The organism is Robertmurraya kyonggiensis (assembly GCF_005116465.1).
Taxonomy (GTDB): Bacteria; Bacillota; Bacilli; order Bacillales; family Cytobacillaceae; genus Robertmurraya; species Robertmurraya kyonggiensis.
This window is the reverse complement of the sequence record NZ_SWBM01000008.1, coordinates 57672-115342: the sequence shown is the minus strand read 5'-3', so window position 1 is coordinate 115342 and position 57671 is coordinate 57672. Positions and strand designations below refer to the sequence as shown.

Sequence of the window (57671 nt, the reverse complement as noted above, 5' to 3'; positions counted from 1 at the left end):
TGCCACTAGTAGAACAAGTGAAAAACGCACTGACAATGCTAAAAGGAGCTTATGCGTTTTTAATCATGACAGAAAATCAGTTGATGATTGCTCTTGATCCAAACGGAATGCGTCCATTATCGATTGGTCGATTAGGAGATGCCTATGTTGTTGCTTCTGAAACATGTGCGCTTGATGTAGTAGGAGCCGAGTTTGTTCGTGATGTGGAAGCTGGCGAATTAGTGATTATCGATACAAATGGAATTCATTCTGAAACTTATGCCCTGCCAGCGAACCAAGCGATGTGTTCAATGGAGTACGTTTATTTTTCCCGACCAGATAGCAATATTCAAGGGATCAATGTTCATACAGCGCGCAAAAACCTCGGTCGTCGCCTTGCGAAGGAAGTTCATATCGAGGCTGATGTTGTCACAGGTGTACCTGACTCTAGTATTTCTGCAGCAATCGGCTATGCGGAGGAATCTGGCATTCCTTATGAAATGGGCTTAATTAAAAATAAATATGTCGGTCGAACTTTCATCCAGCCTTCTCAATCATTACGGGAGCAAGGGGTAAAAATGAAGCTGTCCCCAGTCCGTGGAGTCGTTGAAGGCAAACGAGTGATCATGGTCGATGATTCGATCGTTCGTGGGACAACAAGCCGACGAATTGTGACGATGCTTAAGGAAGCGGGAGCAACTGAGGTCCATGTTGTGATCAGTTCGCCTCCGATTAAGAATCCATGCTTCTACGGAATTGATACGTCGACAAAAGAAGAATTAATGGCCGCGAGCCATTCAGTAGAAGAAATGCGCGAAATTATTGGCGCCGATACGTTAACGTTTTTAAGTGTGGAAGGCTTGCTTGAAGGAATCGGCAAGATCAGCCCAGACGAAAACTGTGGGCAATGCTTAGCCTGCTTCACAGGTAAATACCCAACGGAGATTTATCCGAGTACTGTAAGAACTTATGAAACGGTATAAGGATGGTCAGGTAACCCCTGTTATCAGAAGAATTTTGTTCATGAAGACACTAATTTAGGATATCAGCTGGATAGTGTCCGCATGAACCGTTCATGAAGACACTAATCTAAGAGAACAACTGAATAGTGACCACATGGGAGGTTCATAAAGACACAAATCATAGAGAGTAGCTGGAAAATGTCTGCATGAGTTGTTCATGAAGACACAAATCATAGAGAGTAGCTGGAAAATGTCTGCATGAGTCGTTCATAAAGACACTAATCTAAGAGACCAAATGAATAGTGTCCGAATGAGTCGTTCATGAAGACACTAATCTAAGAGAACAGCTGGATAGTGTCCGCATGGGCATTTCATAAAGACACTATTCCAAGAGATTAGATAAATAGTGTCCACATCACCAAAAATTTATGAAATTAGCGAAGCTCTCCCAAATAGGTATCTAATGCTTTTGGGATGGCTTCTTTTTAAGAAGAGGAGGACTAAGCATGGCCAACGCATATAGGCAAGCAGGTGTGAACATTGAGGCAGGCTATGAAGCCGTATCGAGAATGAAAAAGCATGTGAACAGAACGATTCGTCCCGGAGTTCTTGGCGGACTCGGTGGCTTTGGTGGTATGTTCGATTTATCTTCGTTGAACCTGAAGGAACCGGTGCTTGTGTCTGGGACTGACGGTGTCGGCACGAAGCTAATGCTCGCTTTCATGATGGATAAGCACGACACAATTGGTATCGATGCCGTTGCCATGTGCGTCAATGATATTGTCGTCCAGGGGGCAGAGCCTCTATACTTTTTAGATTATATCGCTTGTGGCAAAGCGGCTCCTGAAAAAATCGAAGCGATTGTCAAAGGGATTGCCGATGGCTGTGAACAAGCAGGCTGTGCCTTAGTTGGCGGTGAAACAGCCGAGATGCCAGGAATGTACGATGAAAATGAATACGATCTTGCAGGATTTTCCGTTGGTGTTTGTGAAAAGTCAGCTATCATTACGGGCGAGACAATTGAAGCGGGCGATGTACTAATCGGCTTAGCTTCCAGCGGTATACACAGTAACGGTTATTCCCTTGTGCGAAAAATTTTCGCCGAGACGGCTTTAGATGTGTATGTTGAGGAGTTTGGGTGCACGGTTGGAGAAGAGCTTTTACGGCCAACGAAAATATATGTGAAATCGATATTAGAGGCGTTGAAGAAATTTGAGATCAAAGGAATGGCCCATATTACGGGTGGTGGCTTTATCGAAAATATTCCACGGATGCTGCCAGAAGGACTTGGAGCAGAGCTTGTAGAAAATAGTTGGACAATCCCACCTGTGTTTACCATGATGGAAAAGTTAGGCGGCCTCGATAGACAAGAAATGTACAACATTTTTAATATGGGAACAGGCATGGTTGTTGCAGTTCGACCAGAGATTGCTGAAGAGGTTGTCCAATTTTTCAATGAGCTTGGAGAAACAGCGTACCAAATGGGTATTGTTTCAAATCAAGCAGAGGTGGTAATTGGATGAAAAAGATTGCCGTATTTGCGTCAGGGAGCGGGAGTAATTTTCAAGCAATATTAGACACTCAGCTCGATGCAGAAATTAGTTTACTTGTTTGCGATAAGCCTCAAGCCTTTTGCGTTGAACGCGCGAAGAAAGCGGACGTTCCAACCTTTGTTTTTCAGGCAAAGGATTATGCCGACAAAGAAGCTTATGAACTAGAAATCTTACATTCTCTTAAAAAGTACGGAGTAGAATTGATTGTTCTCGCGGGCTATATGCGTTTGATTGGTCCAACTCTCCTGCAGGCGTTTGAAGGGAAAATTGTCAATATCCATCCATCTTTGCTTCCAGCTTTTCCTGGCAAGGATGCCATTGGCCAAGCGTTAGAAGCGAAGGTGAAGGTAAGTGGTGTGACAGTTCACTTTGTTGATGCAGGAATGGATACTGGTCCCATCATTGCACAGAAAGCGATTGAATTGAGTGAGAATGAAACGAAGGTAAGCTTACAAACGAAAATACATCGGATCGAGCATGAATTATATCCAAAGGTGATCCAAGGACTTTTACAATAGGGGGATTATGTAGTGAAAAAGCGAGCATTAATCAGCGTATCAGACAAAACGGGCATTGTAGAATTCGCAAAGCAATTACATGAGCTTGGCTTTGAGCTTGTTAGTACAGGAGGAACAAAAAAGGCCATTTCAGAAAGTGGTATTCCTGTCATCGGTGTGAGCGATGTAACGGGCTTCCCTGAAATTTTAGAAGGACGCGTGAAAACATTAAATCCATTGATTCATGGCGGGTTACTGGCGAAATTTTCAGAGCCGAGCCATCAAGAACAGCTTGCTGAGCATAAAATTGACCCGATTCAGGTCGTTTGCGTGAATTTATATCCGTTCCAACAAACGATTGCCAAGCCAGATGTAACAGTTGAGGATGCGATCGAAAACATCGATATCGGTGGACCGACGATGCTTCGTGCGGCAGCAAAAAACCATGAATATGTAACAGTTGTTGTGGACCCAGCGGATTATGGCGTGGTAGTTGAAGAGCTTCAAGCTTCTGGTGAGGTTCAAAAAGAAACCCGTCGTCGTCTTGCGGCAAAAGTGTTCAGACATACTGCTTCTTACGATGCAATGATTGCTGAGTACATGACTGATTTAGCTGGAGAAGAGACACCTGAGTCTTTAACGGTGACCTACGAGTTGAAGCAGACTTTACGTTATGGGGAAAACCCTCATCAAAAGGCATCTTTTTATCGTAAGCCTTTTGGTTCTGTGTTCTCGATTGCTAATGCGACTCAATTGCACGGAAAAGAGTTATCGTACAACAACATCAACGATGCGGATGCAGCTCTACAAATTGTAAAAGAATTTTCAGAGCCAGCTGCTGTTGCAGTGAAGCATATGAATCCTTGCGGAGTTGGTACAGGTGAAGATGTTTATGCTGCTTTTACAAAAGCTTTTGCTGCTGACCCAGTTTCGATTTTTGGAGGCATTATTGCATTGAATCGTGAAGTGGATAAAGCAACTGCAGAAAAACTACATGAAATTTTCTTAGAAATTGTTATCGCTCCTTCTTTTTCGGAGGAAGCATTGGAAATTTTAACAGGCAAAAAGAACCTGCGCCTCATGACGATTCCTTTTGATGCGGATGTGAAGGCTGAGACTAAACTCACTTCTATTGAAGGCGGATTACTTGTTCAGGACCAAGACCGTTATTCATTAGCGGATGCAACCGTTTCTGTTCCAACAAAACGTCAGCCAACAGAAGAAGAGTGGAAGGCATTAGAGCTTGGCTGGAAGATTGTGAAGCATGTGAAATCGAACGCAATCATTGTGAATGATTCGGATATGACTCTTGGAATCGGTGCTGGACAAATGAATCGTGTGGGTGCAGCAAATATCGCTTTGGAGCAAGCTGGTGAGAAGGCAAAGGGAGCAGCGTTAGCATCAGATGCCTTTTTCCCAATGGATGATACGGTTGAAGCGGCTGCAAAAGCTGGAATTGCAGCAATTATTCAACCGGGCGGCTCGATTCGTGACGAAGATTCGATTAAAAAGGCAGACGAGTACGGCATCACTATGGTCTTTACAGGCGTAAGACATTTTAAACATTAAGATTGGGTAGGGTGTTTCGTTTGGAACACCCTAGAACGGAGGTCAAACGGATGAAGGTATTGGTGATTGGTCGCGGCGGTCGTGAACATGCGATTTGTCGAAAGGCTAGTGAAAGTCCGCAGGTCGAAAAAGTGTTCGTTGCACCTGGCATCGAAGGCATGGAGGACGTTGCAAAGCTTGTGGCGATTGAGGAACATGAACAAGACAAGTTAATTGATTTTGCCGTTGGTGAACACATCGGGTTAACGATTATCGGTCCAGAGGTTCCTTTGCTCGGTGGTCTGGCTGACCGTTTCCGTGAAGCGGGTCTAGCTGTTTTTGGACCAAACCAATTGGCAGCTGAAATCGAAGGAAGCAAGTCCTTTGCCAAAAACTTAATGAAAAAATACGCCATTCCGACTGCTGAGTACGCGGTTTTTACTAATTACGAAGAAGCTCGAGATTACGTATTGGCAAAAGGTGCTCCGATTGTGATCAAGGCGGATGGATTAGCGGCTGGTAAAGGTGTTACCGTCGCGATGACATTAGATGAGGCGCTCGAGAGTCTAAAGGAAATGATGCAGGAAGCGAAGTTTGGAGAAGCATCGTCTACTGTTGTCGTAGAAGAGTTTTTAGCGGGAGAAGAATTTTCGTTAATGGCCTTCGTTAATGGAGAAAACGTGATTCCTCTTGAAATTGCTCAAGACCATAAACGGGCATACGATGGAGACCAAGGCCCGAACACTGGGGGCATGGGGGCATATTCTCCAGTTCCGCAAATCGGGGAAGATGTTGTGCAGGTTGCGGTTGAAACCATTTTGAAGCCGACTGCTAAGGCGCTTGTTGAAGAGGGCAGAAGCTTTTGCGGGATTTTGTATGCTGGTTTGATTAAAACGGAGGCTGGACCAAAGGTGATTGAATTCAATGCTCGCTTTGGCGATCCGGAGACGCAAGTCGTTTTACCACGGATGAAGTCGGATTTGGTTCAGGTCATGCTTGGTGTGATTGCTGGTGAAACGCCAGAAATCGAGTGGGACCTTGAGGCAATGATTGGCGTAGTGGTTGCCTCAAACGGATACCCGGAAGCTTACGAGAAGGGTGCTGTTTTAGCAGGAGTAGAGTCAGTAGATTCATATGTCTTTCATGCAGGCACAAAGAAAAATGCTGCAGGTGAATTTGTGACGAATGGCGGTCGAGTGTTGCTGGTTGGTGCGAAGGCTTCGACCTTGGCCGAAGCACAAGCAGCTGTTTACAAAGAACTCGTGCACGTTCAATGTGACGGCGTATTTTACCGCAAAGATATCGGCCATCGTGCTATCGCACATGTCGCCTCTTTCTCCTAATAAAAGTATATAATAGGGCCACGATACTACCAATGAGAATAATGAGTACAAAAGCCATGTCAGTGAGGTATTCGAGTATCATTTCTTCTAGCCTCCTTTCATGAATGGAAGGCCGTCTCACCAAAAGAGGTAAAATACCCTTTTTGGGGGGACGGTCTTTGTTTTGAATGCTAGCTATATTGGGATTGAGTGAATCTTGTATTTGCCTGACAACTATTGCGGTTAGCGGGTGAATTCTGTCAACCAAATCAAGAATGTGTGACAACTATTGCTGTGACAGAGTAATTTCTGTCAATCAAACATCATTGAAACAACACCAGCTCTTTCCAACTAACTTCCCCAAAAAAAAGGTAATTTATGAATCCCTTTCAAAACGAAAAAAAGCCGCCAATAAAGGCAGCTTCTAGTATCTACTTACACTTGGTCTTCCATTTGCATCTGAGAATCTGTCAATTTTTCCTTACTCATCATCAAGATGAAAACAAATGCCAGTCCTAATGGAATGAGTGTCCACAAAAAGGTTGTCGTAATGGAGCTTGTTAACGTATCCGTAATTTTTTCTAAAATGTCAGCAGGAATTTGGGCACGCAATTCAGGAGACAGAATAGCACTACTATCTTCCCCGGTTCCATGCTCCTTAATAGCTTCTGGTAGTCCGTCCATAAATCTATTCTTTTGAATAACGCCAAATATTGTGATTCCAAGCGTCATTCCTAAAGAGCGTAGAAAGTTGCTGGTCGAGCTTGCGATTCCTCTTTGTTGAGGCAGTGCTTTTTGAAGTACGGCCATCCCTAGGATTGAAAACGAAGGACCAACTCCAAGCCCAACAATCACCATATAGATGGTTACGACCCACCTTGGTGTCGAAGCCTCAAGAGTTCCTAGTAACACTGTTCCAATTCCTAAAATAATCCCTGATACAATCATGATGGATTTGTAACTAAATTTATTTGCTAGAGAACCACCGGTTGCAGCAGTAACACTACAAGCCACCATCATCGGCAATAGTAATAAGCCAGAGTTTGTTGCTGTACCGCCAGTTACCCCTTGGATGTAAAGTGGAATGTAAATGGTTGATACCATAAATACACCACCGTAGAACATTCCTGATAATACACTATTGGTGTAGAGACGCTCTTTGAATAAGCTGTAAGGCAAAATGGGATCCTTCACCACTTTTTCAACAAAAAGAAAAGCGATAAAACTTACAAGTGCTAAGATAAACAATCCAATAATCTGCCATGAACCCCATTCATAAGTATCTCCACCTAATTCGAGCGCGAACATAAGCGCTACTGAAAAACTGACGAGGAGAATGGCACCTGCCCAGTCAATCACTTGGCGAGTGTGTACTTTGGATTCATTGTAAAAGACTACAATCAATGCTAACGCAATCAGGCCGATTGGAATGTTGATATAGAATATCCATCTCCAATGAAAAGTATCTGTTATAAATGAACCGAGCAAAGGACCGGCAATGCTTGAAAGTCCGAAAATCGCGCCAAACATTCCACTCATTTTACCGCGCTTTTCCATTGGGACGACATCCCAGATAATTGTGAAAGCAATTGGCATTAATGCACTTCCGCCAATCCCTTGTATCGCACGGAAAATACAAAGCTGGACCATTGTTTGAGCGGTCCCGCATAAAATCGAACCAATTAAGAATACGAGTATCCCGAACACATAAAATTTCTTGCGTCCGTACATATCGGATAATTTTCCGAAAATCGGCATACCCGCCATCTCCGCTACTAAATAGGCTGAGGTGACCCAAACATATTTGTCCATTCCACCTAATTCACCGATAATTGAACCCATACTCGTTGCCACAATGGTGTTATCAAGTGATGCTACAAATATCCCTAAAATTAAAGCGGCCATAACAGGAATAAGCTTTGTTTCTTTCGTCATGACTGTTCCCCTTTTCTTTAACAATGTTAAATTGACTTTTGTAGTTTAACACCGTTAAATTAAAAAGTAAAGAAAATTTCATGTAAAAGTTATACAATAGAATTATTGAGGTGAAGGTCGTGGCAAACAAGATTAATAAAGAGATTATTACAGAAGCTGCACTAGAAATTTTACATGAAAAAGGGATATCCAACTTAACCATGAGAAATGTGGCGGCGAAGCTGAAAGTAAAAGCGCCTGCTCTTTATTGGTATATTAAAAACAAGCAAGAACTCCTACAGTTGATTGCGGAACATATATCATCCCTCATTCAGTTTCCAGAGCCAAGGGCGGACTGGGAAGAGGAAATTACCTTACTATCCCATGCAACGAGAAATGCAATGTTGTCCATTCCTGATGGAGCTGAAATCATGATGGATACTTTACCAACTACAACAAAGAGATTACATGTGATTAATCGAACATTTGAAATCTTTCACCGTGCGAACTTCCCGGAAGAAAAAATATTTTCTTCAGTTACGCTTATCAATAGCTATGTGACTTCTTTTGTATTGGATGAGCAAAAGCAGCAGAGAATGCTTGAGGAAATCGGTATTGAAGAAGTTGTAAAAAAATTTACCGATGCAATTATGAATATTCCAAAAGAGGATGCCCCTTATGTTCATCGCCATATGTTATTGCCAGAAGGAAAGATAAATGATGAACATAGCTTTTTAGAAGGCTTACACATTATCATTAATGGAATTAAGGCAACAAATAAAGGGTCAAGCCCACGAGCTTGACCCTTATTTTTCTAAGTCGGATTATAAGGCAGCATCTCATCCTGCTGCTCATTCCCACTGTCTTCGCCATTCTTCCTGCTATCCATTTGACTCTTAACGACCGAAGTTACAGGGCAGTAGCGAACGATACCTTCAGCGACCTTCATTGCACCGGTCAATGCCAGTAACAGATAGGATTCCCGCCATGGCTTTTTGGCCATTTTTGCAGTAGTCCAGGACAAAAGGGTTAACCCACAAGTAATCCGAATTAAAGCGTTTAAAATGCCGATATTTTGTTGAATTTTCATTGTAAATTCTCCTTCACAGTATTTTCACAATTTTTATTATTTCTTTAATGCGTTAAACAATGAATTATGGTAGTATATGTAATTAAAGGGTTTTCTTTTGAATTTGGAACATACAATGAATTTATATAGAGCCAATGTTAAGACTAGAAATTACTTCAAAGGGAGGGAAGCATTGTGCTAGAACAACGTTATCGCTGGAAAAACAAGCATATTCGTGAACAGGTTTCCGTTCTCGACGGCAAACAAGCACCCACGATTTTATTAAAAAATGCTCGCTACCTGAACCAAGTATTCCGTAAATGGATGACGGCGAATATTTGGGTACATGAAGATCGGATTGTCTATGTTGGGGAAAAATTACCGGAAAACACAACGGATTGTGAAATTGTTGATTGTTCAGGACAATTTCTAGTGCCTGGTTATATAGAGCCTCATGCTCATCCATTTCACTTATATAATCCCCATTCGTTAGCGCGGTATGCATCACAGTTTGGTACAACAACACTCATCAATGATAATATGGCGCTTATTTTGCAATTAGATAAAAAGAAAGCGTTTTCTTTATTAAGAGAGCTAAGGAGCATTCCAACGACGATGTACTGGTGGTGTCGTTTTGATGCGCAGACTGAAATACTCGATGAGGTGGATACTTTCTCACATGCTGATGTGAAGGCTTGGTTGGAGCATGATGCAGTCCTGCAAGGTGGAGAGTTGACTGGCTGGCCAAAGCTTTTAGACGGAGACGATATGATGCTTCACTGGATTCAAGAGGCAAAGCGAATGAGAAAGAAAATTGAAGGACATTTTCCGGGGGCTTCTGAAAAAACGTTAGCCAAAATGATGTTGTTTGGGACCGATTGTGATCACGAGGCGATCTCTGGACAAGAGGTATACAACCGACTCATGCAAGGCTATATGGTTTCTCTGAGGCATTCCTCGATTCGCCCTGACTTACCAGTTTTACTCGACGAAATTCATGCATTAGGAATTGATCAATACGACCACTTTATGTTCAATACAGACGGGGCATCGGCTTCCTTCTATGAACAAGGAATTATCGATAATTTGATTCGGATTGCCATTGAAAAAGGGGTTCCGGTTATTGATGCTTACAATATGGCGACGATTAATGTGGCGCGCTATTATAATCTCGAGTATTTGCACGGGAACATTGCGACAGGTCGGGTCGCGAACATTAACTTTTTAACAGACGAGAAAAATCCGACACCAGTTTCCGTTCTGGCCAAAGGGCAATGGGTGAAAAAGGATGGCGTCAGTCTCGATGCTTTTGAAAAAATGGATTGGGAAGCCCAAGGATTAGAACCGTTAAATATTGATTGGGAGCTAACATCGGATGACCTGCAATTCTCGATGCCATTCGGAATTCAAATGGAAAGCTCGGTTATTACAAAGCCGTATTCAATCTCGATTGATGTGAACTATGAAGAGCTATCCCCTAATCATGATGAATGCTTTTTTATGCTAATGGATAAAGAAGGCAAGTGGCGGATCAATACGGTCGTAAAAGGATTTGCGAATAATCTCCCGGGACTTGCGAGCTCGTACACGAATACCGGTGACATCATTCTTATCGGTAAAAACAAATCAGATATGGTAAGCGCTTTTAACCGAATGAAGGAGCTTGGCGGAGGAATTGTGATTAGCGAGGACGAGAATATCGTTCTTGAAATTCCGCTACCACTAAAGGGCGTGATGTCGAATAAGCCTGTGGAAGACTTAATTGAGGATGAAAAAAAGCTATCTTCCTATTTAGTCGAAAGAGGCTATCGATTCAATGATCCGATCTATTCGCTATTATTTTTCACATCGACGCATTTGCCGTATATTCGCGTCACACAGCAAGGAATGTACGATGTGATGAATAAAATGGTACTCTTTCCAACGATAATGCGTTAAAATATAAAAGAGACATGTGTTCGTTTTCAACTCTTATATGGTAAGGAGCATAACATGAAACTAAAATGGATGATTCTCACTACTGCAGCCATTCTTTTCGTAGCAGGCTGTAGTAAAAAAGAAGAAGTTGTGAAGGAACATCAGGAAAAAGAAGTAACTGACATCAGTAAGGAAGAGCAGGTAGAGGAATATGATTACCAATATCCTTTAACAGGGATGGGGGTAAAAGAGGAATCTACGAATCGTGCTTACGCGGTCATGATTAACAATGATCCAAAGGCAAGGCCGCAATCAGGCTTGCACAAAGCGGATATTGTGTATGAATTATTAGCAGAGGGCAACGTCACGCGTTTCCTTGCGATTTTTCAAAGTGAAGATACGGATCGGATTGGTCCGGTAAGAAGTTCACGAGATTACTATATCGAGCTTGCGAAAGGATATGACGCGTTGTACATTGCGCATGGTTATAGCCCGGAAGCAAAGGAAATGCTGGATAGTGGATACGTGGACAACATCAATGGGATGCAGTATGATGGCACATTGTTTAAGAGAGACAAGAGCAGAGTGGCGCCACATAACTCCTATATTACTTCTGAAGATATTCTAAAAGGTGCCGAAAGAATCGGCTACGATATGGATGAAGCTCCAGCGTCCTTGCCGTTTTTGACGGAGGAGGAAGCAGAACAGCTTAATGGGGAAAAAGCCAATTCTGTTCTCGTATCATACTTCTCTAGCAAGTTGTTCGATGTGAATTTTAAATATGATGAAGCAACGAAGAAATATCAACGTTATAGCAATGATGAACTGACAGCGGATTTAGACTCAAATGAACCTGTTTTATTAGATAATATTTTGATTGTGGAAGCTGAGCATCACGTTTCAGATGATGCGGGCAGAAGAGACATTGACATTACGTCTGGTGGCAGAGGATATTTGCTGCAACGAGGTCAGTGGCAGGAAGTCGAATGGAAAAATGTTGATGGAAAAATCCTTCCGTTTGCCAATGGGCAAGAGGTTGGCTTTGTTCCAGGAAAGACATGGATTAACTTCGTTCCTTCAAAAGATGGACTTGAAAATGTGGTAACATTCGAAAATGAGTAATTTCTAAGAGGGGTAAACATATGCAAATTGAAAAATTAAGAGGGAAAGAATTAGACCAGTTATTTAATGCGGTGTTGTCTTTAAAAGATTTAGAGGAGTGCTATCGATTTTTCGATGATCTGTGCACAGTGAATGAGATCCAATCATTGGCGCAACGACTCGAGGTTGCCCGTATGCTACGCGAAGGCAAGACGTATCATAAGATTGAAACTGAAACTGGAGCTAGTACAGCAACGATCTCTCGTGTAAAGCGTTGTTTAAATTATGGGAACGATGCGTACGAATTGGCGCTAGAGCGTATAAAAGAACAAGAATAGTGATTTTTGGAACCGGGGTGGATTGTACCTCGGTTTTTTGGTTTTTATGGAGTGGGATAATGTCGGAAGAGGTTGGTTTACTTCACGTAGTACCATTTGTGTTTTAACAAATAACCAATTAAAGTCTGATATGTTGAGGTAGACTTTTTGATATATTCCTTGACAAGAATATTCCTTTTTGGTTATATTGAGAAAGAATATTGTTAAATAGGAGTTGATAAAATAAGAAATGGATTTTACAACAATCTTAAGTGCACTTGCTGAACCCAATAGGTTGAAGATTGTTGAATTACTTCGTAAGGGCCCATTAACAGTGGGTGAAATATCAGACCAACTTCATATTCGCCAGCCTCAAGCATCCAAACATCTCCGTGTATTGAATAAAGCAGGAGTGGTGGAGTTTACCGTAGATGCGAATCGTCGAATCTACATGCTAAGGTCAGAGCCCTTTACATCCTTAGATTTATGGTTGAAAGAATACCGTGACATTTGGGAGGAAAAATTCGACAACTTGGATCGTTATTTGCAGGATTTACAAATAAGAGAAAATAAAGAGAATGATAACTAAAATTATTGGAGGAATTATAATGACATCTCATATCAAAACTACTCATACTTTCAATTTTCCACGTGAACTTGTGTTTAAGGCACTAACTGAATCGGAACACCTAAAGAATTGGTGGGGTCCAAAAGGATGGACATTCGAGGTTTCTAAAGCGGATTTCCGTCCGGGCGGTATCTTTCACTACAGCCAGAAACCTGCTGATGGGGAGGTAATGTGGGTTAAATTTGTATACAGTGAGATTATTGCACCAGAGAAAATTGTTTACAGCAGTTTCTTTTCTGATGAAGAAGGTAACGCAGTACGTGCACCCTTTGCTCCCAATTGGCCAATAGAAATCCTAAATACGATTACGTTGACCGAGGACGAAGGAAAAACAACTCTGACAATGATTGTGAATCCTGTATCTCCAACTGAGGAAGAATACAAAACCTTCGTAGATTCAAAAGAGATGGCTCAAGAAGGATATTCCGGAACATATGCACAATTAGATGAATATCTAACAAAGATATAAACATTAAAATAGCCACAACAAAAACACCGACCACCGGTGTTTTGTATTTATTAACTATCTTCTTTAGCTTAACAATAGTTAAGTTCAAAAAAACTCATCATTCGAAAAAAAAAGTTACTCTAAAATCTAGATAAATATCATAAATTCCCGCACTCCACCCTCAAAAACTTTCCGAAATCCACCCCACGGACCATTTTTTATTCATCCAAACAAATGCTATAATGGTGGAATGGAATATGAAATGATCGCTTGTGTTCACAAAGGAACAAAACGATCAATATAGTCGCTTGGAGGAAGTAGTACGTGTACGATATTCGTGAATGGCGCCATGCATTTAAGCTGGACCCTAATAAAGAAATTTCGGAAGACCAACTTGACCAACTTTGTGAATCAGGCACAGATGCCATCATCATTGGGGGAACAGATGATGTCACGCTTGAAAAAGTACTAGATTTAATGGCGAGAGTTCGCAGATACACAGTACCATGTGTTTTAGAAATATCCAATATCGATTCTATTACCCCTGGTTTTGACCTATTTTTCATTCCCTCTGTATTAAATAGTACGGACCCCAGATGGATCATCGACTTTCATCATGAAGCAATTAAAGAATACGGGGATATCATGAATTGGGACGAGATTCACTTTCAAGGCTATTGTATCCTCAACAAAGAGTGTAAGGCAGCAAAGCTGACGAAAGCGAAGACCGACCTGACACCAGATGATGTCGCGGCCTATGCGCGATTAGCGGAAAAAATGATGCAGCTACCAATCTTTTATCTAGAATATAGCGGCACTTACGGGGACCTAGAAATGGTCCAAGCTGCAAAAAGAGTTCTCGACAAGACGAAGCTTTTCTATGGTGGCGGTATTGAAACATTAGAACAAGCCAAAGAAATGGCAAAATACGCGGATGTTATTGTTGTTGGCAACTCGATTTATACCGATTTCAACAAAGCGCTCGAAACAGTAAAAATTTGAATGACTCAAGCAAGTCATATACAATAGAAATAGAACAAGTGTTTGGTGGTGAAAAGGATGCAATACTTAACAGATAAATTAATTAATGGCTTGAACCCGGAACAGCAAAGAGCCGTCAAGACAACAGAAGGGCCATTGCTCCTTATGGCAGGTGCGGGAAGTGGTAAGACACGCGTGTTGACCCATCGAATCGCCTACCTCATGGTGGAAAAAAGAGTCAACCCATACAACATTCTTGCCATTACTTTTACAAATAAAGCGGCAAGAGAAATGAAGGATCGTATCTACAATATGATGGGTGGCGTCGCAGACGAGATTTGGATCTCGACATTCCACTCGATGTGCGTTCGAATTTTACGAAGAGACATCGACCGACTTGGCTATAATCGTAATTTCACGATTTTAGATTCGACGGATCAACTAACCGTGATCAAAGGGATTATTAAGGAAAAGAACATTGATCCGAAGAAATTTGATCCGCGTGCGATTTTAGGTTCAATCAGTAGCGCGAAAAATGAATTGAAAACGCCGGATGATTTTGCGAAATTAGCAGGAGGCTACTTCGATCAAGTTGTTGCAGATGTGTATGATCTTTATCAAAAAAGACTGCGTAAAAATAACGCCCTTGATTTTGATGATTTAATCATGGTGACGATTCAGCTTTTCCAACGTGTACCGGAAGTGCTTGAATTTTATCAGCGTAAGTTCCAATACATTCACGTGGATGAGTATCAGGATACGAACCGTGCCCAATATATGCTCGTGAAATTGCTCGCGAGTCGTTTCCAAAACCTATGTGTTGTAGGGGACTCGGATCAGTCGATTTATCGTTGGAGGGGTGCGGATATTGCCAACATCCTTTCCTTTGAAAAAGATTACCCACGTGCACAAGTGATTCTTTTAGAACAAAACTATCGTTCAACGAAAACAATCCTTGATGCAGCGAACCAAGTGATTAAAAATAACTCGAACCGTAAACCGAAAAATCTTTGGACGGAAAATGCAGAAGGAAACAAAATCTTTTATTACCGTGCAGATAGTGAGCAAACAGAAGCTCAGTTTGTTACAGGAAAAATTAAAGAAGCAGTGGATAGTGGGAAAAGAAAGTATTCTGATTTCGCGATTCTGTACCGTACGAATGCTCAGTCCCGTGTAATGGAGGAAGTATTGCTAAAGTCGAACATTGAATACTCCATTGTCGGCGGTATCAAGTTCTACGACCGTAAAGAGATCAAGGATATCCTAGCTTACTTGCGTTTAATTGCGAATCCAGATGATGATATCAGTCTACAAAGGGTTATTAATGTGCCAAAGCGTGGAATTGGTTCAACCTCATTGGATAAAATGGCGAACTTTGCAGCGTTGCATGATATGTCTATCTATGATGCGCTTGAAACAGTTGAGTTAATGGGCTTAAGTCCGAAAACGACGAAGGCTGTAGCTGAGTTCCGTGATTTAATTAAAGGCTACACAAACATGCAGGAGTACTTATCAGTAACAGAGTTAGTCGAAGAAGTACTTGAAAAAACAGGCTACCGTGAAACGTTAAAAGCGGAAAAATCGATTGAGGCAGAAAGCCGCCTCGAGAACATTGACGAATTTTTATCCGTAACAAAAGCATTCGAAGAAAACAACGAAGATAAGAGTTTAGTTGGCTTTTTAACAGACTTAGCGCTTGTTGCGGACATTGATAAATTAGATGACGATGGAGAAAAGACTGACTCAGTTGTGCTAATGACTCTTCATTCGGCAAAAGGATTGGAATTCCCTGTCGTGTTCCTTTTAGGATTAGAGGAAGGAGTCTTCCCACATAGCCGTTCGTTAATGGAAGAAGCGGAAATGGAAGAAGAGCGCCGCCTTGCTTATGTAGGGATCACCCGTGCGGAGGAAGAACTGTATATTTCAAATGCGCAAATGCGTACGTTATTTGGACGCACGAGTATGAACCCAGCATCTCGCTTTATTCGAGAAATTCCGGAAGAGCTATTAGAAGATGCTAGACCTAAACCAAAGGCGAAGTCAGCTTCACCGTTTGGGGGATCGCCTTCAAGACCAGCTACGAGAGCTGGAGTCTCAGCACCTGGAGTCACTCGTCCAGCAGTTACTAGACCTGTGGCAAATTCGACTGGCGGGGATGCACTTGGCTGGAAGGTAGGGGACAAGGCTCAGCATGGTAAGTGGGGCGTTGGAACCGTGGTAAGTGTGAAAGGTGATGGAGAAAGCATGGAGCTAGATATTGCCTTCCCAAGCCCAACTGGCATTAAGCGCCTGTTAGCGAAGTTTGCTCCAATACAGAAAGTGTAAGATGTGAATTTCAATAATTCTCAAGGAATGTGAATATGAAATGTCACAAAGAAAGGTGTGGGGTTATGGACCTTTTAGCGGCTGAAAAAGAAATACAACAGCTACATCAACTATTAAACAAATATAATTATGAATATCATGTACTCGACCAGCCATCTGTGCAAGATGCGGAGTACGACAAGTTGATGCAACAATTAATCCAGCTTGAAGAACAGTTTCCACAGTTTAAGACATCGGATTCGCCAACTCAGCGTGTGGGTGGACATGTACTGGACATGTTTGAAAAAGTACAGCATGAAATCCCGATGCTTAGTCTTGGGAATGCCTTTGGTGAGCAGGACCTAAGAGATTTTGACCGTCGTGTCACACAAGCGGTTGGCGAGGACCATTCCTATGTGTGCGAGTTGAAAATCGACGGCTTAGCCGTGTCTCTTCGTTATGAAAATGGCTTATTCGTACGAGGTGCGACTCGTGGGGACGGTACGATTGGAGAAGACATTACGGCTAACCTACGTACGGTTCGTTCGATTCCGTTGCGTTTGAATGAACCTGTGACAATTGAAGTTCGCGGAGAAGTCTTCATGCCAAAACGTTCCTTTGAGGCTTTAAATCAGGTGAAAAAGGAAAGAGAAGAAGAGCCATTTGCGAATCCGCGTAATGCGGCAGCGGGCTCACTTAGACAGCTTGATACAAAAATTGCGGCTTCTCGTAACCTAGATGTATTCCTATATAATATTGCGAGTACGGATGAGGTAGATGTCGATTCCCATAGTGAAGGTCTTGATTACTTAGACAGCCTTGGTTTTAAGACAAACCAAGAGCGTAAGAAGTGCAAGACCATTGACGAAGTGCTTGCGTTTGTGGAAAGCTGGACAGAGAAAAGACCGCATTTGCCATATGAGATTGATGGCCTTGTTATTAAAGTAGATTCCTATGAGCAACAGCAGCAATTAGGCTTTACAGCGAAGAGTCCACGTTGGGCGATTGCGTATAAATTCCCAGCTGAGGAAGTTATTACGACGCTAAAAGAAATTGAGTTAAGCGTAGGGCGTACAGGCGTGGTCACACCGACAGCGATTTTAGAACCAGTTCGCGTTGCAGGCTCAACGGTACAACGTGCTTCTTTACACAACGAGGATTTAATCCGTGAAAAAGATATCAAAATTGGCGATCAGGTCGTTATTAAAAAAGCTGGAGACATCATTCCAGAAGTGGTGAATGTTTTAGCAGACCGACGAACTGGCGCAGAAATTGATTTCAAAATGCCAAATCATTGTCCAGAATGCGAAAGTGAACTTGTTCGATTAGAGGGTGAGGTCGCTCTTCGATGTATCAATCCAAAGTGTCCGGCTCAAATTCGTGAGGGACTAATTCACTTTGTTTCTAGAGATGCGATGAACATTGATGGATTAGGAGAAAAAGTGATTAGCCAGTTGTTTGCTGAACAGCTCATTCATGATGTGGCAGACATTTATAAGCTTACGTATGAACAGCTTATTGCTTTAGAACGTATGGGTGAAAAATCAGTTAGCAATCTGCTACAAGCGATCGAAGCGTCTAAAGAGAACTCTTTAGAAAAGCTTTTATTTGGACTTGGGGTTCGTCATGTTGGAGCGAAAGCGGCGAAAACATTGGCGATTGAATTTAACACAATGGACCAATTAGCTAGCGCTACTTATGAGCAATTGACAGCCATTAATGAAATCGGGGATAAAATGGCTGATTCCATCGTTTCCTATTTCGAGCTTGAAGAAGTGCAGGAACTCCTGCAAGAGTTAAAGGAAATCGGCGTGAATATGGAATACAAAGGTCCAAAGCCGGTTTCGATTGAGGATTCCACATCTATTTTTGCCGGAAAAACAGTCGTCTTAACTGGAAAGCTCGAGCAATTATCCCGCAATGAAGCGAAGGATGAAATTGAGCGCCTTGGTGGAAAAGTTGCTGGTAGTGTCAGCAAAAAGACGCATTTGGTTATTGCAGGAGAGGATGCTGGTTCGAAGCTAGCAAAGGCGCAGGAATTAGGCGTCGAGGTTTGGACAGAAGAACAGCTGATTGAAGAGATGAAAAAGAATTAATAGAAATAAGAGGTGTCAGTACCATGAGAAAAATCTCATTGGTCGTTTTCGCTTTAGTTCTTTTGTTAGTCGGATGTGCTCCGAATTTTCAAAAGGACCAGGAGATTGTGCAAGAGACGGAAGATACAAAAGAGAAAGCGATTATTCCTAAATATAAGATTTCGGATCAGTACTACCAAACAATTTTACCATTCGAGCCTTCAGAGGCCCGTGGGTTAACGGTCAGCAAGTTGAATACGCGATACGATATTGACGAGTTTGAAACAGGGTTAATGCGCATTGCCCAAAATACATTTAGCCCTGATAAGTATTTATTTCAAGAGGGCCAATATTTAGACCGAAAAACGGTTGGCTTATGGTTAAACCGAGAATACACAGATGCTCAGCTGAAGGAAGTTGGATTAAAGGCAGAACAGAATATCGGTCTGAATCCTTTAGATCCTGGAACTGGCGATGTGAAAACAAGAAATAAAGAGAATCCTATTTATCTAGCTCATATTTTGGAGCATGATTATTTGGTAAAAGGGGAAGATGGTACGGCGCATCTTGGCGGAATTGTCATTGGACTGGCGTTAAACTCCGTTCACTATTTCCAAGAGATTCAGTACGGTCCAACTTATGAGACGAAAATTGAGCACGCAACGCTCGATAAGGAAGGTAAGAAAATTGCGGAGCAGGTAGTTAGCCGACTTCGTCAAATCAAAGGTTTATCTAAGGTTCCAATTACGATTGCTTTGTTTGAACAAGAAAGCCAGTCTGCAGTTGTACCAGGGAATTTCTTTGCCTATGCAAAGGTTGGAGAGGGTAGCTCGAAAATCGGTGGCTGGGAAAATGTGAACGAAGACTATGTGTTATTTCCGTCGGATAATGCGGAAGATGAGCATCGTGACGATTTGACGACTTTCTTGAACTTCAAGCAGGATGTAGAGGAATACTTCCCGAACTTTAACGGGGTTATCGGAAGAGCCTTCTACATTGAAAAGGAATTACAGAAGCTAAGTATTGATATTCCGATTCAGTTTTACGGCAAAGCTGAGGCTGTTGGGTTTACACAGTATGTGACCGGGCTGATTTTGGAGCACTTCCCTGACTATATTTCGGTTCAAGTGAATGTTTCCTCCGTTAATGGCCCAGAGGCATTAATTGTGAGAGAAGTCGATCAAAAAGAACCGTTTGTGCATATTTATGAGTAAATGGGCAGGCAGAGATTATTCTCTGTCTGTTTTTTTGTTTGTTTGTTTGTTTGTTTGGGAATGTGGGCGTTCATGTGGGAGCTAGAATGACCGGGTTTTGTGAGGTGTTGATTTTGATTTTAGCTGCCAAATATGGCTTGTACGCCAAGAATTAGGCGGTATCGTTAATTGTGGCGGACAAACTTAGGTTGTACGTCAAGATCAGGGCCGTGGCGCTGAACGTGACCGACAAACAGGAATTGTACGCTAAGAAATGGAGAAATCCCCCGAACGTGGCGGACAAATTAGAAATGCCCGCCAAGAAATGGAGAAATCCCATGAACGTGGCGGACAAATCAGAAATGCACGCCAAGAAATGGAGAAATCCCATGAACGTGGCGGACAAATCAGAAATGCACGCCAAGAAATGGAGAAATCCCTTGAACGTGGCGGACAAATCAGAGATGCACGCCAAGAAATGGAGAAATCCCTTGAACGTGGCGGACAAATCAGAAATGCACGCCAAGAAATGGAGAAATCCCCCGAACGTGGCGGACAAATCAGAAATGCACGCCAAGAAATGGAGAAATCCCATGAACGTGGCGGACAAATCAGAGATGCCCGCCAAGAAATGGAGAAATCACCCGAACGTGACCGACAAACAGGAATTGTACGCCAAGAAATGGAGAAATCCCCCGAATGTGGCGAATATATCAGAAATGCCCGCCAAGTTATGCGGATAGCCCTCAGACCTGACCGGCAAATCTAAAAATGTATTCTGATAAGTTCACCACTAGAATCATTCCGCCAATCCAAACTACAAATTGTAAACCCTACCATAAATAACAATCTTTACAACCATCGAACTAGTCTCAATTTAATTACTATTCTAGATTATCAATTGAAGGACACGCCTAAAACTGATAGAATGTGAGTGTGTTACGTTAATAGTCAGGGTTAAGGAGGCGGTTTTATTGGTACAGGCATACAAGCATGAGCCATTTACAGATTTTTCGGTAGAAAAGGAACGTGAAGGCTATTTACTAGGGTTAAAAACAGTTGAAAGTTATTTAGGTAAGGATTACGACCTTGTTATCGGAGGAGAACGTATTTCAACTGAAGAAAAGATCGTTTCTATCAATCCATCGAATAAAGAAGAAGTGATTGGACGTGTTTCAAAGGCTAGCAAAGACCTTGCTGAAAAAGCAATGCAAGCTGCTGTAGAAGCGTTCAAAACATGGAAAAAGGTAAAACCTGAAAGCCGTGCAGACGTTTTATTCAAAGCAGCTGCCATTCTTCGTCGTCGCAAGCATGAGTTTTCTGCCCTTTTAACAAAAGAAGCAGGAAAGCCATGGAGTGAAGCGGATGCGGATACAGCAGAAGCGATTGATTTCTTAGAATTCTATGCTCGTCAAATGCTAAAAATCAAAGACGGTGTACCCGTACAAAGCCGTCCGAATGAAGATAACCGTTATAACTACATTCCGCTTGGAGTGGGAGTCATTATTTCACCTTGGAACTTCCCGTTAGCGATTATGGCTGGAACAACCGTTGCAGCAATCGTTTCTGGAAACACAGTACTTCTTAAGCCAGCTTCTACGACACCAATCGTGGCAGCGAAATTTGTAGAAGTCATGGAAGAAGCAGGATTACCTGCGGGCGTTCTAAACTTTGTTCCAGGAAGTGGTGCAGAGGTGGGCGACTATTTAGTTGATCATAAGGATACTCGTTTTATCAGCTTCACAGGTTCTCGTGATGTTGGTCTACGAATCTATGAAAGAGCGTCTAAGCTCAACGAAGGTCAAATTTGGCTGAAGCGTGTAATTGCTGAAATGGGTGGTAAGGACACGATTGTTGTTGATAAGGAAGCTGATTTAGAGCTTGCGGCTCAATCGATCGTGGCATCATCTTTCGGATTCTCTGGTCAAAAATGTTCTGCATGTTCTCGTGCAGTAATCGTTGAAGACGTGTATGATCAAGTGTTAAATCGTGTCGTTGAATTAACAAACGCGTTAACACAAGGAGATCCAGTTGATCAAAACAATTACATGGGTCCAGTAATCGACCAAGCAGCTTTCGATAAAATCTTGAGCTATGTGGAAATCGGTAAGCAGGAAGGTCGTCTCATGACTGGTGGCGAAGGAGATAACTCTAAAGGTTTCTTCGTTAAGCCAACTGTATTTGCTGATTTAGACCCAGAAGCTCGTTTAATGAAGGAAGAAATCTTTGGTCCAGTTGTAGGTTTTACAAAGGCAAAAGATTTTGATGAAGCTATAGAAATTGCGAACAATACGGAATACGGATTAACAGGTGCTGTTATTACGACAAACCGTGTGAATATGGAAAAAGCACGTGAAGACTTCCACGTTGGAAACTTGTATTTCAACCGTGGCTGTACAGGCGCGATTGTTGGTTACCAACCATTTGGTGGCTTCAACATGTCTGGAACAGACTCAAAAGCAGGTGGCCCAGACTACTTACTTCTTCATATGCAAGCAAAAACGACATCAGAAATGTATTAATTGTTTTTGGAAAACCTCTTTTCCTTCGGGAGAAGAGGTTTTTTGTTGATGTAGATAAAAGCCAATTCAGTAATTCGGAGCTCAATTTTGAGGACCAACAAAAAATACATAATAACCCTCCATTTGGAAATAAATAAATTGATATTATTTCAATATAATGGAGGATGCAACAATGGCAGAACAAGAACGTACAGGTACTGGTGAGAGTGCTGATTCCTTAACGAATCGCCAGGGCCATCCCGTCACCGACAATCAGAATATCAGGACGGTTGGAAACCGAGGCCCGTCAACATTAGAGAACTATGATTTTATTGAAAAAATAACCCACTTTGACCGTGAAAGAGTGCCGGAACGTGTCGTTCATGCACGGGGAGCAGCAGCACATGGTTACTTTGAGGCTTACGGAAAAGTAGGTGATGAGCCAATCTCAAAATACACAAGGGCAAAGCTTTTTCAAGAAGCAGGAAAGCAAACGCCTGTCTTTGTCCGTTTTTCAACCGTGGTTGGAGGGATGGATTCACCTGAAACAGCACGTGACCCAAGAGGATTCGCCGTCAAATTTTACACGGAAGATGGAAACTGGGATTTGGTCGGGAATAATCTAAAAATCTTCTTTATCCGTGATGCAATGAAGTTTCCGGATATGATTCACTCCTTCAAGCCAGACCCTGTATCAAACGTCACGAATCCAGAAAGAATGTTTGATTTTCTCTCTCGCACGCCAGAGGCGACGCATATGGTAACATTTGTTTTCTCGCCTTGGGGGATTCCGGCGAATTATCGTCAGATGCAAGGCTCGGGTGTGAATACATACAAATGGGTCAACGCAGAAGGAAAGGCTGTTTTGGTAAAATACCATTGGGAGCCGTTGAAACAAGGGATTAAGAATTTAACATCAAAAGAAGCAGCCGAGATTCAGGCACAAAATACAAGCCATGCGACACAAGATTTGTATGAGTCGATTGAAAATGGCGATTACCCTGAGTGGGAGTTCTGCGTTCAAATAATGAGTGATGATTACCATGAAGAACTAGACTTCGATCCCCTCGATGATACGAAGCTGTGGCCGACAGATAAGTTTCCATTTTTGAAGGTTGGAAAAATGGTGTTAAACAAAAATCCTGAAAACTATCATAACGAAGTGGAACAGTCTGCATTCGGAACCGGCGTACTCGTTGACGGGCTAGATTTTTCCGATGATAAAATGTTGCAAGGTCGAACTTTCTCTTATTCTGATACGCAGCGTTATCGTGTCGGAACGAACTATTTACAACTGCCAATTAACTCACCGAAAAAGCGTGTTGCGACTAATCAGCGAGGCGGGCAAATGTCGTACCATGTGGATGCAGGTGAAAATCCACATATCAATTACGAGCCATCTGTGATCGGCGGCTTGAAGGAAGCTGAACAAGTAGGTGAAGTTCATGAGCCACACTATGATGCCAATCTCGTTCGTGAAAAAATTGACCGCACGAATGATTTTGCGCAGGCTGGAGAGACGTATCGTGCATTTGAGGATTGGGAGAAGGATGAGCTCATCAGCAACTTAGTAGAAAATTTAAAAGTGTGTAGAAAAGAGATTCAGGATCAAATGATTGAGTATTTTACGAAAGCGGACGAAGAATACGGTAGACGTGTTCGAGAAGGATTAGCGAACGCAACTGTAAATGACAAAAAGAATACAGGAAGTGCAGACGCGGATGCAGCCACTAAAAAGGCTGAACAAATGGGGCATGAAGCGGATCCGTATTAAGTAAGGCTCTTTTCTCAATCATTGATGCTGTTGAAACAAAATAACAAAGAAAGATGTGTTTTATCATGGATATTCAGATACTAAATTTGAGAAAAGGGCAATGGAATCTCAAAAAGTATTTCTAAATATTATTTACAGGGCAAAAATCGGCTCTTGGACTTTTGCGAAAAAACACAATCTACACGAAAACATCCTAAGAAAGAATACCTCCTTTAGGGGGTGTTTTTTTCGTGTAGGAAATAATTGTCGAAAATATTTTCAGAAAAATCACATTAAAACAGTTCCATTTTTTCTTAATCTGTTATAGAATACAAAACGTAATCATTAAAACTGTATTATAACAATGAGAGGAGAATGGAAAAATGACAAACGAACGGGTACAGCAATTACTAGAAAGCTGGGAAAATGATGCACGGTGGAAAGGAATTGAACGTCCATATTCGGCAGAAGAGGTAATCAAATTACGTGGTTCATTGGATGTGGAGCATACACTTGCACGACGCGGCGCCGAAAAACTATGGAAGCTTGTAAATACAGAGGATTTCGTCAATGCCTTGGGGGCTTTGACAGGAAACCAAGCGGTGCAACAGGTGAAGGCAGGGCTTAAAGCAATATACTTAAGTGGCTGGCAGGTTGCAGCAGATGCAAACCTTTCTGGACATATGTATCCAGACCAAAGCTTGTATCCAGCGAACTCAGTGCCAAGTGTGGTCAAACGGATTAACCAGGCACTACAACGTGCGGACCAAATTACTTATCTTGAAGGTGACGATTCCATCGACTGGTTTGCGCCAATTGTGGCAGATGCCGAAGCTGGCTTTGGTGGGCAGTTGAACGTATTCGAACTGATGAAAGGGATGATTGAAGCTGGAGCTGCTGGGGTGCACTTCGAGGATCAATTATCTTCTGAAAAAAAATGTGGCCACTTGGGTGGAAAGGTATTGCTTCCAACGCAAACAGCCGTCCGTAACTTGATTGCAGCCCGACTTGCTGCTGATGTTATGGGTGTTCCAACTGTATTAGTTGCTCGAACGGATGCAAACGCAGCTGATTTGATCACAAGTGATGTTGATCCATATGATGCACCATACATCACGGGCGAAAGAACAGCAGAAGGCTTCTATCGAACAGAAGCAGGTCTCGACCAAGCAATTGCTCGCGGTCTTGCTTATGCTCCATATGCTGACTTAATCTGGTGTGAAACTTCCGAGCCAAATATTGAAGAAGCTCGACGTTTTGCAGAAGCGATTCATGAACAGTTCCCTGGCAAACTTTTAGCATACAACTGCTCGCCATCCTTCAACTGGAAAGCTAGGCTTTCAGATGAGGAGATTGCTAACTTCCAAATCGAACTTGGTAAAATGGGCTACAAGTTCCAATTCGTTACTCTTGCTGGATTCCATGCCCTAAACCACAGCATGTTCAACTTAGCTCTTGGCTACAAAGACCGCGGTATGGCCGCTTACTCAGAATTACAACAGGCTGAGTTTGATTGTGAAAAGGATGGCTACACAGCAACTCGTCATCAAAGAGAGGTAGGAACAGGCTACTTCGACCAAGTTTCAATGGTTGTAACTGGCGGAACTTCTTCTACAACAGCATTAAAAGGTTCGACAGAAGAAGAGCAATTTACAACGAACACAAAGTAAATTCGAAAAATCCTTCTCTTCATCAGAAGAGGAGGATTTTTTAGGTATTCTTCATGAAGCGATCATGCAATTTTGTCAGGATAAGTAATGCAAAAATGGATCCTAATAGGGTTAAAAGCATATCCCATTGAGCATCCCATATATCACCTTGAGTACCTAAGAAGTCTTTTGCAGCCTTACCTCCATGTGTCATTTTCGAAACTAACCATTCAATAATCTCATATAGGGCTGCTATGGATAATGAAATACTCAAAGCAAAAATGATTAACCAACCACCGTTTTTTATCAACGTCTTCCTTATGATGATTTCTCTAATGATAATGATAAAAAAGCCCTTAAAAAAATGCCCAAATCGATCATAGTGATTCCTTTCTAAATCGAAATAATCTTTCATCCAATTAAAAAGGGGAACTTTCGAATAGGTATAGTGCCCGCCTATAAACATCAAGATACAAAGCATGGTTATAATGACATAAGACAGGGTTGTCAAACGAAATCTTTTGAATGTCAAAGCAAGGATAATGATTCCAATTAAGGCAGGTCCAACTTCTAATGCCCAATCGGTATATGAAGCAGGTTCTATTCCTGACCAAATGAATACAGCTAGTATTATGAATAAGAGGAAAAAATGAATAGTTTTCACTGGTGTCACTCCTTTTTATCGTTAGTATTTCAAAAGTGCAAATACAATACTCACGAGTAGAGATTGGATTGCGCTTAAATCAGAGATATCTGCATATGATTTTATGGTGATTGCGGATATTTGGGGCTCTTACGGGTCAAATTCTGCGCTCATTTCGGATTTCTCCTAAGTCAATCGTTATGATAAAATGTGGAAATACTAAGCACGCACAATAGATTTGAATCATAGAAAAATAATAGCTTCAAAGTAAGGAGGATTTACATTGTCTGGCCCTAATTTGGATGATTATTTACAGCAAGGAATTTATGGACAAAAAGAGATTAATCCAGACGAAAGGAGAAAATTCTTAGGAACACTGAGGGAAAGAGTGGTTATCGCACTCACACAAGCGCAAGTGAGAGAAGAGAACGTTTTTACAGAGGTAGAGGACTCGTTAAAATCAAATCGAGAAGCGACGTTATTACTGAATGGGAACATCGATTACGCATACCTCTCCAAATACATCAAACTCGCTAGCAAATACAACGTGGAATACACAATTGTCACTAACAACGAACACAACTCCGAAATCGGATTAGTTATTGCCCAAGAATACGCGGTAGATAAAGAGGACATCTATGTCACGCAGAAAAAGATTGAGTACGTGGAAAGCAAAGAGAAAAAAGGGTTATTAAGTGGTTTTACAAAATTGTTTAAGAAGTAGTGGAAAAGGTGATAAAACTGTCACCTTTTTTACGTCGAATCAAGGATTTAAGCGGACTCTCTGTTGCTTTATAGCACTGAATTTTGTTATCATCAAGTTATTGTTGACTATTCAAATACAGGCTTTTGGAGGTGGACTCATATGTCTAGAATTTCAGCTGAAGAAGTTAAGCACGTGGCTAATCTAGCGAGACTTGCTGTGACAGAAGAAGAAGTTCAGAAATTCACGCAGCAGCTCGATAAAATTATTTCATTCGCAGAACAATTAAACGAATTAGATACAGAGAACGTAGAACCAACCTCACACGTTTTAGATATGAAAAATGTGATGAGAGAAGATGTTCCTGTAAAAGGACTTCCACGTGAAGAGGTGCTCAAGAACGCACCAGAACACGAAAATGGACAAATTAAAGTACCGTCAATTATTGAGTAAGGAGGGGAAGAGATGAGTTTATTTGATCAGAAGCTGAGTTCGCTTCAAGAATCATTACATAAAAAAGAAATTTCTGTAACCGACCTTGTGGACGAGTCTTATAAAAGAATTGACCAGGTCGAAGATAAGGTTCAAGCTTTCCTTACATTAGACGAAGAAAGCGCGCGCCAAAAAGCAATCGAATTAGACAAAAAGCTTGGTACGGATGATGCAAAAGGGCTTCTATTTGGAATGCCGATCGGAATTAAGGACAATATTGTCACTCGTAATCTACGTACAACAGCTGCTAGTAAAATACTTGAAAACTTTGATCCAATTTATGATGCAACTGTTGTGCAAAAGCTTCAAACTGCAAACAGTATTACCATCGGTAAGCTTAATATGGATGAGTTTGCGATGGGCTCTTCCACTGAGAACTCTGGCTTCCAAAAGACAAAGAACCCGTGGAACTTAGAAACAGTACCAGGTGGATCTTCAGGTGGTTCAGCAGCGGCTGTGGCAGCAGGGGAAGTCCTTTTTTCATTAGGCTCTGATACGGGTGGTTCGATTCGTCAGCCAGCATCCTTCTGTGGAGTAGTCGGATTAAAACCTACATATGGACGTGTTTCCCGTTTTGGACTAATTGCATTCGCTTCATCGCTAGACCAAATTGGGCCAATTACAAGAAACGTTGAAGATAACGCATATCTTTTACAAGCGATTTCTGGACTAGATCCAATGGATTCGACTTCAGCAAATGTGGACGTACCTAATTTTGTGCAATCTTTAACAGGTGATGTAAAGGGACTTAAAATCGCGGTGCCAAAGGAATACCTTGGTGAAGGCGTGAAGGAAGAAGTGAAGCAATCTGTTTTAGATGCCTTGAAAACTCTTGAAAAATTAGGAGCAACTTGGGAAGAGGTATCTCTACCACATTCGAAGTATGCTTTAGCAACGTATTACTTGCTGTCTTCTTCAGAAGCATCTGCTAATCTAGCACGCTTTGACGGTGTTAGATACGGTTACCGTTCACCAAATGCGGACAACCTAATGGACTTATATAAAAATACGAGAGCAGAAGGCTTTGGGGAAGAGGTTAAGCGTCGTATTATGCTTGGAACCTTTGCACTAAGCTCTGGTTATTATGATGCTTATTATAAAAAGGCACAAAAAGTTCGTACGCTCATTAAGCAAGATTTTGAAAATATTTTTGCAAAATATGATGTGATTGTCGGACCAACAACGCCAACACCTGCTTTCAAAATTGGTGAAAATACAGCGGATCCAATGACAATGTACTTAAACGATATTTTAACAATCCCAGTAAACCTTGCAGGCGTGCCAGGAATCTCCGTTCCATGTGGATTCTCAAATGGCTTACCACTAGGATTACAAATCATCGGAAAGCATTTTGATGAAAGTACGGTTTATCGCGTTGCCCATGCGTTCGAGCAAGCAACTGATTTTCATAAACAAAAACCACAATTGTAAGAGAGGTGAGACAAGTGAAATTTGAAACGGTGATCGGACTTGAAGTCCATGTCGAATTAAAAACAGATTCTAAGATTTTCTCGGCGAGCCCGAACCATTTTGGAGCGGAGCCAAACACAAATACAAGTGTAATTGACCTCGGTTATCCAGGTGTTTTACCGGTGTTGAATAAAAAGGTAGTCGACTACGCGATGAAGGCTGCGATGGCTCTAAATTGTGAGGTTGCGACGGAAACGAAATTCGACCGCAAAAACTATTTTTACCCAGATAATCCGAAGGCTTACCAAATCTCTCAATTTGATAAGCCGATTGGGGAACATGGCTGGATTGAGATTGAAGTTGACGGCTATAAAAAGAAAATTGGTATTACTCGTATCCATATGGAAGAGGATGCAGGTAAGCTGAATCATGAAAAAGGGTATTCCCTATGTGACTACAATCGCCAAGGGACACCATTGATTGAAATCGTATCTGAGCCAGACATTAGAACGCCTAACGAAGCTTACGCTTACTTAGAGAAGCTAAAGTCTATCATCCAATATACAGGTGTTTCTGATTGTAAAATGGAAGAGGGCTCATTACGTTGTGATGCCAATATCTCTATTCGTCCAGTCGGACAAGAAGAGTTCGGTACTAAGACAGAGTTGAAAAACTTAAACTCTTTCAACTTTGTTCGTAAAGGTTTGGAATACGAAGAAAAGCGTCAAGAAGAAGTGATTTTAGCAGGTGGAACGATTGATCAGGAAACACGTCGTTTTGATGAAGCAACAGGGAAGACGCTCCTTATGCGTGTAAAAGAAGGTTCTGATGATTATCGTTACTTCCCAGAGCCGGATTTATTGGATATCTACATTGATGAAGCGTGGAAAGAAAGAGTACGCGCTGAAATCCCTGAGCTGCCAGATGCTCGTCAAAAACGCTACATCGAAGACCTTGGATTACCTGCTTACGATGCAGCTGTTTTAACAGTGACAAAGGAAATGGCAGATTTCTTTGAAGCTACGGTAGCGGCTGGTGCAGATGCGAAGCAAGCATCGAACTGGATAATGGGTGAATTGTCCGGTTACTTGAATGCGGAGCAAAAAGAGCTTGAAGATGTGGCATTAACGCCAGAAGGATTAGCAGGCATGATTGAGCTAATCGAAAATGGCACCATCTCATCTAAGATCGCGAAAACAGTTTTCAAAGAAATGATTGAAAACGGTGGAGATGCTGAGCAAATTGTTAAGGATAAGGGACTTGTCCAAATCTCTGACGAAGGTGCGTTGCTAAAAGTCGTTACGGAAGTTTTAGACAATAACCCTCAATCGATTGAAGATTACAAGAATGGTAAAAATAAAGCAATTGGATTCCTTGTTGGTCAGTTAATGAAGGCGACAAAAGGACAAGCTAATCCGCAAATCGTGAATAAGCTTTTATTAGAAGAAATTCAAAAGCGTTAAATTTTGGTTGGAAATGCTGGTAGGCTATAATGGGCTTACCAGTATTTTTATTTTGAGGGGGATTTGTAATGAGTTTACTTGATTGGTTTCAAAAAGGCTTAACGTATGAAGAGTACAAAGGGCAATTGAAGGTAAATCTCACGGAAATGAACGCGATTTATGAGAAATTTGAAGTGAATGATGAAAGACTTTCTGCTTTGTCTGGTGTTGCAACTAAGGTCATTGTTCTAACCGAAGATTGGTGCGGAGATGCACTCATGAACAACCCGATTCTCATGAAAATCGCGGAGAAGCTAGGTCTTGATGTTCGTTTTGTTCTAAGAGATAGCAACCTCGAGCTAATGGACCAATACTTAACGAATGGCACAGCTCGCTCGATTCCAATCTTCATTTTTATCGATGATGAAGGCAATGAAAAAGCAGTTTGGGGACCAAGAGCAGCTGAAGCACAAAATTTGGTAGACAATTGGCGTGCCGAACTGCCAGCTAAAGAAGCTGAAGATTTCGAGGAGAAGCAAAAGGCGATGTATAGAAAAATAAAGCAAACATACGTCGAAGATACAAAATTATGGAATGCTGTAGCGAATAGCATTATTACGAAATTAGAAACGCAGAAATAAGGGCATCTGTAAAAGGACATAGCATTTTAAGATGTTGTGTCCTTTTAATGCTACTAGTTTTAGAATAAATACTTGTTGGCGATATGAAACGTACAAATTAAAATAACTACTCCCCAAGCTACAGCGTAACGAAGATAAGTCTTTTTCGTTATTTTTTCATCTCGCAAATTTTGATATACCGTTAAAATCCAATGAATTGCTAATAGAATAAGGCCAATCTGGGTAAATAGAGTACCCAATATAAAAGATAATAGAATAAATACAAGGGAAAAACCTAAAAGTAGCTTGTTTATCAGCTTTATGATGTTCATCTCCTTCTTTAAACCAGTTGTTCCACACTTCTCTCTACGATTGCCACCATATCATTTTCGGCACCCAGACTAAAGTTAATAAAAACACCACTTCCTCCACCAGCACCAATGGCAGAAATATAAATATTACTGTCGGAGCCAACAACTGTAAGGCTCAAGCTAGCTCTATTTCCATTTCTCATAAAATATTTATCATAAACTCGAACGGCTATTTTTGTATCTCCAAGGGTGTAGTTACTTTCATCCACTAATTTCATGCTTATTCCACTATTGGCGATATCATTTTGCAAATGACTAACCACTTCCTCAAACTGACCCGTAATCGTCTTTTCATACTTTGCCATGATTAACTCATCTCCCGATAGTTCTATAAAACGTCTTTATAAAAAAATATCTATATAAACATATTCGATAAATATATCTATTTTCCTTTTTATTCCACTATTCTGCATGTATGATTCATAAAGAAAGGTACTAATCCGGTTTAGATTAGTACCTTTCTCTTTCATATCTTCAATCTTACTGATAAGCAACTTCACCAACAAACATATCAGGAAAGCCTTCATAAAAATTTACGACATCTCTTAATCCTTCTTGACTCGTTTCACTGGCTAGAACAGCTTGCAATGCCTCGGTAGATTCAAAATAGAGAGTAGTTGTTAGCTGGTATGGCGGTTTTGATCCGTCCAATGCTTGATAGAATTTCTTCACTTCGTATCGCTGCATTCCCAGAGGCTTAAGAGCCTCATTACACCAAGCCAAGTGTTTATCTCGATAGTACTTTTCATTAAAAGGTACATCCGTTTTGTAGCAAAAAGTGATGGTCGCCATATTCATCCTCCTTTTTTGAAATGCCTATTACATGTATATTTCATTTTAGGAAGGAAAAGAATACGGCTCTCGAATCCTTATTAAACTTTGAATGACATACCTTCTTCTTCTAACGATTTTCTTAGAATTGGTAAGGAGGATGGCCCGATACCATGGAGTTTTAGAATTTCTTTTTCAGTGTACTGTGATAGTTTTTGAAAAGTATCAATTCCTTCATGAATTAAGGCTCTTCTAGCTGGTGAGCTTAGCTTCGATAGAAAGCCACTTTCGGGTTTATTTTCTTTTTCGCAAGTAGGACAGCTTGTACAATCACTGCTTTTGTAATACTTATGTCCTTTTTCACAAACGCGTAAATTTTTTTCAGCATTCAATAATATTCACTCCTTAAAACTTAGTGTAGCGATGCTAGAAACAGCCATACATACTATCAAGAAAACTGAAAATAATACGAAGGTGAACCCTAACTGCAATAGGAGGAGACAAAATGGAAAATATTGCCGACATTGTTCATATAGGTGAATTAATAGCTGTCTCTAAGGTTTTTCATCTAAATCCTTTCCAAATGATAACCTCCATAGAAGAAGGTTCAGTAGAAGTATTCCAAACGAAGGAATCCTTTTTTGCAAAATACGGAAGCAAAGAATCTTATGATGAATTAGAAGATTGGTGTGAGTTAAACAATGGGAAGGTATTTACAAAACCAAAATCAGTAAATTAGCTGTCATAACTATTTATTCGATAACACAATTTTAGACATAAGGAATGGCCAAGGACGCCCTTCCTGCCTGGTCTCATACGTGAGCGTCAGGAAACTTATCTGAAACAAGATTTAAAATGATGTTATGTTCAAGAAGTGCCTTTAAACCACACAGAACAATCGTAAAACCTCCAGTTGAATCGATCACTTGATTAACGATTTCATTTGGACTTCCTTTAAATCCTGCGTTAATAATTGTGACAAAAGTTCCTTCTGTCCTTGGTGTAAAAATCCACTCCACAGTAGTGTCATCATCAAATTTGATGAAAATTCTATTGTTTTGTTCCAATTCTTCTACATCAAGTTCAGCAGAAACTCCGTACATTTCCCAATCCCAACGGATACGTTTTCCGACTTCTAATCTTCCGCTACTTTTGGTAAACCAGAATTTGGTCGTAATGGAAGGATCGATAAAAGCCTCGAATACCTCGTTAACAGGTTTTCTAATCAGCATTTCTACTTTTGAAATTGATATTTCATTCAGGGTCGTCATTATGTATTCTCCTTTCTCAATGTTCACAATTGAACTTTATCAACATTATATCCTTGCAACAGATATTCCACTAACAATTTTTGATAAAAAATGGAACTCCATTTTAAATCCAGGCTTCTTTAGTAGGCGATAGCTGCTTTTTAAAAAAAATGAGAAGATCCAGTTGACGATCTTACTACTGCGTGTTACGATGTACTTGTAGTAAGTCACACTAAATACTAAAACTTCTGAATAGCTGAAGTTCGAAGAAAGCTATTCAGTAAAAATCACCTTGGTACTAAGTGATACTGAATATAAGTCAGACAAAATAGAGGAGGTACTGAACATGGAAAATTTAACGGAAATGCTGAAGGGTTCGCTCGAAGGCTGTGTACTAGAAATCATCAGCCGTCATGAAACCTATGGTTATGAGATTACACGCCGGCTGAACGATCTTGGTTTTACCGAAGTCGTGGAAGGGACGGTCTACACGATCCTCGTACGATTAGAAAAGAAGAATCTGGTGAACATCGAAAAGAAAGCGTCAGATATGGGGCCACCACGCAAATTTTACACACTAAATGATGCTGGTCGTCAGGAACTTGAATTGTTTTGGGAAAAGTGGGATTTTTTATCATCAAAAATTAATATTCTAAAGGGGGAGAAATAATATGAAGAAATTTATAGAGCTAATCATTGGCGATCTAGAAAGCAAGAAGGAATACAAAGCATTTATGAAAAAAGTAAATGCTTTGCCGAAAGATTACGCATTTGTGTTCAAAAAGATTCAAAAGTACATGTGGAATTTCGGATATGGATTTGGTGAAGAAATCATCAATTTGTATGAACTGTTTGAAGCTAGTGCAGCAGAAGGCAAGCATGTGCTGGATGTTACTGGTGAAGACGTGGCAGCATTTGCCGACGAATTGATGGCTGCCTCAAACTTAGATGGAGAATCGGCGAGTGTATCAGGTGATTTAAAAAAAGAAATTGAGAGTAGAGTTGAACAACAAGTAAAAATATGGACAAACAAAAAGTAAACTAGGAGGTTAAATACCATGGTAAATTTCATCAAAAAGATTCTTGACGATAAGAAAGAATACAAAGAGATGATGGCGCGTGTGGAAGCATTGCCAGGTGACTACCCAAAAGTCTATAAAGAAATCTGCAACTATATGTGGAAGTTCGCATCGGGCAGCGGGATGGATATGCTCAGAATCCAGTACGATCTCATCGATTTGTTTGAAGCTGGTGCTGCAGATGGAAAAGACGTATTGGAAGTGACAGGTGAAGACGTGACAACATTCGCTAATGGACTTATCGACCAAGCGAAAAGATGGGATGATAAGTTACGTAATAATTTGAACAAAAGCATTTTGAATCGTGTGGGTAAGGATAAATAATTGTTGAACTACCCGACTGAATAGCTGGCTACAAATGTGAAATGCCACTTTCGTTATTCAGTTGTTTTTTTTACCTTGGTAATAAGTAATACAGATTATCAGTCTTACTAAATAGCTAAGGAATGCATTTTTTATAAGGGAGGAAAAAAGGATGAGTAATGCAGCAATATCAGTAAAAGGGTTGAAGAAATCATTTAAAGACAAGGAAGTCTTAAAGGGTGTGGATTTTGAGGTAAGGCGTGGCGAAATTTTTGCACTTTTAGGTTCAAATGGAGCGGGCAAGACGACGACGGTTAACATCCTCTCAACGCTAATGAAGCCTGATGGCGGTGAAGCAAGTATTTGCGGCTCAGACGTCTTACGACAACCAGATATGATTCGCCAGAACATTAGCCTAACAGGGCAGTTCGCAGCAATAGACGGGATGCACACAGGAAGAGAAAACCTAATCATGATTGCAAAGTTGAGGGGAGTTTCCAATCCTGCTCAAGTAGCCGATAAATTACTTGCAAAATTCAGCCTAACTGACGCGGCTAATCGCCGGGCAGACCAGTATTCCGGTGGGATGAAGCGCCGTCTGGACATCGCAATGAGTCTTATCGGGAGTCCAGAGGTCATTTTTCTCGACGAACCAACGACAGGACTTGACCCTGAAGCGCGGATTGAAGTCTGGAACACCGTCAAGGAGCTTGCAGGTGGTGGCACTACGATCTTGCTAACGACCCAGTACTTGGAGGAAGCCGAACAACTGGCAGATCGTATTGCCATTCTACATGACGGAAAAATCATCACGACCGGTACCCTTGCCGAACTTAAAGAAATGTTCCCGCCGGCAAAAGTGGAGTATGTAGAGAAGCAGCCGACGTTAGAGGAAATCTTCCTCGCGATCATCGGCAAAAAGGAGGAGATGTAAATGAAAAGCAAAACAGGTGTATTACTAGGACGTTTAATGAGAAACATCATGCGCAGCCCGGATACGATTATTACGGTGGCGATTACGCCGATTGCGATGATGCTGTTGTTTGTCTACGTATTTGGCGGCGCCATAGAAACTGGTACGGACAACTATGTCAATTATTTATTGCCGGGAATCTTACTGATGGCGATCGCATCTGGGGTCTCTTACACTGCCTTCCGATTATTTGGGGATATAAAAAGCGGACTGATGGCGCGATTCATTACCATGCCGATCAAGCGCTCGTCAATATTGTGGGCTCATGTGTTGACATCGCTTGTTTCCAATGCGATTACTGTCGTAGTGGTGATACTTGTCGCTCTTTTGATGGGCTTCCGCTCAAGCGCTAGTATCTTGGAATGGCTTGCTGCTGCTGGGATACTCGGACTGTTTACACTAGCACTGACATGGCTAGCTATCATTCCAGGATTGACAGCAAAGTCTATGGAAGGGGCGACCGCCTTCTCATATCCGTTGATATTCTTGCCGTTTATTAGTTCAGCCTTCGTCCCTACCGAATCGATGCCTAAAATTGTCCGTGCGTTCGCTGAGAACCAGCCCGTGACTTCAATCGTGAATGCCATTCGTGCCCTCTTGTATGATGGAACAGTTGGCAACGATATCTGGATCGCACTTGCTTGGTGCGTTAGCATCATGGTAATCACTTACTTCATCGCAAGTAAAGTATTTAAGCGGCAGTTAGGGTAAGTACATCATTATTTGATTGGTCAGATGGATGATGAAAGGTAAGGATAGGAAAACGCATCGAGTTAATTCGATGCGTTTTTTCTAGCATTTCCGGAACCTAAAAAACCGCAATTGGAACTGAAGTACTTTTCCCATAATACTTTTGACTCCACAAGGCAAATCTAATGAGTAGGAGGGAGTGCAGTGCCAATAAAAATCTTATTACTTATGATACTTTTCCTTTTTCAATTCGTTCCTGTGACAAAGGCGGAAGCACCGCCCAAGGCTGCCTTTGTTCGTGATCACCAGTTATGGATGAAAGAGGGAGGCAAAGAAATTCAGCTTACCAAAGATAAATATGTTCATTCACCGGAATGGTCCTATGATGGTAGATTTATTGCTTACATAGACGGTGATGAAAAGGGAGAGAAGTCTAACCTCTGGGTTTATGATACAAAGAGGAAAGAAAACTATGAGCCATACTCTAGTATACAGACGTCTTATTTTTCATGGTCACCTGTTGCAAATGAGCTAGCTTATATATCTGGATGGGTCCTTAATGTAACAAAAACAAAGGATGGAAGGCCAGATGGATTTGAAAATGTGGCCTTAGGTGTTAGTGGCTTTGAATGGTATCCAAATGGGAAAGAGTTTATTGTGTCTGCTAGTTCAAATCGCCTTCCTACAGGTTGGGAGCCCATTAAGTTGTATCGTCTACCAAAAGATAGGAATCTTGATGAGAACAAATCGAAATTATTGTACTCAATCCCAATCGATGAAAATCGATTATTTGCAGTTACCGTTGGGGACTTTAAGTGGAGTCATGACGGCAAATGGGTTAGCTTTCTTGGTACTCCAACACCATCTTGGGCGATGGACAGTAATCCGTTATGTGTCTTATCTTCAGATGGAAAAGTATTCAGGGACATCGGCAGGATGCTAGGATATCGTGACTGGATTAAATGGGCACCACAAGCGAACCAATTAGCTTATATTTCAGGGGAAGGAAGATTTTTTGTTGAAAATAAAATCACAAAAATTGCTGAAATTGAAGCATCCACCAAGCAGAAAGAATATACACCAAAAGGATATGTAGATCTCGATTTGGAGTGGCTGTCACCCTCAGAAGTAGTCGTAGCGAGGGCCCATGAAAACAAAGAGTGGGAAGAGGGACCAGTTCCTACTATGTACACCTCGCTATTCGAAATCAATTTGGACTCTGGCACACAAACACAAATTACATTTCCAAAAGAAAAGGAGTTAGATGAAGATCCACAGGTTGTTGGTTCTTATCTCACTTGGGTACGTAGGACAGACGAAATAGGCAAAGGTGATGTGTGGATAAAGCATGACAAGCAAAAAGAAGCAAACATATGGATAAAAGATGTTGATTTTGCACCTGTATTATTTTAAAAGTGCCTCTATTGAAAGGAATTCCGGAACTTTTGCCAACAATTCCGGAAAAATAAAATTAATTCCGGAATAACAGCCACTTATTCCGGAACATTCAAATTACATCTACTCCTTGTTTTTGTCCTCAGAATCTAATACGGAAACTTCCTCTTCTTTACCTTCCATTTCATGGAGTTCAAACAACTGTACAAATTCATCAATGACCATATCAATGGCCTTTAGCTCGCCGACTAAGATGGGATTAATGGACTGTAACTCCGGTGTCTCTAATTGCTTTTTTAGTGTAGAACGTTTAAGATTCAGAGTTTCTAAAAATGAAATGGCTCTTCCTCGGCGAAATGTCTTTGCACCATGATGGCCCTTATGATGATGACTAGCGCCCTGGTGGTGTCTGTTTTCACCATGACCTCTATTTTTCATAAAAAAGCTCCTTTCGTTGTATACGTTTGTATACATATTGTTATATTTCAAATGTATACATTTGTATACGGAAAGTCAATAAAAAAACCAACCCTATTTAAGGTTATAGTAAAGGGCAAAAGTAATAAACGGATTTTTTTCGGTTATATTCAGAATGAAAGTCGTTTAGGGATATATAAGCGGAGTTTTTCCGACTATACAAAACAAAACCCCTCATATTCACGTTTTTCGAGTCGATAAGCGGAATTCCTCCGTTTATATAAGTCTTTTTTAATAAAAATCCCAAAATAAACGGAACTTTTCCGTCTATATCATCAGCTCGGTGCGTTACTTAAGTGCGGTCCGAATCAGTAAATAAAGAAAAGACGTATGCAAAATGCATACGTCTTTTAATCCTAGAACACCCGAAAATTACAATTTTTTAATCGGAGGAACCCGATCGTTTTTCAAATTCTTATCGTTTACCTTTGGTTCCTTATGCGCCCTGAAGTTTCGCATATTGGACCGGTGTAAAAAAATCAGGAAAAGAATAAATATGAAAAAAATAAGTTCGTGTTTATAGCCCGGTTCAAAAAACGCAAAAACAAATAAGGCAACGCCGACAGAAATAGATCCTAGGAATACATACTTTGTCCAAAAAATCACGCCAAAAAAGGCCAGATAGGCAACGAGAAACATCAATGGATTGGCGACCAAAAGTGTACCAGCTGTTGTAGCAATCGCCTTTCCACCACGAAAGTGAGCAAAAATCGGAAAGCAGTGACCAACGACAGCTACTAGTCCTGTCGTCAAAGGATCTAAATCCACGCCAAAAAGAATCGGAAGTGATGCAGCAAGTGCGCCTTTGCCAATATCGACAATCAATACGACAACGCCAGCTCTTTTTCCAAGCACCCGAATCGTATTCGTCGCCCCTGGATTGTTGCTCCCATGCTCTCGTATATCAATTTTGAAAAATAGTTTTCCAATGATTAACGCAGTTGGAATGGACCCGATCAAATATGCCGAGATTAAGAGAATCACATTCATTTTATCCCCCCTTTAAAATTCATGGTAACATGATAATAATATTGAAGAAATAGAGGGTTTTAGACAAACTAATAGCGAATTTTGTCGAAAGACCTAAATTTTTTTAAAAATAGTGTAGGGGTATAAATCAAAGCTTTCGTCTATTGTTGTGGAAGCTGCTCGAAAGGGGGAGAGAGTGATTAACGATCAGGTTCTTATTAAAAAGATACTAAGCGGCAATGATCATGCGTTCAGAGTACTCGTGGAAACGTATCGGACAGAAATTTTCCGAACGGTTTACGCGGTGCTTCGGAATCAAAAAGACGCTGAAGATGCGACGCAGGAAGTTTTTATCAAGATTTATCATGCTCTCCCCCAGTATGAGAATCAAGGCTTTAAAACTTGGATGAAACGCATTGCTGTTAATCATGCGATTGATATAAAAAGAAAGCACGAACGACGGCGAGAAGAAATCGTCGAGGCGCTCGAGTATGATGCGCTCGTATCGACAAGAGATCATCTTGAAAACAAGGTGATCAAACTCGAGCAACGAAGGCTAGTGAGAGAAAGGTTGGCGGAGCTCCCGGAAAATTATCGGGAGGTCGTACACGACTTTTATATAGCGGAAAAAAGCTATCAGCAAATGGCTGAGGAACAACAGGTTCAAGTCAAAACGATTGAAACAAAGCTTTATCGAGCAAGAATTTGGATGAAGAAGCATTGGAAGGAGGACGATTTTTCATGAATCACGTAGCTTATGAACAATGGATGTTGTATGTGAAAAATGAATTACCTGAACAAGTCCGAATGGAGTATGATGACCATTTGTACAGCTGTGACGATTGTTTGGAACTGTACCTTCAAGCGGTGGACGAGGTTGAAACTCAGCTTCCGATTCTCACCAATGCAGATGATTTTACCAATAGCATTATGGCCCAAGTGGCGAAAACAAAGAAGTCGAATACAAAGGTTGCTTTTTATCAAAAGACAGCCTTTCACTACACGATTGCAGCAGCGATGACGTTTTTATTTATGTCGTCAGGCGTGTTTCAGTCGATTACAAAATATGTGGACGCGGTGCAGGAGCCGACGATCGAAGAACGGAAGCCTTCCGTTACAGAAGGTCTGGTTAACAAAACATTTGCGTTTATGGACAATATGAAAAACAGGGAGGCGAATAATAATGAATAAAAATCCAGTATTGGCATTTATATTAGCTTTTTTCCCAGGATTGGGCATGCTTTATTTACAAAAAACACTTCGCGGCCTAGCCTATATGGTCGGGGAGTTTGGATTAATTGCTCTTTTCGCCATTTTTATGTCAATGTACGAAGGCGACATCGCCGTTTTTATTGTGTTCTTAGGGATCATCCTCTATATTGTAAGCATAATTGACACTGCAATGACCGCGTCGAAAACGGTGTATAAAAAGGAACCGTTTATGGCTGAAGGTGATTCACCAAAGGGTGATACATTGGAGAAGGAACGTTTTTATACGATTGTTCTATCATTTTTACCAGGAGTCGGACATTTCCAGCTTGGGCTTATGAACAGAGGGATGACGCTATTAACAGCATTTCTCGGTACAATCATCATGGTGTTTTTCGTGACCGTGCTGACATCGAATGATGTGCTCCTGATCTTTTTAGCATTAGTACCTGTGATTTGGGTGTATGGATTCTTTGATGCGATTCAACAGCTGAACAAGAAACAACGTGGAGAAGAGCTCGTAGACCGTTCGATTTTAGAGGACTTAGAAATGAGACGAGAAGATGGAAAGAAGAGCAAGTCGATTGCCACTTTCTTATCGATTTTCCCAGGGGCAGGGCATTTGTACCTTGGATTGCAAAGCCGTGGCCTACAATTAATGGCGGCCTTTCTATTCTCCATCTATATTTTAGATGTTTTACGATTAGGAATCTTCCTCTTCTTAATTCCAATCATCTGGTTCTATAGCTTTTTTGATGGATTGCAAAAGGCGTCTCGATTTGGAAAAGAGGAACTTGAAGACACACCGATTATTTCTTATTTGATTAACCATCAAAAGTGGGTTGGAATTGGACTTATCGTGTTAGGATTCTATTATTTGTTAACGAATATTGCACTCCCAGCACTATCACCAATCCTTCGAGAGTTTCTCGATTTTGACTTAAGATTTTGGTTTGAACAATATTTCCAGACAGCGATCGTATGCATCCTCTTGATTGGTGGCGGAATTAAGCTGTTAATGGGAAGTAAGAAAAAGAAAGTGGAGGGGACAGCGGAATGAGAACATGGCGTGTAGGTACCGTTTCGATGGGAATTTCCCTCCTCTTTCTGGGGATTTTCCTTTTACTATCTGAATTTCTGGCCCTGAGCTTATCGAATATCTTGATGTCTTGGTGGCCCATTATTTTGGTTGTGCTAGGGGTAGAAATTCTTTTGTATTTATTCTTTTCTCGCTCAGAAAAGCCATTATTAAAATATGATTTTCTAAGTATTATCTTTGTTGGTTTGCTTGGAATGGTGGGCATTGGTTTTGCGATTATGAGCTCTGTTGGCTTAAATGATCTCGTCAGTGATGCGATTTCTCAAGAGGAACAGACTATCGAATTGCCAGAGCTATCACAAGTTTTAAAGTCAGATATTCATAGAGTCGTAGTTGATACAGCGGATTATCCGTTCCAGGTGGAAACAACGCCTAGTAGTGAGGTTTCTATGTTTGGAACGTATCGAGCATCTGTACAAAAAGGGCAAAGCCTGGTGAAAAGTGTAGAGGATTATGTTTCGGTCCACCAAAAAGGGGATACACTATTTTTACAGGTGAAAAAGCTGCCTACGGACTTTAGTCCATTTAATTATGATTATGCTGAAATTGACGCCACTTTATTAGTGCCTGAAAATGTGAAGCTCGAAATTGTGGGACACAGTAATCTAACGTTAAAACCAAGAGCGCAAAAGAGTAACTGGCACATCGAAAATGCAAGTAATGTTGAGCTAATGCTTGGCAAAAATAGTGATGTGACGGTTCATGCGAAAAATGTGGACGAACTAGTAAATGATCATGGGCAATGGGAATCAGATGGGGTCTCAGAACAAAATGGTATGTTTAAAATAGGTTCAGGTACACATAGTATAGATATTGTGAATGTCTTTCACGTGGATGTAAGTTTGTTGAATGAATAAGGGGTTAAAGGGATATTCTCGATTCTTGCGAGGATATTTCTTTTTGGGAGTAAAATATTTATAATGAACTATGGAAAATGTCTAGCTCCAGCGCCTATCGCCTAGCAAACTTCAGGCCCCCTCCCTACGATAAGTCAATCACGATTCGCTAACGCTCATCGGATTTCCTTTATCTCAGTCGAGGTCCCTCCAGTTTGTACAGCGATGGACAAGGCGCTTCCGCTTTTCTATTACCGTGGGACTAAAATCTTATATTTTGTCCGACGAGCTGTGATAGTGGCAGTTCTTTTTTGTTTGGAGTATGATAGTGTATGGAATTATTTTCTAGCAATTTGAAAAGTAGGATGGATGGTATGAAAAGAGCAAGAATTATTTATAATCCAACTTCTGGTCGTGAGATGTTTAAAAAGCATTTAGCAGACGTACTGCAAAAGCTTGAAGAAGCAGGCTATGAGACGTCATGTCATGCAACAACGGGTGCTGGAGATGCAACTGTAGCTGCAAGAGTAGCGGTTGAAAGAAGGTATGATCTCGTTGTCGCGGTTGGTGGCGATGGAACCATCAATGAAGTCGTGAACGGTTTAGCTGAACAGGAATATCGACCAAAGCTAGGGATTATTCCTGCAGGGACCACGAACGATTTCGCAAGAGCCGTTCATATCCCGCGTGATGTCATGGCAGCAACAGATATTATTGTCCAAGGTGACACGATTCCAGTCGATATCGGCCGGATCAATGATAAATATTTTGTGAATATTGGCGGCGGTGGCCGTTTAACAGAGCTTACATATGAGGTCCCAAGCAAACTGAAGACAATGCTGGGGCAACTTGCCTACTATTTAAAGGGCATTGAAATGCTACCGTCTTTCAAAGCAACAGAAGTTAGCATTGAATACGATGGGAAGCTGTTTGAAGGGGAAGTCATGCTCTTCTTAGTCGGTCTAACGAACTCTGTTGGAGGCTTCGAGAAGCTTGCACCGAATGCTTCGATCAATGACGGACTATTCTCCCTTTTGATTTTGAAAAAAACAAGCCTTGCTGATTTCATTCGTGTCGCAACACTTGCTTTACGTGGCGAGCATGTAAACGACCCGAATGTGATTTACACACAAGCAAATAGAATTAAGGTTTATTCACAAGACACAGTCCAACTCAATCTTGACGGGGAATTCGGCGGACTTTTACCAGCTGAATTTGTGAACCTGTATCGCCATATCGAAGTGTTTGTTCCGATCGATCAGATTCGGGATGAGGATAGACCTGAATAAAATAAGAAAATCAGTCACTACGTGGCTGATTTTTTTTGTTATTAGGGGAAAAATGAACGTAGATTGTCCACCCTATCTAGGGTTTGAACCATATTAGCAGATTGGTTGTCATGTTACTTAGTATATGTTAGCATTAAATTATGTAACATTAGTGGAGGGTTATTCGGTGGAATACGTCGAACCTATAAGAGACATTGAAAAGATTAATGCCATTAAGCGCATTTTGAAAAAGAGTTCGCAAAGAGATTTGCTTCTATTTGTATTTGGAATTAACACAGGCATCAGGGTACATGAATTACTCTTTTTGAAGATCTCCGATGTGTGGGGTGGAGAGAGAGTCAAGGAGTTCCTTTATTTAAAGGATGCTGATCGTGAGGAAGAAAAGGCATATTACCTTAACGACCGAATCCAGCGGGAATTAAAGAATTACTTAAGCCAAATCGATTTTAAGGAATCTGATTACCTGTTTAAGTCAAAGAAAAATGACCAGCCGATCACGCGTCAGCAAGCATACCGAATCATTAATTCCGCAGCAAAAGAAGTGGGCATCACAGAAAAAATCGGGACCCACACGTTGAGGAAGACATTTGGCTATCATGCCTATCGCAAAGGCATTGCCATCTCGCTACTCATGGAAATCTATCATCACCATTCCTCATCCGAAACCCTGCGTTATTTGGGAATCGATAAAAGCGAGAAAAGACTAGTGAAGGTGGACGTGAATCTTTGAGAAGTGTATATGAAGACACTGTTGCTAAGGTTTTGGGGGATAGTGTCCGCATGAAGTGTTCATAAAGGCACTGTTACTAAGATTTTGGAGGATAGTGTCCACATGAAGTGTTCATAAAGGCACTGTTACTAGGGTTTTAGAGGATAGTGTCCACATGAAGTGTTCATGAAGACACTGTTGCTAAGGTTTTGGGGGATAGTGTCCACATGAAGTTTTCATAAAGGCACTGTTACTAGGGTTTTGGAGGATAGTGTCCGCGTGAAGTGTTCATGAAGACACTGTTACTAGGGTTTTTGGAGGATAGTGTCCACATGAAGCCGCAATCATGCAAAGACACAATCCCAAACGCCCTAACCCAATCCAATCGCAATCACCAATCACCAAAGCACACACACCACATCATAAAAAAAGAAGCCGTCCCAAAAAAGGTATCAAAACCTTCCTGAGACAGCTTCCGAATCAACAATTACAAGAAATCATCCTTATCATCAACGCTAGTATCCATTTCAACATTGGTTAATGAATGAACAATGTCCTCGTTCACTTGTACTTGCACCGTTTCGGTACCAGAGATGAACTTGAAAACACCGTTATTAAAGTCCGTACCAAGCTCTTTGAAGAAAATTCCTTCAAACTCAACATCCTTCGTATGATTGAAGATAATCCGATAGTGATCATCTTCCTTAACTAAATAAGCACGAATCCCTTTTTCATAATGTCTATCTGGATTTTTAAGATAACGGGCAATCGAAATAATATGGAGATCAACAAATGGGATTTCTTTCAGTAAGGAGTTAATGATGGACCCTTTGGCAATTTGTTCCCAAAGACTTTGCGCAGTTTGGCCAATCACGATTTGAGTCACCTTTTTCTCGCGCGCAACCTCGGCAATCACCTTATGAACAGGACGTTTTTCATCGTCTTTTAAAATAAATGCATCAGCACCATGTTGTTCAGCGATTTCTTTCCATCTGGCAATATAATTTGTTTTTTCAGCATCTAAATCATCAAATCGTTTCGGGTCTACGGTAAGGATATAAAGGGGGCAATCGAGCATCTTGGCTAGTTTACAGCCTCGTTGAATGAGACGTTCACCGTTTGGACCATAATAAACGCAGACAAGGATGCCTTCATCCATCCGCTCTTTCATTATTTTCATAGTGGTTCACCTCAAAATAGAAATGGAACGTAGTAGATTCACGTCCTAATAAACTATGTATGACTATAACCCATGCTCTCATTGTCAGTCAATGGATATTCCGATATCAAACCAAAGTAAACACAAGTAGAGGAGGGACAACACATGTCTTGGTTGCACTTACTAATCTTGGCCCCTTTTATTTTCGCGATATTTGTGCCATTTCTTTATAAAAAAATGAATCAGAGAATTCATACAGGCTGGTTCGTATTATTGATTCCACTCATCCTATTTTTCTATCTGTTTACCTTTATCCCCGAAATCTCGAGTGGGAATACCCGCACGGCGACATTACCTTGGCTTCCAGCCTATGACATTAACTTTACGATCTATGTGGATGGGTTGAGTCTGCTGTTTGCCCTTATCATTGCTGGAATTGGAGCGCTCGTCGTCCTTTATTCTATTTACTATATGTCAAAGCACCGTGAAGCGTTGCATAACTTTTACGTCTATTTATTAATGTTCATGGGGGCCATGCTTGGTCTTGTCTTCTCTGACAACATCTTCGTTCTCTATGTCTTTTGGGAGCTGACAAGCGTATCCTCGTTCTTGTTAATCGCCTATTGGTATCAACGTGAAAAATCGAGATACGGGGCGCAAAAGTCGATGCTTATTACGATTTTTGGCGGTCTCTCCATGCTAGCAGGGTTCATCATGCTTTCGATGATCGCAGATACGTATAGCATCCGCACTCTAATAAGCAGCGAAACACTTAACACAAACACGTTATTTATCCCAGCGATGATTCTCATTTTAATCGGTGCTTTTACAAAATCGGCGCAATTTCCATTCAGCATTTGGCTACCAGATGCAATGGAAGCACCAACACCGATTAGTGCGTATCTTCATTCTGCAACCATGGTAAAAGCGGGGATCTACTTAGTCGCGAGACTAACTCCCGTATTTGGTGGGGAGGCTGTATGGTTTTGGCTTGTTTCTGGAATTGGACTCATAACCTTACTTTACGGCTCGATCAACGCCGTCCGACAAACCGACTTAAAGGCTTTACTCGCCTATTCGACCATTAGCCAGCTCGGCTTAATCATGAGTCTTCTTGGCATGGGTTCTGGTGCGTTATATTTCGGATATGGAGATGAATCCTTTGTCTACGCAGTCGCCATCTTTGCCGCGATTTTTCACCTGCTCAACCACGCGACCTTCAAAGGTTCCTTGTTCATGGTAGTGGGAATCATTGACCATGAAACGGGAACACGGGATATTCGAAAGCTCGGCGGCTTAATGCATTTAATGCCAATCTCTTTTACCTTAACCGTCATTGGTGGCTTTGCGATGGCTGGGCTACCACCGTTTAATGGTTTCCTAAGCAAAGAAATGTTCTTCACAGCTGTACTCAATACAGCAGAGAAGTCCATTTTTAACCTAGATACACTTGGATTCCTATTCCCGATTATTGCTTGGGTCGCAAGTGTCTTTACGTTTATCTACAGCATGATTCTTGTGTTTAAAACGTTTAGAAGGAAGCCTACGTTTGTGCGCGTCGATAAGCAGGTGCATGAGGCGCCAATTGGCATGTTACTCTCGCCAATGATACTAGGCACACTTGTGGTTGCACTCTTCTTTTTCCCAAATGTGGCATCCAAGTATTTATTAACACCAGCATGGGAAAGTGTCCTGCCAACTTTAGCAGGGGATCTGAGTATTAAAATTAGTCCGTGGCACGGATTCAATACGGAATTAATGATGACGATGGGCGTCGTTGTATTCGGAACCATCATGTATCGCTTTTTGAAAAAATGGTACGGTCTTTATGATTACTACCCGGATTCATTAACCATCAATCATTTTTATAATCTCGGCTTACAATCACTTGAAGCCATCTCTGAAAAAACAACGAACCGCTATATGACAGGTTTTATAAGGGATTACCTCGTCTATATCTTTGCCTTCATCATTGTCGTAGTCGGTGGTGCTCTATGGAAGTTTGGTGGTGTGGTGATTAATCATTCTACGGATGCCCATGTCAATGTTTACGAAGCTGGAATCATTGTGGCGATGGTCATTTCAGCGGTGACTGTCCTATTCTCAAAGTCCCGCATGACATCGGTAATTGCCGTTGGGGCCCTAGGTTTCTTAGTATCCTTCTTATTTGTTCTATTCCGAGCGCCAGACTTGGCTCTTACCCAACTGGTCGTTGAAACGGTCACGACGGTGTTGTTCCTATTATGTTTCTATCATTTGCCTGAACTACGAAAAGAAATGTCCCGGATTCCCTTCAAAGTCACAAATGCCCTCATTTCCATTGGAGTAGGTGTCATTGTCACGATTGTTGCTTTATCGGCAAATGGCACACGTCTGTTTGACTCCATTTCGACCTACTATGAGAACTCGTATAAGTTGGCTGGGGCGAAAAATATTGTTAACGCCATTCTAGTGGACTTCCGTGGCGTTGATACGATGCTCGAAATTCTTGTTTTAACGATGGCGGGACTTGGCGTCTACACGTTAATCAAACTGAAATCAGAAGGGAGGGATAAGGATGAAGGAGCCGAATGATATCATCATCCGCAGCGTCGCAAAGGTTGCGGTTGTCATTATTTTCACATTTGCAATCAACTTGTTTATTTCAGGACACCACTATCCAGGTGGGGGATTTATCGGAGGATTGGCATTTGCTTCGGCAGTCATCCTTCTCTTCCTAACCTTTGATATTGAAACCGTTCGAAAAAATATCCCGTTGGATTTCAAAATGGTCGCAGCCATCGGCGTCTTAATCGCTGTATTAACGGGGCTAGGAAGCTTGCTCTTTGATGTACCGTTCTTATCACAAGCCTTTGGCTACTTCTATCTGCCAATCTTCGGGAAGACCGAGCTTGCGACAGCCGTGCTCTTCGATATTGGGGTGGCCCTTGCCGTTATTGGAACGGCTTTGACGATTATTATGAGCATAGGAGATGATCGCTAATGGAAACGTTAATGTGTCTCCTTGTCGGTGTGTTGTTCTCGATTGGCACCTATTTGATTTTGACGAAAAGTCTGTTGCGGATCATTCTCGGTACTTCAATTATCGGACATGGTGTGAATCTACTCATTATCACGATGGGTGGGTTAAAAAAAGGTGGTCCACCGCTTTTAGGCCTGAAAAATTTAACCTATACCGATTCGCTCCCGCAGGCTCTTTTATTAACAGCAATCGTGATTAATTTCGCTACCACCGCTCTCTTTTTAGTATTGAGCTACCGTGCTTACATCGTGTTAGGTACCGATGATACCGAGCAATTGAGAGGTAAAGAAGATGAATAATATCGTGATATTCCCGATCATCATTCCAGTCATCTTCGGGATGATTATGATTATTTTTAGAAAAAGACTGAAGTTACAGCGCTACCTTAGTCTTATCTCCATGGCGGCTGTTGGAATCGTCACTGTTTATTTGATGCTTCAAGTAAAGAGTGAGGGAATCCAAACCTTGCATCTTGGTGGCTGGGTAGCACCGTTTGGCGTCACAATGGTCGTTGACATGCTCGCGGCCCTATTGATCACCACCACAAGTATCGTAGCCTTTTGCTGCTTGCTGTACGCATTTCGAACAATTGGAACAGAGCGAGAGAACTTTTACTTTTACCCACTGTTCTTATTCTTAATTACGGGTGTCATTGGCTCGTTCATGACCGGGGACGTCTTCAATCTATTCGTTTGTTTTGAAGTCATGCTTGTAGCCTCTTATGTCCTCATCTCTTTGGGAGGCACGAAAATTCAACTGAGAGAGTCGATTAAATATATCTTAATCAATATTTTGTCGTCCTTTCTTTTCTTGGTCGCAATCGCATTCCTTTATGCGATGACAGGAACACTGAACTTCGCCCATCTTTCCTTAAGGGTAGCAGAGGTTGGGCAAGACGGACTGATGACGACAGTCGCGATTCTTTTCTTAATCGTCTTCAGTTTAAAAGCGGGATTGTTCTTGTTCTTCTGGCTCCCAGGGGCATACAGCGCACCTCCTACAGCGATTTCGGCGATTTTCGCAGCCCTTCTCACAAAGGTGGGCATTTATGCGATTGTACGAATGTTTACGCTAGTGTTCTACCATGAACCAGAGGTTACGCACTTATTCATTGGTATCCTTGCGGCAATTACGATGGTATTAGGAGCCGTAGGTGCCGTCGCTTTTTGGGATATTAAAAGAATTCTGACCTACAACGTGATTGTCGGCGTCGGATTTATTCTCGCTGGTGTCGCTTCTTTTACAACCGTCGGAATGACAGGTGCACTCTATTATTTAATCCACGACATGATTGTAAAAGCACTCATTTTTCTATTAGGAGGCACGGTCATTTATTTAACCGGCACAAGCAATCTAAGAGACCTAAGTGGTTTGATTCGCTTGCATCCTCAATTAGGCTGGATGTTTTTCATCGCTGCCTTGTCGTTGTCTGGAATCCCACCATTAAGTGGCTTTCTCGGGAAGCTCTTTATTTCAGAAGGAACGTTCGAAGCGGGCTACTTTTGGCTAGGAGCAATTGGGCTTTTTACAAGCTTAATGGTCCTGTACTCGATTATGAAAGTGTTCATGAATGCTTTCTGGGGATATACGGTCATTAAGGAAGAAGAGGAGCAGGGCACAACAGCTGGCTTGTTGCTACCGATTGGCATTCTAACGGCCCTCACGATCGCCCTTGGAATCGGAACGCAAGCAATTCATGAGTATGTCGATTTAGCGGTCGAAGTGTTGATGAATCCGTCTTTTTACATTGAAGCGGTGCTCGGATTGAATCCAAAGCCATAAATCAAAGGTGTGGAAAGGGGTGGTCATGATGCCCATGCAAGTTCTGATCAACTTAATTATTGGGGTGCTATGGATGTTTCTCCAGGATCATTGGAGCGTCCTCACATTTTTTAGCGGCTATTTATTTGGCTTGCTTGTCCTATATATATTACGTCGATTTCTTAATACGAAATTCTATCCGATTACGTTGTTGGCCATCATCAAGCTAATTATCGTCTTTATCTATGAGCTTTTTACCTCAAGCGTTATCGTGATTCGGCACGTGATCAGACCAAGAATCAAGATTCAACCAGGCATCTGCACGTTAGAAACCGATTTAGAAGGAGACTTGGAGGTCACGTTACTGGCCCTCTTATTGAATCTGACACCTGGCTCAGTGGTAGTCGAGGTATCTCCTGATAGTAAAAAGTTTTATATACACGCCATGGATATTCCAGAAGCAAATAAGTCTCTCTCCAAATCGAAAGAACGTTTTGAAATGGCGATAAAGAAGGTGACGCGACCATGATCAAAGGAATGTTAATCGGCTCTCTTATATTTCTCACCCTATCGATACTCGCAATCATGTATCGGCTGGTAAAAGGACCAACGGCCTCTGACCGTGTTCAGGCATTGGATGCATTAGGCATCAATATCATATCAGGCGTGGCGATATTCTCCGTCTTAATCAGAAGTACAGGTTTTTTCGAAGTCATTCTTTTGATTGGAATCCTATCCTTTATCGGCACGATCGCGTTTGCCAGATATCTAGAAAGGGGTGTCGTCATTGAGCGCAAGCATCCCAAATGAAGTCGTTCCTGTGCTATTAATCTTAATTGGCACGATCTTTAGTTTCCTGAGTGCGATTGGGTTAATGAGGCTCCCTGATGTCTACACACGCTCCCATGCCGCCTCAAAAAGTACAACAATCGGCGTCTTATTTATCCTTGTCGGAACATTTTTCTTCTTTCTATTAGAAGAGCATTACTTCAGCATTCGGTTATTTCTAGGAATCTTCTTCGTATTCCTCACAGCACCAGTCGCTTCCCATGTGCTCATCCGCTCGGCTTATCGCTCGAAAGCACCACTAGCGAAAGAATCAGTGCAGGATGATTTGAAGGAAGTTTTGGATCGAGAGGATAACGAACCTGTTTGATGAAGCTAGCCCTGCGCTAGCTTTTTATTTGTTTAGGAAATTATAGATTTCGCTGTTGTGGATAAGTTTGTTATAAAGTGTATCTACGTTTAGCTCCAGCGCCTAGCCCCTCGAGGTCGCTTCAGACCAGATGATGAAGTTGAAGAACAAACTTCCTCATTTGGTCCTCCAGCGCTTGTCGGGGCTGAGCACTAAGGAAAGCTCCTAAGAATCTTCTTCGCAGGAACAATCTGTCTTTTGATTGTTCTGAAGGCGCTTGCGCTTTTGTTCTTTGCACTCAAGGTATGATACAATCACCTGTATATGAAGGATCAGAAAGAGGAATTAATGAATGAAACGTACATTACCCGTTCAAAAGAATGACTACATAGATGTAATATTTGAAGATTTAACCCATGACGGAGCAGGCGTTGCCAAAGTCGATGGCTACCCCATTTTTGTACCCAACGGCTTACCAGGAGAAAAGGCAAAGGTCAAGGTCATTAAGGTGAACAAAGGGTACGGCTTCGGCCGTCTAGACGAGCTCTATGAAAAGAGCCCTTACCGTATCGAGATCCCGCGAGAGGAATTGCCTAAATACGGAGGCTGCCAACTTGAACACATTAGCTACGAAGGACAACTGAAGTATAAAGAGAACCAGGTTCGCCAAGTGTTGATGCGCATTGGAAAGCTTGAGGATGTGGTTGTGCATCCAATCCTAGGCATGGACAACCCATGGCATTACCGCAACAAAGCCCAAGTACCTGTTGGCGAAAAAGACGGCAAGCTCATCGCTGGCTTCTTCAAACCAAGAAGCCACGAAATCGTCGACACCGATGAAAGCCTAATTCAGATTCCTGAGATCAACGAAGCGGTTCAAGCTGTCAAAGAAATCTGCGGAAAACTTGGAATCCCTGCTTATAATGAAGAAACTCACAAAGGTGTCTTACGACACATCATGGCCCGCTACGGTCAGCAAACAGGCGAGCTAATGGTCGTAATCGTCACGCGAACAGGAGAGATTCCATTTGTGGAGAAGATTGTTGAGGAGATTGTGGCTCGATTGCCAAAGGTCAAATCAATTGTCCACAACGTCAACTCAAAGCGCACGAATGTGATCCTGGGGGATAAAACAAAGGTGCTTTGGGGCTCCGAAGTGATTTATGACTATATTGGAGATGTTCGGTTCGCAATCTCGGCATTGTCGTTCTATCAGGTGAACCCTGTACAGACGAAGGTGTTGTATGATAAAGCGTTGGAGTATGCGGATTTGACTGGTTCAGAGTCAGTGATCGATGCTTATTGTGGAATTGGGACGATTTCATTGTTCTTGGCACAGAAAGCACAGAAGGTATTCGGTGTAGAGATTGTTCCAGAAGCAATCGAAGACGCGAAGAAGAATGCAGCGTTGAATGGGATAGAGAACGCGGAATTTGAAGCTGGAGAGGCGGAAGTTGTGATTCCGAAATGGTATGAGGAAGGGAATAAGGCTGATGTGTTGGTAGTAGATCCTCCGCGCAAAGGCTGTGATGAAGCACTGCTACGCACCATTATCGACATGAAACCTCGGAAAGTAGTTTACGTTTCGTGTAATCCGGCTACATTGGCACGCGATTTACGCATCTTGGAAGATGGGGGATACAAGACAGTAGAAGTCCAGCCAGTGGATATGTTTCCGCATACTACGCATTGTGAGGCTGTGGCGAGGATACAGTTGAAGGGAGAAGCAGAAACCTGAGGGGGTTTCTGTTTTTTTCTGTATGCTCCGATGAATATTTGAAGATTGTAATTAAGCAGTGTAAACCAAAAAAGAAGTTTAGATTATCTGACTAATGTTTTATGGGAATATTTACTATCTAATCGGTAAAATTTTAGTATAATTTGTATGTTAGGGAATTTACTGTCTAACATGATTATAGAATTCAAAGTTATTATTAGAATTAGTAGATACATTAAGTGAAATTATCAAAGGATAGATTGATATTCTTAAAGATGTTGAAATGGAGTCCTCAGGTATAATTCTGAAATAATTTATAATAGAAATGTGAAATTGATAAATCGGTAGAATAACATATTCTGTATAGTGGAAATAGATTAGGAGAGGGATTGAAATAAATTATAAAGTAGAAGAGAATAATGAATCGAAAAGACACGTGGAGAATCTAGTCAAATTTATGAGAGAGTATAGGTAACAGGATTTATATAAATTTGATTTTTTTGTACTTATCATTCTTGTTTATTTCATAAATTAATAAAAGGAAGATTAAAATGGAAAAAGACTTTATTTTGGACATCTTGCAAAAAGACAAATCTGAATATGAAAAGAATAATATCGAAACTTTGAAAGAGTTAAAAGAATATAATAAAGCAGAAATTACTTCAATGTTCAATAAGTTATATAGTGAAGAACCGGAGGAAACAGGTGGGCAAAACGCACTTACTGGTTATTATTTTCAATTTCTATCATCGCTTTATTATCTTGCTGAACTTTTGGAGGGCAAATGGGACTTTATTGCATTAGAGCTCCATCAGGATATTATTGTTGGCAATAGTAAAGTAATTAGGTTTATTCAAGTAAAGTCAAAGGTTAAAAAAGAAAGAAAATATGTTGAATCAGTAACAGATACCAAATTATATAATGGTTGGTTGCAAAAATTATTACCGCTGGCACGTTTTTATCCAAAAAGTACAGATAAAATTACTCAATTTGAACTAATTACCAATTATTTAATCAATAGTTCGAAAAGTGTTAAAATGGAACACTATTTATTTAATAAAAATTTCGATTTACAGATAGATGAAAAAGACGATTTATTAAAAAAATTGAAAGAATATCCAAGTGAAGTAGAAAGAAAAGAATTTGATTACAGAAAAAGATGTGGAGAGACTGAAAAAAGTTTATTATCAAGGTTTTCTATAACACCAATTGCTATTGATGCTGATATTCAAAACTTTGTTCACAACGTATCTTCAAAACTAGGAAAATTAGTAACTGAATCAGCGCGCATAACTTTTGAAGATATAAATTATTTGATTGGAGATTTATTTTATTTATGCACACATAATAATGAAAATGGGACCTTATTCATAGATCGCGAAAAAGCAGAAGAATATTTAAGTATTCTTGCGAAACGTGTAAGTGATAAACTTCAACCATTTATAAAAAATATCAACAGTAACCAAATTATTGATGATGTAATAGCTTCTATTCATAGTGAATTAAAACAAATGAAGTTAAACAATATGCTTAAAGATCAACTGATGAGTGAACTAGAATATTTGCATAATCAACTTAAAGAATGGGTTAGTGATGAAATTTACGCTTTAGAATTGTTAAACCGATACATGGAAGCTAAAGAATACTCACTTTCGGTTATTGACCTTGATGAAATTGTAAAAAAGGAACGTTATAAGGAACTCTTTAAAACAATTCTTTTGCTAAAAATGACTTTTAATGATGAAATTAATCTTTCAATGAAATTTAAAAATCTATTGATTAAAGAAATAGACAAATTTTTCATATCTACATTAGGAATCGATATTGGAGAAACTAAAGAGGCGGGGATAGAAAAGTTAATTTCAATAATTATTAAATTGCCAAGAGAACAGCAATTACAAATGATTGTGAAAAAACATTTTACTATTTTACAAGGAGACCATGACGATGATTTTGAAGAAGGGGAATTTTTACAGATAAAAGATTTTTTTGAACCGGAAGTTTCCGCGCTGGAAACTCAATCGGGTGTAGGAGATGTTGAAAATGAATGGATTGTATTACCAGGACTAAAATTATTGTCTGGCATTAAAAAGGCAAAATCATACACTAGCATTGATGATTATAGAACTGGTTTAGTGGATTTATGGAAAAAAATCCAACCAAAGTAGGAGGAATTATGGATAAGCAACTAGTTTTAAATTGGCTACTAAAACATGGTTTTGTTGTTCAAAATTCTGAACAATTTTACCCTGACATATTTTTAGAGAAAGAGCATTTATGTGTTGTTGTAAAGGAATATAAAGAAGAAATTGATGAGGGCATGATTATAAATGATTCTGTTGACATTAGGATAAAATTGAAAAAAATGAATAGGAATTCTTGGAATTGCTATTTTCTAATACTTTTGTCATCTAAAAGTGAGATAAGCCCTTATATAATTGAAAAAGACCCAAGAGGTGTAAGAAAGTATGTAATAAAGGATTATCAAAGTTTCAAAAGAATACCATTTCTTGATTTTCTTAGTATTCATGAAGTTGAAAAAAAGATCGACCAAGTCTCCTTATTGAATATCAATAGAGATAAAAAACTTCAATACCTACTTGAGTATATAATTAAAAGTGGTGGGAATTCGAGAACTCTTAAAAGTGAAGAAATTAATTCTGCGTTTAATATATTGTTTGATGCGGAGGATCAAATCAATGAGAATTAAAAGTGTTGTATTAGAAAATTTCAGGTGTTATTATGGAAAACATTCTTTTACACTGGATAATGGAATAATTGTACTTTTTGGGGAAAATGGATTTGGAAAAAGTTCGTTCTTTGATGCAATTGAATGGTGTTTAACGGGTGCTATAAATAGGTTTATTAGTACTGATAAAAAAATATTATATAATTTTTATTCCAAATTAGGGGACAATTGTTCAGTATCAATAGAATTTGATAATGGAAATACATTGATTAGAAGCTTTAAAATTCAGGAAAATATGAGAGAAACAATTAAATTAATTTCTTCTAAAGGTGGAGTAATTAAAACTGGACAAAGCTGTCTAGAAGACTTTATTGATACTAATATTGATGGGAAAAACAATAAAAAAGAATTCGTAGAAACGACTTCACTTGTAAAACAAGCACTGATCTTATCACAAGATCAGGTAACAGATTTTATTTTAAGAGATGACCCTAATGAGAGATTTAATGCTCTGGTAGATATTATGGGTTATAAAAAATGGACAATGATTATCAATAATCTAAAGAAGGTTAATGATAAAATTAAAGTAAAAATAAGGGATGATCAATCTCAAATTAATACATATGAAAAATTGATGTCTGAAAAGGAAAAAGAGAAACAAGAAGTAGATATATATATTGTGAATGAACTTTTAAGGAAATATAACTTAACTTTGAATAAAGAGACACCTTCCCAGATTACTGAATTAAAAGATAGTATAAAAAAAGAATTAGTATTGTATGGAAAAAACTTAAATGAGCTTTCTAGACTTTTGCATTTACGTAATTCAAATTACTTTGACATAGAAGTTGAAGCAAATAGTATTAAATCATCGTTAAATAACGCATATAGTCTAAGAGAAAAAGGTCTTGGATTAAGTTCTAAAATAATGAATAAGAAGGAAGATGTAACTAAAGTATTAAGTTCTGTTAAGAGAGAAGTAAAGATACTAAATGAGAAGAAAAAAATCGAAGAGGACATAAAACTCATAATTCAAGAAGTTGGAGAAGACTTAACTTATTATCAAGATAATATAGATAAAATTGAGTTAGAAATAAAAAGATTTGAAAATGAATTAAGCAAAGTCAGATTGGCTGCAGGAGAATATAACAATTATATTGTACATAAAGATACCATTAAGAAGATTCCATTGATTATAGTTGGCCAAGAATTTGAAATACATAAAATCACAAAAGAGCTAAAATTAATTGAAAAAAAAATAAACAAATTTGACGATATAATAAACAGTAAACAAGCTAATAGTCAATTAAATAAATTGAATAACTCTATTCAAGAAATATATAATTATGTTTTAGAAAATGAAATTGAGGATACATGCCCAGTATGCTCTACTAATAATAGCGGTAATCTACAAAGCCATATTTATAGTAATATTAAAAATAATTTAGAGTTAATTGTAAAGGATTCTTCTACATTAAATAAAGCTGTTAATAGGAGAAATGAACTGAAGGGCTCATATGAAAAAAAATCAGGATTAGTGAGAAATCTCTTGAAAAAATTGGAAAGAAATAGGGAAGAGTTGAGATATTCAGAAAAAATGATATCTGAATTACAAGAAAACGAACTGTATTCAGAAGTACTATTTGAATCTGAAAAGGAATTTCTAAGAGAAAAAAGTGAAAAAATTGGAGATGAAATTAGTAAACTAAATCAGAAAAAATTTCAAATATTTGAATTAGAAAAGTTG

Annotated in this window: 60 protein-coding genes (2 of these 60 cut by a window edge); 48 read left to right on the top strand and 12 right to left on the bottom strand. The window is 40.5% G+C overall.

Going from position 1 to position 57671, the window contains the following annotated elements; genetic code table 11:
* From purF to purD, 5 genes are all read left to right on the top strand, one after another.
* Positions 1–962, top strand: partial view of an amidophosphoribosyltransferase gene (gene purF, locus FA727_RS21470; RefSeq protein ID WP_136833536.1) — the 3' portion only. 451 nt of this gene lie to the left of the window's left edge; the window shows 962 of its 1413 coding nt (coding positions 452–1413); its start codon lies off the left edge, out of view; the stop codon is at positions 960–962.
* A 485-nt stretch (positions 963–1447) separates the two neighbouring features.
* Positions 1448–2464: a phosphoribosylformylglycinamidine cyclo-ligase gene (purM, locus tag FA727_RS21465; protein ID WP_136833535.1), complete on the top strand. Its 1017-nt coding sequence runs from the start codon at positions 1448–1450 to the stop codon at positions 2462–2464.
* Complete coding sequence (gene purN, locus FA727_RS21460) at positions 2461–3012, top strand: phosphoribosylglycinamide formyltransferase (RefSeq protein WP_136833534.1); 552 nt, start codon at positions 2461–2463, stop codon at positions 3010–3012. Before purM ends, purN begins: the two co-directional genes overlap by 4 nt.
* A gap of 12 nt (positions 3013–3024) precedes the next feature.
* Positions 3025–4560 (top strand): bifunctional phosphoribosylaminoimidazolecarboxamide formyltransferase/IMP cyclohydrolase, encoded by a 1536-nt coding sequence (gene purH, locus FA727_RS21455; RefSeq protein WP_136833533.1) that lies wholly within the window; start codon positions 3025–3027, stop codon positions 4558–4560.
* A gap of 50 nt (positions 4561–4610) precedes the next feature.
* Positions 4611–5882 carry a phosphoribosylamine--glycine ligase gene (gene purD, locus FA727_RS21450; protein ID WP_136833532.1) on the top strand — a complete coding sequence of 424 codons (1272 nt, stop codon included), beginning with the start codon at positions 4611–4613 and terminating at the stop codon, positions 5880–5882.
* On the opposite strand, the gene FA727_RS25140 is transcribed toward purD, so the two are convergent.
* Positions 5854–5940 (bottom strand): EYxxD motif small membrane protein, encoded by an 87-nt coding sequence (locus FA727_RS25140; protein ID WP_368732013.1) that lies wholly within the window; start codon positions 5938–5940, stop codon positions 5854–5856. The genes purD and FA727_RS25140 overlap by 29 nt on opposite strands.
* A gap of 356 nt (positions 5941–6296) precedes the next feature.
* Positions 6297–7796 (bottom strand): MDR family MFS transporter, encoded by a 1500-nt coding sequence (locus FA727_RS21445; protein WP_136833531.1) that lies wholly within the window; start codon positions 7794–7796, stop codon positions 6297–6299.
* Positions 7797–7915: 119 nt separating this feature from the next.
* On the opposite strand from FA727_RS21445, the gene FA727_RS21440 reads away from it, so the two are divergent.
* Positions 7916–8578: a TetR/AcrR family transcriptional regulator C-terminal domain-containing protein gene (locus FA727_RS21440; RefSeq protein WP_136833530.1), complete on the top strand. Its 663-nt coding sequence runs from the start codon at positions 7916–7918 to the stop codon at positions 8576–8578.
* Positions 8579–8589: 11 nt separating this feature from the next.
* Here the strand turns inward: FA727_RS21440 and FA727_RS21435 are convergent, their stop codons facing one another.
* Positions 8590–8865, bottom strand: a complete 276-nt coding sequence (locus FA727_RS21435) for a YgaP family membrane protein (protein ID WP_136833529.1) — start codon at positions 8863–8865, stop codon at positions 8590–8592.
* 174 nt (positions 8866–9039) lie between these two features.
* Between FA727_RS21435 and FA727_RS21430 the strand changes: the two genes are divergently transcribed.
* The 13 genes from FA727_RS21430 (at position 9040) to aceA (ending at position 25732) form a co-directional block, all read left to right on the top strand.
* Positions 9040–10782 (top strand): adenine deaminase C-terminal domain-containing protein, encoded by a 1743-nt coding sequence (locus FA727_RS21430; protein ID WP_194138554.1) that lies wholly within the window; start codon positions 9040–9042, stop codon positions 10780–10782.
* A 54-nt stretch (positions 10783–10836) separates the two neighbouring features.
* Positions 10837–11883, top strand: coding sequence for a DUF3048 domain-containing protein (locus FA727_RS21425; protein ID WP_136833527.1), 1047 nt, complete (start codon positions 10837–10839; stop codon positions 11881–11883).
* Positions 11884–11903: 20 nt separating this feature from the next.
* On the top strand, positions 11904–12200 hold the full coding sequence (locus tag FA727_RS21420; protein WP_126410997.1) for a YerC/YecD family TrpR-related protein: 297 nt from the start codon (positions 11904–11906) through the stop codon (positions 12198–12200).
* A gap of 229 nt (positions 12201–12429) precedes the next feature.
* A complete protein-coding gene (locus FA727_RS21415) occupies positions 12430–12768 on the top strand; it encodes an ArsR/SmtB family transcription factor (RefSeq protein ID WP_136833526.1) in 339 nt (112 codons plus the stop codon).
* A gap of 19 nt (positions 12769–12787) precedes the next feature.
* On the top strand, positions 12788–13276 hold the full coding sequence (locus FA727_RS21410; RefSeq protein WP_136833525.1) for an SRPBCC domain-containing protein: 489 nt from the start codon (positions 12788–12790) through the stop codon (positions 13274–13276).
* 303 nt (positions 13277–13579) lie between these two features.
* Positions 13580–14257 carry a heptaprenylglyceryl phosphate synthase gene (gene pcrB / locus FA727_RS21405; protein ID WP_136833524.1) on the top strand — a complete coding sequence of 226 codons (678 nt, stop codon included), beginning with the start codon at positions 13580–13582 and terminating at the stop codon, positions 14255–14257.
* 57 nt (positions 14258–14314) lie between these two features.
* Positions 14315–16561 (top strand): DNA helicase PcrA, encoded by a 2247-nt coding sequence (gene pcrA / locus FA727_RS21400; RefSeq protein WP_136833523.1) that lies wholly within the window; start codon positions 14315–14317, stop codon positions 16559–16561.
* Between the two features lie 65 nt (positions 16562–16626).
* Positions 16627–18636 (top strand): NAD-dependent DNA ligase LigA, encoded by a 2010-nt coding sequence (gene ligA, locus FA727_RS21395; protein ID WP_136833522.1) that lies wholly within the window; start codon positions 16627–16629, stop codon positions 18634–18636.
* A gap of 23 nt (positions 18637–18659) precedes the next feature.
* Entirely contained in the window at positions 18660–19829 is a 1170-nt protein-coding gene (locus tag FA727_RS21390) for a CamS family sex pheromone protein (RefSeq protein WP_136833521.1), read from the top strand.
* A 253-nt stretch (positions 19830–20082) separates the two neighbouring features.
* Positions 20083–20577: a hypothetical protein gene (locus tag FA727_RS21385; protein ID WP_136833520.1), complete on the top strand. Its 495-nt coding sequence runs from the start codon at positions 20083–20085 to the stop codon at positions 20575–20577.
* A gap of 205 nt (positions 20578–20782) precedes the next feature.
* Entirely contained in the window at positions 20783–22330 is a 1548-nt protein-coding gene (gene pruA / locus FA727_RS21380) for an L-glutamate gamma-semialdehyde dehydrogenase (RefSeq protein ID WP_136833519.1), read from the top strand.
* A gap of 172 nt (positions 22331–22502) precedes the next feature.
* Complete coding sequence (locus FA727_RS21375; protein WP_136833518.1) at positions 22503–24083, top strand: catalase; 1581 nt, start codon at positions 22503–22505, stop codon at positions 24081–24083.
* Positions 24084–24445: 362 nt separating this feature from the next.
* Positions 24446–25732, top strand: coding sequence for an isocitrate lyase (gene aceA / locus FA727_RS21370; protein ID WP_136833517.1), 1287 nt, complete (start codon positions 24446–24448; stop codon positions 25730–25732).
* A gap of 40 nt (positions 25733–25772) precedes the next feature.
* Here aceA and FA727_RS21365 read toward each other — a convergent pair whose 3' ends face one another.
* Positions 25773–26375, bottom strand: a complete 603-nt coding sequence (locus FA727_RS21365) for a DUF2238 domain-containing protein (RefSeq protein WP_246042001.1) — start codon at positions 26373–26375, stop codon at positions 25773–25775.
* Between the two features lie 262 nt (positions 26376–26637).
* Between FA727_RS21365 and FA727_RS21360 the strand changes: the two genes are divergently transcribed.
* The 5 genes from FA727_RS21360 to FA727_RS21340 all read left to right on the top strand — a co-directional run bounded on the left by FA727_RS21360 (position 26638) and on the right by FA727_RS21340 (position 31042).
* The gene (locus FA727_RS21360; RefSeq protein WP_136833515.1) at positions 26638–27078 is read left to right on the top strand and encodes a YueI family protein; all 441 of its coding nucleotides are present in this window, start codon (positions 26638–26640) and stop codon (positions 27076–27078) included.
* Between the two features lie 141 nt (positions 27079–27219).
* A complete protein-coding gene (gatC, locus tag FA727_RS21355) occupies positions 27220–27510 on the top strand; it encodes an Asp-tRNA(Asn)/Glu-tRNA(Gln) amidotransferase subunit GatC (RefSeq protein ID WP_136833514.1) in 291 nt (96 codons plus the stop codon).
* 12 nt (positions 27511–27522) lie between these two features.
* Positions 27523–28980, top strand: a complete 1458-nt coding sequence (gene gatA / locus FA727_RS21350; RefSeq protein WP_136833513.1) for an Asp-tRNA(Asn)/Glu-tRNA(Gln) amidotransferase subunit GatA — start codon at positions 27523–27525, stop codon at positions 28978–28980.
* A 14-nt stretch (positions 28981–28994) separates the two neighbouring features.
* Positions 28995–30422: an Asp-tRNA(Asn)/Glu-tRNA(Gln) amidotransferase subunit GatB gene (gene gatB, locus FA727_RS21345; RefSeq protein WP_136833512.1), complete on the top strand. Its 1428-nt coding sequence runs from the start codon at positions 28995–28997 to the stop codon at positions 30420–30422.
* Between the two features lie 68 nt (positions 30423–30490).
* Positions 30491–31042: a thioredoxin family protein gene (locus tag FA727_RS21340; protein ID WP_136833511.1), complete on the top strand. Its 552-nt coding sequence runs from the start codon at positions 30491–30493 to the stop codon at positions 31040–31042.
* Between the two features lie 59 nt (positions 31043–31101).
* Here FA727_RS21340 and FA727_RS21335 read toward each other — a convergent pair whose 3' ends face one another.
* The 4 genes from FA727_RS21335 to FA727_RS21320 all read right to left on the bottom strand — a co-directional run bounded on the left by FA727_RS21335 (position 31102) and on the right by FA727_RS21320 (position 32555).
* Entirely contained in the window at positions 31102–31353 is a 252-nt protein-coding gene (locus FA727_RS21335) for a hypothetical protein (protein ID WP_136833510.1), read from the bottom strand.
* A gap of 8 nt (positions 31354–31361) precedes the next feature.
* Entirely contained in the window at positions 31362–31697 is a 336-nt protein-coding gene (locus FA727_RS21330; protein ID WP_136833509.1) for a DUF6054 family protein, read from the bottom strand.
* A 175-nt stretch (positions 31698–31872) separates the two neighbouring features.
* Complete coding sequence (locus tag FA727_RS21325) at positions 31873–32184, bottom strand: EthD family reductase (protein ID WP_158318945.1); 312 nt, start codon at positions 32182–32184, stop codon at positions 31873–31875.
* An 80-nt stretch (positions 32185–32264) separates the two neighbouring features.
* The gene (locus FA727_RS21320) at positions 32265–32555 is read right to left on the bottom strand and encodes an RNA polymerase alpha subunit C-terminal domain-containing protein (RefSeq protein WP_136833507.1); all 291 of its coding nucleotides are present in this window, start codon (positions 32553–32555) and stop codon (positions 32265–32267) included.
* Between the two features lie 113 nt (positions 32556–32668).
* Here FA727_RS21320 and FA727_RS21315 point away from each other — a divergent pair, with 113 nt between their 5' ends.
* Positions 32669–32902: a hypothetical protein gene (locus FA727_RS21315; protein WP_136833506.1), complete on the top strand. Its 234-nt coding sequence runs from the start codon at positions 32669–32671 to the stop codon at positions 32900–32902.
* A gap of 73 nt (positions 32903–32975) precedes the next feature.
* Here the strand turns inward: FA727_RS21315 and FA727_RS21310 are convergent, their stop codons facing one another.
* Positions 32976–33434, bottom strand: a complete 459-nt coding sequence (locus FA727_RS21310) for an SRPBCC family protein (protein ID WP_136833505.1) — start codon at positions 33432–33434, stop codon at positions 32976–32978.
* A gap of 325 nt (positions 33435–33759) precedes the next feature.
* Here FA727_RS21310 and FA727_RS21305 point away from each other — a divergent pair, with 325 nt between their 5' ends.
* The 6 genes from FA727_RS21305 (at position 33760) to FA727_RS21280 (ending at position 37871) form a co-directional block, all read left to right on the top strand.
* On the top strand, positions 33760–34083 hold the full coding sequence (locus FA727_RS21305; protein ID WP_136833504.1) for a PadR family transcriptional regulator: 324 nt from the start codon (positions 33760–33762) through the stop codon (positions 34081–34083).
* Between the two features lies 1 nt (position 34084).
* On the top strand, positions 34085–34453 hold the full coding sequence (locus FA727_RS21300; RefSeq protein ID WP_136833503.1) for a DUF1048 domain-containing protein: 369 nt from the start codon (positions 34085–34087) through the stop codon (positions 34451–34453).
* Between the two features lie 18 nt (positions 34454–34471).
* Positions 34472–34816: a DUF1048 domain-containing protein gene (locus tag FA727_RS21295; protein WP_136833502.1), complete on the top strand. Its 345-nt coding sequence runs from the start codon at positions 34472–34474 to the stop codon at positions 34814–34816.
* Between the two features lie 151 nt (positions 34817–34967).
* Positions 34968–35729, top strand: coding sequence for an ABC transporter ATP-binding protein (locus FA727_RS21290; RefSeq protein WP_136833501.1), 762 nt, complete (start codon positions 34968–34970; stop codon positions 35727–35729).
* Positions 35730–36479, top strand: a complete 750-nt coding sequence (locus tag FA727_RS21285; protein ID WP_136833500.1) for an ABC transporter permease — start codon at positions 35730–35732, stop codon at positions 36477–36479.
* Positions 36480–36662: 183 nt separating this feature from the next.
* Complete coding sequence (locus FA727_RS21280) at positions 36663–37871, top strand: translocation protein TolB (protein ID WP_136833499.1); 1209 nt, start codon at positions 36663–36665, stop codon at positions 37869–37871.
* A gap of 105 nt (positions 37872–37976) precedes the next feature.
* Here FA727_RS21280 and FA727_RS21275 read toward each other — a convergent pair whose 3' ends face one another.
* Together FA727_RS21275 and plsY are read right to left on the bottom strand one after the other, a co-directional pair.
* Entirely contained in the window at positions 37977–38291 is a 315-nt protein-coding gene (locus tag FA727_RS21275) for a hypothetical protein (protein ID WP_246041999.1), read from the bottom strand.
* A gap of 411 nt (positions 38292–38702) precedes the next feature.
* Positions 38703–39320, bottom strand: a complete 618-nt coding sequence (gene plsY / locus FA727_RS21270) for a glycerol-3-phosphate 1-O-acyltransferase PlsY (protein WP_136833498.1) — start codon at positions 39318–39320, stop codon at positions 38703–38705.
* Positions 39321–39498: 178 nt separating this feature from the next.
* On the opposite strand from plsY, the gene FA727_RS21265 reads away from it, so the two are divergent.
* From FA727_RS21265 to FA727_RS21240, 6 genes are all read left to right on the top strand, one after another.
* Complete coding sequence (locus FA727_RS21265; protein WP_246042004.1) at positions 39499–40044, top strand: RNA polymerase sigma factor; 546 nt, start codon at positions 39499–39501, stop codon at positions 40042–40044.
* A complete protein-coding gene (locus FA727_RS21260) occupies positions 40041–40490 on the top strand; it encodes an anti-sigma factor (protein ID WP_136833496.1) in 450 nt (149 codons plus the stop codon). Before FA727_RS21265 ends, FA727_RS21260 begins: the two co-directional genes overlap by 4 nt.
* Positions 40483–41568: a hypothetical protein gene (locus FA727_RS21255; protein ID WP_136833495.1), complete on the top strand. Its 1086-nt coding sequence runs from the start codon at positions 40483–40485 to the stop codon at positions 41566–41568. The genes FA727_RS21260 and FA727_RS21255 overlap by 8 nt, the downstream gene beginning before the upstream one ends.
* Complete coding sequence (locus tag FA727_RS21250; protein WP_136833494.1) at positions 41565–42464, top strand: hypothetical protein; 900 nt, start codon at positions 41565–41567, stop codon at positions 42462–42464. The genes FA727_RS21255 and FA727_RS21250 overlap by 4 nt, the downstream gene beginning before the upstream one ends.
* Positions 42465–42817: 353 nt before the next feature.
* A complete protein-coding gene (locus FA727_RS21245; protein WP_136833493.1) occupies positions 42818–43732 on the top strand; it encodes a diacylglycerol kinase in 915 nt (304 codons plus the stop codon).
* A 166-nt stretch (positions 43733–43898) separates the two neighbouring features.
* Positions 43899–44462: a tyrosine-type recombinase/integrase gene (locus FA727_RS21240; protein WP_136833492.1), complete on the top strand. Its 564-nt coding sequence runs from the start codon at positions 43899–43901 to the stop codon at positions 44460–44462.
* Between the two features lie 466 nt (positions 44463–44928).
* Here FA727_RS21240 and FA727_RS21235 read toward each other — a convergent pair whose 3' ends face one another.
* The gene (locus FA727_RS21235; protein ID WP_136833491.1) at positions 44929–45621 is read right to left on the bottom strand and encodes a universal stress protein; all 693 of its coding nucleotides are present in this window, start codon (positions 45619–45621) and stop codon (positions 44929–44931) included.
* A gap of 144 nt (positions 45622–45765) precedes the next feature.
* On the opposite strand from FA727_RS21235, the gene FA727_RS21230 reads away from it, so the two are divergent.
* The 11 genes from FA727_RS21230 to FA727_RS21180 all read left to right on the top strand — a co-directional run.
* The gene (locus FA727_RS21230) at positions 45766–48174 is read left to right on the top strand and encodes a Na+/H+ antiporter subunit A (protein ID WP_136833490.1); all 2409 of its coding nucleotides are present in this window, start codon (positions 45766–45768) and stop codon (positions 48172–48174) included.
* Positions 48158–48583: a Na(+)/H(+) antiporter subunit B gene (locus FA727_RS21225; RefSeq protein WP_136833489.1), complete on the top strand. Its 426-nt coding sequence runs from the start codon at positions 48158–48160 to the stop codon at positions 48581–48583. The genes FA727_RS21230 and FA727_RS21225 overlap by 17 nt, the downstream gene beginning before the upstream one ends.
* The gene (locus FA727_RS21220; RefSeq protein ID WP_136833488.1) at positions 48583–48921 is read left to right on the top strand and encodes a Na(+)/H(+) antiporter subunit C; all 339 of its coding nucleotides are present in this window, start codon (positions 48583–48585) and stop codon (positions 48919–48921) included. The genes FA727_RS21225 and FA727_RS21220 overlap by 1 nt, the downstream gene beginning before the upstream one ends.
* Complete coding sequence (locus FA727_RS21215) at positions 48914–50404, top strand: Na+/H+ antiporter subunit D (protein WP_136833487.1); 1491 nt, start codon at positions 48914–48916, stop codon at positions 50402–50404. The genes FA727_RS21220 and FA727_RS21215 overlap by 8 nt, the downstream gene beginning before the upstream one ends.
* Positions 50405–50432: 28 nt before the next feature.
* On the top strand, positions 50433–50912 hold the full coding sequence (locus tag FA727_RS21210; RefSeq protein WP_136833486.1) for a Na+/H+ antiporter subunit E: 480 nt from the start codon (positions 50433–50435) through the stop codon (positions 50910–50912).
* The gene (locus FA727_RS21205) at positions 50909–51193 is read left to right on the top strand and encodes a Na(+)/H(+) antiporter subunit F1 (protein ID WP_126410669.1); all 285 of its coding nucleotides are present in this window, start codon (positions 50909–50911) and stop codon (positions 51191–51193) included. The genes FA727_RS21210 and FA727_RS21205 overlap by 4 nt, the downstream gene beginning before the upstream one ends.
* Entirely contained in the window at positions 51171–51539 is a 369-nt protein-coding gene (mnhG, locus tag FA727_RS21200) for a monovalent cation/H(+) antiporter subunit G (protein WP_136833485.1), read from the top strand. Before FA727_RS21205 ends, mnhG begins: the two co-directional genes overlap by 23 nt.
* A gap of 331 nt (positions 51540–51870) precedes the next feature.
* Positions 51871–53256, top strand: coding sequence for a 23S rRNA (uracil(1939)-C(5))-methyltransferase RlmD (rlmD, locus tag FA727_RS21195; RefSeq protein ID WP_136833484.1), 1386 nt, complete (start codon positions 51871–51873; stop codon positions 53254–53256).
* A 530-nt stretch (positions 53257–53786) separates the two neighbouring features.
* The gene (locus FA727_RS21190) at positions 53787–55403 is read left to right on the top strand and encodes a hypothetical protein (RefSeq protein ID WP_136833483.1); all 1617 of its coding nucleotides are present in this window, start codon (positions 53787–53789) and stop codon (positions 55401–55403) included.
* Positions 55404–55411: 8 nt separating this feature from the next.
* On the top strand, positions 55412–55945 hold the full coding sequence (locus FA727_RS21185; RefSeq protein WP_136833482.1) for an ABC-three component system middle component 1: 534 nt from the start codon (positions 55412–55414) through the stop codon (positions 55943–55945).
* On the top strand, positions 55935–57671 hold the 5' portion of the coding sequence (locus FA727_RS21180; RefSeq protein WP_158318944.1) for an AAA family ATPase. 951 nt of this gene lie beyond the right edge of the window; 1737 of the gene's 2688 nt are visible here — the first part of the coding sequence; the start codon lies at positions 55935–55937; the stop codon falls past the right edge of the window. The genes FA727_RS21185 and FA727_RS21180 overlap by 11 nt, the downstream gene beginning before the upstream one ends.

Coding starts and splice junctions, on each gene's coding strand:
- FA727_RS21315 (WP_136833506.1), top strand. CDS start 32,669: ATGGAAAATATTGCCGACATTGTTCATATAGGTGAATTAATAGCTGTC.
- FA727_RS21295 (WP_136833502.1), top strand. CDS start 34,472: ATGGTAAATTTCATCAAAAAGATTCTTGACGATAAGAAAGAATACAAA.
- FA727_RS21235 (WP_136833491.1), bottom strand. CDS start 45,621: ATGAAAATAATGAAAGAGCGGATGGATGAAGGCATCCTTGTCTGCGTT.
- FA727_RS21325 (WP_158318945.1), bottom strand. CDS start 32,184: ATGGCGACCATCACTTTTTGCTACAAAACGGATGTACCTTTTAATGAA.
- FA727_RS21305 (WP_136833504.1), top strand. CDS start 33,760: ATGGAAAATTTAACGGAAATGCTGAAGGGTTCGCTCGAAGGCTGTGTA.
- FA727_RS21245 (WP_136833493.1), top strand. CDS start 42,818: ATGAAAAGAGCAAGAATTATTTATAATCCAACTTCTGGTCGTGAGATG.
- FA727_RS21190 (WP_136833483.1), top strand. CDS start 53,787: ATGGAAAAAGACTTTATTTTGGACATCTTGCAAAAAGACAAATCTGAA.
- purN (WP_136833534.1), top strand. CDS start 2,461: ATGAAAAAGATTGCCGTATTTGCGTCAGGGAGCGGGAGTAATTTTCAA.
- FA727_RS21225 (WP_136833489.1), top strand. CDS start 48,158: ATGAAGGAGCCGAATGATATCATCATCCGCAGCGTCGCAAAGGTTGCG.
- FA727_RS21275 (WP_246041999.1), bottom strand. CDS start 38,291: ATGAAAAATAGAGGTCATGGTGAAAACAGACACCACCAGGGCGCTAGT.
- FA727_RS21425 (WP_136833527.1), top strand. CDS start 10,837: ATGAAACTAAAATGGATGATTCTCACTACTGCAGCCATTCTTTTCGTA.
- FA727_RS21310 (WP_136833505.1), bottom strand. CDS start 33,434: ATGACGACCCTGAATGAAATATCAATTTCAAAAGTAGAAATGCTGATT.
- FA727_RS21230 (WP_136833490.1), top strand. CDS start 45,766: ATGTCTTGGTTGCACTTACTAATCTTGGCCCCTTTTATTTTCGCGATA.
- FA727_RS21385 (WP_136833520.1), top strand. CDS start 20,083: ATGGAGAAATCCCCCGAACGTGGCGGACAAATTAGAAATGCCCGCCAA.
- FA727_RS21435 (WP_136833529.1), bottom strand. CDS start 8,865: ATGAAAATTCAACAAAATATCGGCATTTTAAACGCTTTAATTCGGATT.
- FA727_RS21285 (WP_136833500.1), top strand. CDS start 35,730: ATGAAAAGCAAAACAGGTGTATTACTAGGACGTTTAATGAGAAACATC.
- FA727_RS21255 (WP_136833495.1), top strand. CDS start 40,483: ATGAATAAAAATCCAGTATTGGCATTTATATTAGCTTTTTTCCCAGGA.
- FA727_RS21215 (WP_136833487.1), top strand. CDS start 48,914: ATGAATAATATCGTGATATTCCCGATCATCATTCCAGTCATCTTCGGG.
- plsY (WP_136833498.1), bottom strand. CDS start 39,320: ATGAATGTGATTCTCTTAATCTCGGCATATTTGATCGGGTCCATTCCA.
- FA727_RS21250 (WP_136833494.1), top strand. CDS start 41,565: ATGAGAACATGGCGTGTAGGTACCGTTTCGATGGGAATTTCCCTCCTC.
- purD (WP_136833532.1), top strand. CDS start 4,611: ATGAAGGTATTGGTGATTGGTCGCGGCGGTCGTGAACATGCGATTTGT.
- FA727_RS21290 (WP_136833501.1), top strand. CDS start 34,968: ATGAGTAATGCAGCAATATCAGTAAAAGGGTTGAAGAAATCATTTAAA.
- FA727_RS21415 (WP_136833526.1), top strand. CDS start 12,430: ATGGATTTTACAACAATCTTAAGTGCACTTGCTGAACCCAATAGGTTG.
- FA727_RS21185 (WP_136833482.1), top strand. CDS start 55,412: ATGGATAAGCAACTAGTTTTAAATTGGCTACTAAAACATGGTTTTGTT.
- purM (WP_136833535.1), top strand. CDS start 1,448: ATGGCCAACGCATATAGGCAAGCAGGTGTGAACATTGAGGCAGGCTAT.
- FA727_RS21335 (WP_136833510.1), bottom strand. CDS start 31,353: ATGAACATCATAAAGCTGATAAACAAGCTACTTTTAGGTTTTTCCCTT.
- ligA (WP_136833522.1), top strand. CDS start 16,627: ATGGACCTTTTAGCGGCTGAAAAAGAAATACAACAGCTACATCAACTA.
- gatC (WP_136833514.1), top strand. CDS start 27,220: ATGTCTAGAATTTCAGCTGAAGAAGTTAAGCACGTGGCTAATCTAGCG.
- gatA (WP_136833513.1), top strand. CDS start 27,523: ATGAGTTTATTTGATCAGAAGCTGAGTTCGCTTCAAGAATCATTACAT.
- FA727_RS21205 (WP_126410669.1), top strand. CDS start 50,909: ATGATCAAAGGAATGTTAATCGGCTCTCTTATATTTCTCACCCTATCG.
- FA727_RS21420 (WP_126410997.1), top strand. CDS start 11,904: ATGCAAATTGAAAAATTAAGAGGGAAAGAATTAGACCAGTTATTTAAT.
- pcrA (WP_136833523.1), top strand. CDS start 14,315: ATGCAATACTTAACAGATAAATTAATTAATGGCTTGAACCCGGAACAG.
- rlmD (WP_136833484.1), top strand. CDS start 51,871: ATGAAACGTACATTACCCGTTCAAAAGAATGACTACATAGATGTAATA.
- FA727_RS21340 (WP_136833511.1), top strand. CDS start 30,491: ATGAGTTTACTTGATTGGTTTCAAAAAGGCTTAACGTATGAAGAGTAC.
- aceA (WP_136833517.1), top strand. CDS start 24,446: ATGACAAACGAACGGGTACAGCAATTACTAGAAAGCTGGGAAAATGAT.
- FA727_RS25140 (WP_368732013.1), bottom strand. CDS start 5,940: ATGGCTTTTGTACTCATTATTCTCATTGGTAGTATCGTGGCCCTATTA.
- FA727_RS21260 (WP_136833496.1), top strand. CDS start 40,041: ATGAATCACGTAGCTTATGAACAATGGATGTTGTATGTGAAAAATGAA.
- FA727_RS21445 (WP_136833531.1), bottom strand. CDS start 7,796: ATGACGAAAGAAACAAAGCTTATTCCTGTTATGGCCGCTTTAATTTTA.
- FA727_RS21390 (WP_136833521.1), top strand. CDS start 18,660: ATGAGAAAAATCTCATTGGTCGTTTTCGCTTTAGTTCTTTTGTTAGTC.
- FA727_RS21410 (WP_136833525.1), top strand. CDS start 12,788: ATGACATCTCATATCAAAACTACTCATACTTTCAATTTTCCACGTGAA.
- FA727_RS21220 (WP_136833488.1), top strand. CDS start 48,583: ATGGAAACGTTAATGTGTCTCCTTGTCGGTGTGTTGTTCTCGATTGGC.
- FA727_RS21300 (WP_136833503.1), top strand. CDS start 34,085: ATGAAGAAATTTATAGAGCTAATCATTGGCGATCTAGAAAGCAAGAAG.
- FA727_RS21375 (WP_136833518.1), top strand. CDS start 22,503: ATGGCAGAACAAGAACGTACAGGTACTGGTGAGAGTGCTGATTCCTTA.
- FA727_RS21330 (WP_136833509.1), bottom strand. CDS start 31,697: ATGGCAAAGTATGAAAAGACGATTACGGGTCAGTTTGAGGAAGTGGTT.
- FA727_RS21210 (WP_136833486.1), top strand. CDS start 50,433: ATGCCCATGCAAGTTCTGATCAACTTAATTATTGGGGTGCTATGGATG.